The sequence below is a fragment of the Thermoanaerobacter sp. YS13 genome, from assembly GCF_000806225.2.
In the GTDB taxonomy this organism is placed as follows: domain Bacteria; phylum Bacillota; class Thermoanaerobacteria; order Thermoanaerobacterales; family Thermoanaerobacteraceae; genus Thermoanaerobacter; species Thermoanaerobacter uzonensis.
The window spans coordinates 115,344-173,014 of sequence record NZ_JOOI01000003.1 but is presented as its reverse complement, the minus strand read 5'-3'; the positions used below and the strand labels follow the sequence as shown (position 1 = coordinate 173,014).

Annotated in this window: 56 protein-coding genes, 3 tRNA genes and 2 riboswitches (1 of these 61 only partly in view); of the genes, 3 read left to right on the top strand and 56 right to left on the bottom strand. The window is 34.0% G+C overall.

Annotated features, from left to right (window positions below; genetic code table 11):
- The 25 genes from THYS13_RS13020 to THYS13_RS12900 all read right to left on the bottom strand — a co-directional run.
- Positions 1–497, bottom strand: the 5' portion of a protein-coding gene (locus THYS13_RS13020; protein ID WP_042834963.1) for a D-2-hydroxyacid dehydrogenase. 454 nt of this gene lie to the left of the window's left edge; 497 of the gene's 951 nt are visible here — the first part of the coding sequence; its start codon is at positions 495–497; its stop codon lies beyond the left edge, outside the window.
- 173 nt (positions 498–670) lie between these two features.
- Positions 671–1,690 carry a tRNA (adenosine(37)-N6)-threonylcarbamoyltransferase complex transferase subunit TsaD gene (gene tsaD, locus THYS13_RS13015; RefSeq protein ID WP_042834962.1) on the bottom strand — a complete coding sequence of 340 codons (1,020 nt, stop codon included), beginning with the start codon at positions 1,688–1,690 and terminating at the stop codon, positions 671–673.
- Positions 1,691–1,703: 13 nt separating this feature from the next.
- Complete coding sequence (rimI, locus tag THYS13_RS13010) at positions 1,704–2,150, bottom strand: ribosomal protein S18-alanine N-acetyltransferase (RefSeq protein WP_042834961.1); 447 nt, start codon at positions 2,148–2,150, stop codon at positions 1,704–1,706.
- Positions 2,151–2,153: 3 nt separating this feature from the next.
- Positions 2,154–2,846, bottom strand: coding sequence for a tRNA (adenosine(37)-N6)-threonylcarbamoyltransferase complex dimerization subunit type 1 TsaB (tsaB, locus tag THYS13_RS13005; RefSeq protein WP_042834960.1), 693 nt, complete (start codon positions 2,844–2,846; stop codon positions 2,154–2,156).
- On the bottom strand, positions 2,846–3,304 hold the full coding sequence (gene tsaE, locus THYS13_RS13000; protein WP_042834959.1) for a tRNA (adenosine(37)-N6)-threonylcarbamoyltransferase complex ATPase subunit type 1 TsaE: 459 nt from the start codon (positions 3,302–3,304) through the stop codon (positions 2,846–2,848). Before tsaE ends, tsaB begins: the two co-directional genes overlap by 1 nt.
- A gap of 92 nt (positions 3,305–3,396) precedes the next feature.
- On the bottom strand, positions 3,397–3,981 hold the full coding sequence (locus THYS13_RS12995) for an ECF transporter S component (RefSeq protein WP_042834958.1): 585 nt from the start codon (positions 3,979–3,981) through the stop codon (positions 3,397–3,399).
- Between the two features lie 88 nt (positions 3,982–4,069).
- Positions 4,070–4,188: riboswitch (FMN riboswitch) on the bottom strand.
- An 84-nt stretch (positions 4,189–4,272) separates the two neighbouring features.
- Positions 4,273–5,214, bottom strand: coding sequence for a carbamate kinase (arcC, locus tag THYS13_RS12990; protein ID WP_042834957.1), 942 nt, complete (start codon positions 5,212–5,214; stop codon positions 4,273–4,275).
- A 24-nt stretch (positions 5,215–5,238) separates the two neighbouring features.
- The gene (gene argF, locus THYS13_RS12985) at positions 5,239–6,180 is read right to left on the bottom strand and encodes an ornithine carbamoyltransferase (protein ID WP_042834956.1); all 942 of its coding nucleotides are present in this window, start codon (positions 6,178–6,180) and stop codon (positions 5,239–5,241) included.
- 67 nt (positions 6,181–6,247) lie between these two features.
- Positions 6,248–7,474 (bottom strand): arginine deiminase, encoded by a 1,227-nt coding sequence (gene arcA / locus THYS13_RS12980; RefSeq protein ID WP_042834955.1) that lies wholly within the window; start codon positions 7,472–7,474, stop codon positions 6,248–6,250.
- 336 nt (positions 7,475–7,810) lie between these two features.
- Positions 7,811–8,962 (bottom strand): amidohydrolase, encoded by a 1,152-nt coding sequence (locus THYS13_RS12975; protein WP_042834954.1) that lies wholly within the window; start codon positions 8,960–8,962, stop codon positions 7,811–7,813.
- Between the two features lie 107 nt (positions 8,963–9,069).
- Entirely contained in the window at positions 9,070–9,750 is a 681-nt protein-coding gene (locus THYS13_RS12970) for a TVP38/TMEM64 family protein (RefSeq protein ID WP_042834953.1), read from the bottom strand.
- 265 nt (positions 9,751–10,015) lie between these two features.
- On the bottom strand, positions 10,016–10,687 hold the full coding sequence (locus tag THYS13_RS12965) for a copper amine oxidase N-terminal domain-containing protein (RefSeq protein WP_042834951.1): 672 nt from the start codon (positions 10,685–10,687) through the stop codon (positions 10,016–10,018).
- Between the two features lie 92 nt (positions 10,688–10,779).
- A complete protein-coding gene (locus tag THYS13_RS12960; RefSeq protein WP_042834950.1) occupies positions 10,780–12,918 on the bottom strand; it encodes a Tex family protein in 2,139 nt (712 codons plus the stop codon).
- 40 nt (positions 12,919–12,958) lie between these two features.
- A protein-coding gene (prfB, locus tag THYS13_RS12955; RefSeq protein ID WP_235603427.1) for a peptide chain release factor 2 occupies positions 12,959–14,066 on the bottom strand; the annotation gives its coding sequence in 2 pieces (ribosomal slippage) (positions 12,959–13,996 and positions 13,998–14,066; 1,107 coding nt in all).
- 16 nt (positions 14,067–14,082) lie between these two features.
- Complete coding sequence (gene secA, locus THYS13_RS12950) at positions 14,083–16,776, bottom strand: preprotein translocase subunit SecA (RefSeq protein WP_042834948.1); 2,694 nt, start codon at positions 16,774–16,776, stop codon at positions 14,083–14,085.
- A 159-nt stretch (positions 16,777–16,935) separates the two neighbouring features.
- Positions 16,936–17,436 (bottom strand): hypothetical protein, encoded by a 501-nt coding sequence (locus THYS13_RS12945; protein ID WP_042834947.1) that lies wholly within the window; start codon positions 17,434–17,436, stop codon positions 16,936–16,938.
- A 107-nt stretch (positions 17,437–17,543) separates the two neighbouring features.
- Positions 17,544–18,056, bottom strand: a complete 513-nt coding sequence (locus THYS13_RS12940) for a transcription repressor NadR (RefSeq protein ID WP_042834946.1) — start codon at positions 18,054–18,056, stop codon at positions 17,544–17,546.
- Positions 18,022–18,606 (bottom strand): DUF5317 domain-containing protein, encoded by a 585-nt coding sequence (locus THYS13_RS12935; protein WP_042834945.1) that lies wholly within the window; start codon positions 18,604–18,606, stop codon positions 18,022–18,024. The genes THYS13_RS12940 and THYS13_RS12935 overlap by 35 nt, the downstream gene beginning before the upstream one ends.
- The gene (locus tag THYS13_RS12930; RefSeq protein WP_042834944.1) at positions 18,596–19,870 is read right to left on the bottom strand and encodes an HD-GYP domain-containing protein; all 1,275 of its coding nucleotides are present in this window, start codon (positions 19,868–19,870) and stop codon (positions 18,596–18,598) included. Before THYS13_RS12930 ends, THYS13_RS12935 begins: the two co-directional genes overlap by 11 nt.
- A gap of 219 nt (positions 19,871–20,089) precedes the next feature.
- Entirely contained in the window at positions 20,090–20,731 is a 642-nt protein-coding gene (locus THYS13_RS12925; RefSeq protein ID WP_042834943.1) for a hypothetical protein, read from the bottom strand.
- A gap of 129 nt (positions 20,732–20,860) precedes the next feature.
- Complete coding sequence (gene hpf, locus THYS13_RS12920; protein ID WP_042834942.1) at positions 20,861–21,406, bottom strand: ribosome hibernation-promoting factor, HPF/YfiA family; 546 nt, start codon at positions 21,404–21,406, stop codon at positions 20,861–20,863.
- A gap of 104 nt (positions 21,407–21,510) precedes the next feature.
- Positions 21,511–22,233: an amino acid ABC transporter ATP-binding protein gene (locus THYS13_RS12915; RefSeq protein ID WP_042834941.1), complete on the bottom strand. Its 723-nt coding sequence runs from the start codon at positions 22,231–22,233 to the stop codon at positions 21,511–21,513.
- A complete protein-coding gene (locus tag THYS13_RS12910) occupies positions 22,220–22,882 on the bottom strand; it encodes an amino acid ABC transporter permease (protein ID WP_042834940.1) in 663 nt (220 codons plus the stop codon). The genes THYS13_RS12915 and THYS13_RS12910 overlap by 14 nt, the downstream gene beginning before the upstream one ends.
- A 64-nt stretch (positions 22,883–22,946) precedes the next feature.
- Positions 22,947–23,732: a basic amino acid ABC transporter substrate-binding protein gene (locus THYS13_RS12905; protein ID WP_029688928.1), complete on the bottom strand. Its 786-nt coding sequence runs from the start codon at positions 23,730–23,732 to the stop codon at positions 22,947–22,949.
- A gap of 331 nt (positions 23,733–24,063) precedes the next feature.
- Positions 24,064–24,261 carry a zinc-ribbon domain-containing protein gene (locus THYS13_RS12900; protein ID WP_042834939.1) on the bottom strand — a complete coding sequence of 66 codons (198 nt, stop codon included), beginning with the start codon at positions 24,259–24,261 and terminating at the stop codon, positions 24,064–24,066.
- A gap of 517 nt (positions 24,262–24,778) precedes the next feature.
- On the opposite strand from THYS13_RS12900, the gene THYS13_RS12895 reads away from it, so the two are divergent.
- Complete coding sequence (locus THYS13_RS12895) at positions 24,779–26,887, top strand: methyl-accepting chemotaxis protein (protein ID WP_042834938.1); 2,109 nt, start codon at positions 24,779–24,781, stop codon at positions 26,885–26,887.
- A gap of 24 nt (positions 26,888–26,911) precedes the next feature.
- On the opposite strand, the gene flgN is transcribed toward THYS13_RS12895, so the two are convergent.
- The 5 genes from flgN to THYS13_RS12870 all read right to left on the bottom strand — a co-directional run bounded on the left by flgN (position 26,912) and on the right by THYS13_RS12870 (position 29,954).
- Positions 26,912–27,400, bottom strand: a complete 489-nt coding sequence (gene flgN / locus THYS13_RS12890) for a flagellar export chaperone FlgN (protein WP_235603424.1) — start codon at positions 27,398–27,400, stop codon at positions 26,912–26,914.
- Positions 27,387–27,773, bottom strand: a complete 387-nt coding sequence (fliS, locus tag THYS13_RS12885; RefSeq protein ID WP_042834937.1) for a flagellar export chaperone FliS — start codon at positions 27,771–27,773, stop codon at positions 27,387–27,389. Before fliS ends, flgN begins: the two co-directional genes overlap by 14 nt.
- 14 nt (positions 27,774–27,787) lie before the next feature.
- Positions 27,788–29,266, bottom strand: coding sequence for a flagellar filament capping protein FliD (fliD, locus tag THYS13_RS12880; RefSeq protein ID WP_042834936.1), 1,479 nt, complete (start codon positions 29,264–29,266; stop codon positions 27,788–27,790).
- A 16-nt stretch (positions 29,267–29,282) separates the two neighbouring features.
- A complete protein-coding gene (locus THYS13_RS12875; RefSeq protein WP_042834935.1) occupies positions 29,283–29,624 on the bottom strand; it encodes a flagellar protein FlaG in 342 nt (113 codons plus the stop codon).
- A 144-nt stretch (positions 29,625–29,768) separates the two neighbouring features.
- Positions 29,769–29,954, bottom strand: coding sequence for a Spo0E family sporulation regulatory protein-aspartic acid phosphatase (locus THYS13_RS12870; RefSeq protein ID WP_042834934.1), 186 nt, complete (start codon positions 29,952–29,954; stop codon positions 29,769–29,771).
- Between the two features lie 140 nt (positions 29,955–30,094).
- On the opposite strand from THYS13_RS12870, the gene asnB reads away from it, so the two are divergent.
- Positions 30,095–31,936, top strand: a complete 1,842-nt coding sequence (gene asnB / locus THYS13_RS12865) for an asparagine synthase (glutamine-hydrolyzing) (protein WP_042834933.1) — start codon at positions 30,095–30,097, stop codon at positions 31,934–31,936.
- A gap of 142 nt (positions 31,937–32,078) precedes the next feature.
- Here the strand turns inward: asnB and THYS13_RS12860 are convergent, their stop codons facing one another.
- The 22 genes from THYS13_RS12860 to THYS13_RS12755 form a co-directional block, all read right to left on the bottom strand.
- Positions 32,079–32,858: a TRM11 family methyltransferase gene (locus THYS13_RS12860; RefSeq protein ID WP_042834932.1), complete on the bottom strand. Its 780-nt coding sequence runs from the start codon at positions 32,856–32,858 to the stop codon at positions 32,079–32,081.
- Positions 32,846–33,769, bottom strand: coding sequence for a type II restriction endonuclease (locus THYS13_RS12855; RefSeq protein ID WP_042834931.1), 924 nt, complete (start codon positions 33,767–33,769; stop codon positions 32,846–32,848). Before THYS13_RS12855 ends, THYS13_RS12860 begins: the two co-directional genes overlap by 13 nt.
- A 10-nt stretch (positions 33,770–33,779) precedes the next feature.
- Complete coding sequence (locus tag THYS13_RS12850; protein WP_042834930.1) at positions 33,780–34,742, bottom strand: DNA adenine methylase; 963 nt, start codon at positions 34,740–34,742, stop codon at positions 33,780–33,782.
- Positions 34,743–34,854: 112 nt separating this feature from the next.
- Positions 34,855–38,148 carry a glycosyltransferase gene (locus tag THYS13_RS14025; protein ID WP_082990426.1) on the bottom strand — a complete coding sequence of 1,098 codons (3,294 nt, stop codon included), beginning with the start codon at positions 38,146–38,148 and terminating at the stop codon, positions 34,855–34,857.
- Positions 38,149–38,161: 13 nt separating this feature from the next.
- On the bottom strand, positions 38,162–39,142 hold the full coding sequence (locus THYS13_RS12840) for a glycosyltransferase (RefSeq protein ID WP_052210539.1): 981 nt from the start codon (positions 39,140–39,142) through the stop codon (positions 38,162–38,164).
- A gap of 143 nt (positions 39,143–39,285) precedes the next feature.
- Positions 39,286–40,131: a flagellin Hag gene (gene hag, locus THYS13_RS12835; protein WP_042834929.1), complete on the bottom strand. Its 846-nt coding sequence runs from the start codon at positions 40,129–40,131 to the stop codon at positions 39,286–39,288.
- A 129-nt stretch (positions 40,132–40,260) separates the two neighbouring features.
- Positions 40,261–40,488, bottom strand: a complete 228-nt coding sequence (gene csrA, locus THYS13_RS12830) for a carbon storage regulator CsrA (protein WP_042834928.1) — start codon at positions 40,486–40,488, stop codon at positions 40,261–40,263.
- The gene (fliW, locus tag THYS13_RS12825; RefSeq protein WP_042834927.1) at positions 40,469–40,921 is read right to left on the bottom strand and encodes a flagellar assembly protein FliW; all 453 of its coding nucleotides are present in this window, start codon (positions 40,919–40,921) and stop codon (positions 40,469–40,471) included. The genes csrA and fliW overlap by 20 nt, the downstream gene beginning before the upstream one ends.
- 145 nt (positions 40,922–41,066) lie before the next feature.
- A complete protein-coding gene (locus THYS13_RS12820) occupies positions 41,067–41,624 on the bottom strand; it encodes a DUF6470 family protein (RefSeq protein ID WP_042834926.1) in 558 nt (185 codons plus the stop codon).
- 4 nt (positions 41,625–41,628) lie between these two features.
- Positions 41,629–42,522, bottom strand: a complete 894-nt coding sequence (gene flgL, locus THYS13_RS12815; RefSeq protein WP_042834925.1) for a flagellar hook-associated protein FlgL — start codon at positions 42,520–42,522, stop codon at positions 41,629–41,631.
- An 81-nt stretch (positions 42,523–42,603) separates the two neighbouring features.
- On the bottom strand, positions 42,604–44,046 hold the full coding sequence (gene flgK, locus THYS13_RS12810; protein WP_042834924.1) for a flagellar hook-associated protein FlgK: 1,443 nt from the start codon (positions 44,044–44,046) through the stop codon (positions 42,604–42,606).
- A 10-nt stretch (positions 44,047–44,056) separates the two neighbouring features.
- Entirely contained in the window at positions 44,057–44,533 is a 477-nt protein-coding gene (locus THYS13_RS12805; RefSeq protein WP_042834923.1) for a flagellar protein FlgN, read from the bottom strand.
- A gap of 16 nt (positions 44,534–44,549) precedes the next feature.
- Positions 44,550–44,825, bottom strand: coding sequence for a flagellar biosynthesis anti-sigma factor FlgM (locus tag THYS13_RS12800; RefSeq protein WP_042834922.1), 276 nt, complete (start codon positions 44,823–44,825; stop codon positions 44,550–44,552).
- A gap of 60 nt (positions 44,826–44,885) precedes the next feature.
- A complete protein-coding gene (locus THYS13_RS12795; protein ID WP_042834921.1) occupies positions 44,886–45,305 on the bottom strand; it encodes a TIGR03826 family flagellar region protein in 420 nt (139 codons plus the stop codon).
- 37 nt (positions 45,306–45,342) lie between these two features.
- A complete protein-coding gene (locus tag THYS13_RS12790; RefSeq protein WP_042834920.1) occupies positions 45,343–46,032 on the bottom strand; it encodes a ComF family protein in 690 nt (229 codons plus the stop codon).
- Positions 46,033–46,156: 124 nt separating this feature from the next.
- Positions 46,157–48,361: an ATP-dependent RecD-like DNA helicase gene (locus tag THYS13_RS12785; RefSeq protein WP_042834919.1), complete on the bottom strand. Its 2,205-nt coding sequence runs from the start codon at positions 48,359–48,361 to the stop codon at positions 46,157–46,159.
- A gap of 198 nt (positions 48,362–48,559) precedes the next feature.
- Positions 48,560–49,747, bottom strand: a complete 1,188-nt coding sequence (gene metK, locus THYS13_RS12780; protein ID WP_042834918.1) for a methionine adenosyltransferase — start codon at positions 49,745–49,747, stop codon at positions 48,560–48,562.
- 61 nt (positions 49,748–49,808) lie between these two features.
- Positions 49,809–49,913, bottom strand: a riboswitch (SAM riboswitch).
- 473 nt (positions 49,914–50,386) lie between these two features.
- Entirely contained in the window at positions 50,387–50,890 is a 504-nt protein-coding gene (locus THYS13_RS12775) for a rubrerythrin family protein (RefSeq protein ID WP_003866895.1), read from the bottom strand.
- Between the two features lie 136 nt (positions 50,891–51,026).
- Positions 51,027–51,112, bottom strand: a tRNA-Tyr gene (locus tag THYS13_RS12770).
- Between the two features lie 21 nt (positions 51,113–51,133).
- Positions 51,134–51,209: transfer RNA gene (locus THYS13_RS12765), tRNA-Val, on the bottom strand.
- 4 nt (positions 51,210–51,213) lie between these two features.
- Positions 51,214–51,289 (bottom strand) — tRNA-Pro (locus THYS13_RS12760).
- A gap of 369 nt (positions 51,290–51,658) precedes the next feature.
- Positions 51,659–52,276 (bottom strand): hypothetical protein, encoded by a 618-nt coding sequence (locus THYS13_RS12755; RefSeq protein WP_082990425.1) that lies wholly within the window; start codon positions 52,274–52,276, stop codon positions 51,659–51,661.
- Positions 52,277–52,371: 95 nt separating this feature from the next.
- Here THYS13_RS12755 and yyaC point away from each other — a divergent pair, with 95 nt between their 5' ends.
- Positions 52,372–52,881, top strand: coding sequence for a spore protease YyaC (gene yyaC / locus THYS13_RS12750; protein WP_042834915.1), 510 nt, complete (start codon positions 52,372–52,374; stop codon positions 52,879–52,881).
- A gap of 2 nt (positions 52,882–52,883) precedes the next feature.
- On the opposite strand, the gene THYS13_RS12745 is transcribed toward yyaC, so the two are convergent.
- The 4 genes from THYS13_RS12745 to THYS13_RS12730 all read right to left on the bottom strand — a co-directional run bounded on the left by THYS13_RS12745 (position 52,884) and on the right by THYS13_RS12730 (position 57,564).
- Positions 52,884–54,323, bottom strand: coding sequence for a Gmad2 immunoglobulin-like domain-containing protein (locus THYS13_RS12745; RefSeq protein WP_042834913.1), 1,440 nt, complete (start codon positions 54,321–54,323; stop codon positions 52,884–52,886).
- Positions 54,324–54,406: 83 nt separating this feature from the next.
- Positions 54,407–55,807, bottom strand: coding sequence for an ATP-binding protein (locus tag THYS13_RS12740; protein ID WP_042834912.1), 1,401 nt, complete (start codon positions 55,805–55,807; stop codon positions 54,407–54,409).
- 10 nt (positions 55,808–55,817) lie between these two features.
- Entirely contained in the window at positions 55,818–56,495 is a 678-nt protein-coding gene (locus tag THYS13_RS12735) for a response regulator transcription factor (protein WP_042834911.1), read from the bottom strand.
- 52 nt (positions 56,496–56,547) lie between these two features.
- Positions 56,548–57,564, bottom strand: a complete 1,017-nt coding sequence (locus tag THYS13_RS12730) for a LacI family DNA-binding transcriptional regulator (RefSeq protein WP_042834910.1) — start codon at positions 57,562–57,564, stop codon at positions 56,548–56,550.
- Between the last annotated feature and the right edge of the window lie 107 nt (positions 57,565–57,671).

Here is a 57,671-nt window from a genome sequence, read left to right as displayed (position 1 = left end):
CCGTAGACCTTCATGCCAAATTCTTTTAAAAGTCTTGCAATTTCCTCCCCTATACTTCCTACTCCTATTATCAAAGCAGTCTTACCTGTAAGTTCTGAAACCCTAACAGACCTATCCCACACCTTTTTTATCTGATTTCTTAAAAAGGTATTTAAGCTTCTTTCAAACATAAGCATATAACCTATAACCTGTTGTGAAATTTGATATTTGTGTACGTCTCTAGAATTAGTAACTAATACCTTCATTTCTTTGAGTTTTTCAAAGGGAAGAGTATCTGCTCCCGCACTCAAAAGATGAATCCATTTAAGGTTTGAAGCCTTGTCCACAATATTGGGATAAAACTCAAAATCAAAGCTTATGATAATTTCTGTGTCTTTTACATACTTAGAAGCCTCTTCCTCATTTTGAACGTAAAGAACCTCATATTCCTCCATTTGTTCCTTAATTTCTTTTATGTAGGTTTCATTTAATTTTGTGAAAAGCAAAATATTCTTCATAATAAAACCCCCTAAGATTTAATAAAAGTTTTATTTATTTTTAATAAACTTTCTTTCTATTTCATTCCAGTAAATACAATGAAATATATTTAAGCACAATATCCACAGAGTTATCCACAGACCCTAAAAGGCATGACATCGTAAACTTCGACATATTTCCACATTTTTAACAGTCAAAGTTTTTCCCCAATCTTTAAATAAGGAATGGCATTTAAATCCAGACCAGAGGTTTTCCCTTTTATAAAGTCATAATAGGCAGCAGCAGCTATCATTGCGCCATTGTCTGTACAATAAATTTTATCAGGATAATGGACTCTTATTCCAACTTTTTTTGCTTCTTCTAATTTCTCTCTCAAAAAACTATTAGAAGCCACTCCTCCTGCTATAGAAATTTTATCAATATTTTTTATATTTGCAGCATCAATTAATTTTTTCACCAACACCTCCACCACATTTCTTTGAAAACTAGCCGCCACATCGTAAATATTCACCTCTTCTCCTTTTTGCTTTTGCCTGTTTAAATAGTTTAAAACTGCTGTTTTAAGCCCACTAAAACTAAAATCAAAATTTCCTTCCTCCATAAAAGATTTGGGAAACTCAATAGCTTCCATATTCCCCAGCTTTGCAGCCTTTTCAATAGCAGGTCCTCCAGGGTATCCCAAGCCCAAAGCTCTTGCTACTTTGTCAAAGGCTTCCCCTGCTGCATCGTCCATTGTCTGTCCCATTACTTCGTACTCTCCATAATTTTTTACAAAAACAATGTGGCTATGTCCCCCGGAAGCCACAAGACAAATAAAAGGAGGAGCAAAATCACCCCCTAAGTAATTTGCAGCTATGTGGGCTTCTATATGATTTACTCCTACAAAAGGCTTATTTTTCGCATACGCTAAAGCTTTACCATATGACAAACCGACTAAAAGAGCACCAACTAATCCTGGCCCATATGTAGCCGCAATTACATCTACTTCATCAAGGCGTAGCTGGGCTTTTTCTAATGCTTCTGCCACTACGAAAGATATTACTTCAATATGCTTTCTTGAAGCTATTTCTGGCACTACCCCACCATATTTTTTGTGAATCTCTATTTGAGAATATATTACGTTCGACAATACTTCTTTGCCGTTTTTTACAACTCCTGCAGCTGTTTCATCGCAGGAAGATTCTATTCCTAAAATAATTATATCTTTCTCCATTATTTCATCACCATCACAAGTCGTATTTCCACATTATAATTGCATCCTCATTATTATCTTGATAATAGCCTTTTCTTCTACCTAATGGTCTAAAGCCATATTTTGCATACAAATGTTGCGCTGTTATATTTGATTCTCTCACCTCTAATGTCATGGCGGTTATTCCATTTTTCTTAGCAAGGTCAATTAAATCTTCCATAATTTTACTTCCAATTCCTTTAGATCTGTAGTCCGGGTGAACTGCTATATTGGTTATATGCCCTTCATCTGCAACCACCCAAAATCCTCCATAACCCACAATTTTGTTGTCAACTTCCGCCACTATATACTTAGCACAGCTGTTCTTTGTAACTTCACTTATAAAAGCTTCTTTAGACCAAGGAGTGCTAAAGCTTAACTTTTCAATTTCCAAGACCTCTTCCACATCTTCTTTCCTCATAGGCCTTATAATAACATCCATTAATTAACTCCCCTCGCCACTTAAACGAATTTCAGCAGCCGATTTCCTTATATACACCGGCTTAAAATCAAAGAAACTAACCACTTCACCTTTTTTTATCTTTTGAATAGCAATCTCTCCTATGGAAGCTGCTCTTGCCATGTTATCCTTATCCTTTGCAAATAAAGCTTTGTCTCTTATCATCTCTTGTAATTTATCTTTATAGGAATAAACCCCCTCTCCTACGAACAGCACTTTGTCAGAATAATTGCTTATCAACTTCGTAATTTCCTCTAGAGAATACACCCCAGCATCTATTAAAACCTCAAAATTGACACCTTTTATTAGCATTCCATAAACATTTTCATTTAAAGCATCTATAACAGGGCATATAAGTCCTTCAAATTCACTGACATTATATGCAAGAGCTAAAAGAGAAGATACTCCTACAATAGGGATGTTAAGAGCATGAGCCAGACCCTTTGCAGTGGCAACACCGATTCTAAGCCCTGTAAAAGAGCCCGGACCTTCTGAAACAGCCACATGAGTTATTTGATTTATTGGTACTTCACACTTTTTAAGCAGTTCATCTATCATAGGCATTAAAATTACTGAATGCCTTAGATAATTTATAGAGTATTCTCCTATTATCCCCTTTTCATCTACTAATGCAACAGTAGCAGTTTTAGAAGAAGAATCTATTGCCAAAATTTTCATTACCCCATCTCCTTTAAAAGCTCCTCATATCGTCTCCCAAAATCTTTAAATAAAATAACTCTTTCATCTTCTTTTTCTCCTTTTTGAATTACCACTTCTAACCTTTCGTTCGGAAGTAAAGGTCCTAACCTTTCAGGCCATTCAATTGCACAAACTCCTTCGTCATAAAAATATTCCTCATAACCTATGTCATAAAGAGCCGTATAATCATCTAACCTATATAAATCAAAATGATAGAGGGGAATCCTTCCTCTACGTTCATTGACTAAAGTAAAAGTCGGGCTGGTAATTGGCTCATTTATTTCTAACCCCTTTGCAATTCCTTTTGTAAAGATAGTTTTGCCACTTCCCAGCTCACCATATAAAAGAATTATATCTCCACTCCTTAACAGCCTTCCTAATTTTTCTCCTAAAGCAATGGTCTCATCTCTATTTTTGCAAATATAAGTCTTCTTCACTAAGTCTCACCCCACTTATTATAACTTTATTATATACTATCTTTTAACAAATTAAAAATAAAAATAATCCCCAGCATACGCTAGGGATCTAATTAATTCTTTAAAAAAGGTGAAAGCTTTTTGTATACCAGCAAGGTAATTACTGACAACACGATTCCCTTTAACACATTAAAAGGAAATATTCCGTATGATATAAGAGTTTTTACATCCACTATATTTTTATTCGCTGCTCTACTCATATTAATTATGGCATCCATAGGCCATCCCATAACTTTTTGGTATAAAGGCAGAAAAACATAATAATTCAAAAGTGAAGCAGTAAAAGCCATCACTACTGTAGCAATTGCCATAGATATAAGGGCATTTTTTCGCGTCTTATTAAATTGATATATAATCCCTGCAGTGTAAACAAATATAGAACCTATAGCAAAGTTGGCAATTTCTCCAATACCACCCGATTGAGTTATAGTAGCATGGAGTATGTTTTTAATAAGCTCTACCATTACACCATATAAAGGTCCAATAGCAAAAGAAGCAACTAATGCAGGTACATCACTAAAGTCAAGTTTTAAAAAGCCAGGAAATAATGGTACCTGAAATTCTAAATACATAAGTATAAAAGCTGTTGCAGAAAGAAAACCTACTTTTACTATGGCTTGTGTTTTAGTCTTTTCCACAATTCATCCCTCCAAATTTATTTACTAAAAAATCCTGAAGATAAATCTTCAGGATTTTTTAGTTATTTTACAAAAATAAACATAAAAAGAAAATCTTCTCCCCTCCAGACTTTCACTGTCGGCTTTGGAATTTCACCAAATCTACCGCAGGCGCGGCTCGCGGGCTATACCGCCGGTCGGGAATTTCACCCTGCCCCGAAGATTTACCTTCGTCTTATTCAATTTTGATTTTATTTTCTCATTTTTATATATCTTTGTCAATAGTTTTTGTGAAAAATTTTTAATTTATTTTCATAAGCTTATAACTGTGCCTGCTTTTCCCTCTAAAGCTTCTAATGCTTTGCCTAAAGAAGTAATTATAGCTCGCCTTCCTACTTTTGACTTTGCAAACCTCACTGCTGCTTTAATTTTGGGAAACATACTGCCTGGCGCAAAATGACCTTCTTCCATGTATTTTATCGCCTCTTCAACTGTCATTTTGTCAAGAAACTTTTGATTTGGCTTGTTGTAATTTATTGCTACCTTTTCAACTGCTGTAAGAATCAATAAAACATCTGCATCAATGTCTTCCGCTAACTTTTCAGAAGCCAAATCTTTGTCTATTACGGCAGCTACTCCTTTTAAATTGCCATTTTCTTTAATAACAGGAATTCCTCCTCCCCCAACTGTTATTACTATTACCCCATTTTTTTCAAGTAACTTTATCGTATTAAGCTCTACAATTTCTTTGGGGTCAGGGGAGGGAACAACTCTTCTATACCCTCTTCCACTGTCTTCCACCATTTCATAACCTTTTTCTTTTATTAAAACTTCGGCTTCCTCTTTTGTATAAAAAGGTCCTATCGGTTTTGTGGGTTTCCCAAAAGCAGGGTCATTTTTATCCACTACAACTTGTGTTATGATAGTTGCTACTTCTTTTCTGATATTTCTTTCCTTCAAAACTTCTCTTAATGCTTGTTGAACCATATATCCTATCATACCCTGACTCTCTGCTCCACACACATCAAAAGGCATTGCAGGAACAATCATTGATGCAACTTCATTTTGAATGACTATATTCCCCACCTGTGGACCATTGCCATGAGTAATTACTACAGAATAACCTTTTTCAATTATGTCCGCCAGATACCCCGCTGTCCTCTTTACTACTTCCATCTGCGCCTCTGCAGTAGGAGGCGTATTTACGTCCTGCAGGGCGTTCCCTCCTAAAGCAATAACAACTTTTTCCTTCATAACGTCCTCCCCTGTAAAGTATTATTAAAGAAGAGTAGCAATCATCACAGCTTTAATTGTATGTTTTCTATTTTCCGCTTGGTCCCACACTCTCGATTGTTTTCCTTCTATAACATCAAAAGTAACTTCTTGTCCTTTTACTGCAGGCAAGCAATGTAAAAATATAGTATCTTCTCTTCCTGTCTTTTTCATCATTTTCTCATTCACTTGGAAAGGTCGCAAAAGAGCTTCCCTCTCTGTAGCCTTTGCTTCTTCTCCCATTGAAGCCCATACATCAGTGTAAATAGCATCTGCACCTTCAAGGCCCTCTCCTGGTACACTTGTAAGTTCAAAAGTCCCTCCATTTTCAGCTGCCATTTGCCTGATTTCATCTATAAACTCTTGTAAAGGCCATAATTCTTTTGGAGAATTAATCACATAGTGCATCCCCATCTTAGCGCAGCCTACCGCTAGAGTATTTGCCATATTGTTTCTTCCATCTCCTACAAATACAAGCTTTCTCCCTTTTAAACTCCCAAATTCTTCTTCTATTGTCATAAGGTCAGCCAAAACTTGAGTTGGATGATATTCATCAGTTAATCCATTATATACAGGCACACCTGCATATTTTGCCAAAATTTCCACGGTTTCTTGTTTGAAGCCTCTAAACTCTATTGCATCAAACATCCTTCCCAAAACTCTTGCAGTATCCTCTATTGATTCTTTGGCTCCCAACTGAATATCATCTGTTGATAAAAATACTGGGTGTCCTCCTTCTTCACCAAAAGCAGTTTCAAAAGCGCATCTCGTTCTTGTGGACCTCTTTTCAAAAATGAGAGCAATAGTCTTACCTAAAAATCTTTGATGTACAACCCCTGCTTTTCTCTCTGCTTTTACTTGTTTAGCAATGTCTAAAATATATCTTATTTCCTGAGGGGTGTAATCTTTTAAAGTTAATAAGCTCCTGCCCTTTAAATTAAATGCCATAGTCATCCTCCTTTTAGCAATTTTACTTTATTAATTTTATATTATCTTACCCCATTAGTCAAAAGGTTTATATATCTTCTCTCTTTAAAGGCATCGACATACATCTTGGGCCGCCGCGTCCCCTCACTAATTCAGAGCCTTCAATTTCAATAACTTTTATTCCATGATTTACTAAGGTGGTGTTGGTTATCTCATTTCTGTTATATGCCATTACAATTCCTGGAGCAATGGCCAAGGTATTTGTGCTGTCATTCCACTGTTCTCTTGCTCCTGTTATCTCATCACCTCCTCCACTTTCAATTAAACTGACTTTATCAAGGTCCAAGGAAGTCTCTAAAACTTTTGTAAAGTCTTCTTCTACCTTAACTTTAATTGATCCCTTTTCTCCCCTTGTAATCCTATAAACCTTTAATTTTTCCTTTATACCAGGATATATTAAAAATTTGTCCACATCCACCATAGTAAAAACTGTATCAAGGTGCATAAAAGTTCGCTTTTGGGGAATCTCTACAGCGATTATGCCTTGTAACTCTTCTTTTCTCTCTAAAAGAGTATGAGAAATTTCTTCAATTGCCTGTGGGGAGGTTCTTTCACTTATTCCAATAGCTATTACTTTCTTACTAAGAACTAACACGTCTCCTCCCTCAATAGGATACTCTGAACGATAATCATACCACAATAGATTCTCCTGTACTTTTAAAGTCTTAGAATGCTTAAAAACATACTTAAGCAACATGGCTTCTCTCTTTCGAGCAGTTGTCTTCATACTGCTTACCATCACACCATTGCCAATGACCGCAGCAGGGTCTCTCATAAAATAGCAATTTGGCAAAGGATTTATAAAAAATGGAGAATCCTTATAGACATAATCCACTAAAGATTGAGGTTTCGCTTCAGGTACTTCTTTTTTCAGAAGTCCTGCAATAGCGTAGTCCACTATTTCTCTGGGGGTTCTTTCCTTTAGAAAATTTGTAATTGTTTTCTTAACTTCTAAAGAAGTATTCATATAGGAAACCAAATCATATATAAAAAACTCTTTTATTCCACTATCCTGTAAAACCTCTTCCAATAAATCTTCTAAATAATAAACTGTCACTCCGTTTTCTTTTAAAGATTGCGCAAATTTGTCGTGCTCCTCCTGAATCCTTTTAAGCCAGGGAATATCATCAAAAAGGAGCTCACTTAAAAACTCAGGCGTCAACCTTTCTAACTCTTTACCAGGTCTATGAAGTAGGACAGACTTTAAATTTCCAATCTCAGAATAAACCTGCAAGCAATATGTGTTTTTCTCCAACTTTGTAACCTCCTCTGTCCCTTTTACTATACTACCTATCCATCAACTCAACTTTATACACCTATAGTATAATCCAATAAAATAACTTTTGCAATTTAACTTAGCAAATTAATGTAAACGTTTTGTATAAAAATAATTAAAAAAATAGTTTGTTTGTAAAGTTTTAAATAATTATTCAAATATCCCAAGAAAAAGCCCAAAAAATTCCCTCAATAAAACATGGCATGAATAAAAATAAATTATAGAATATCAGACTGCATAAAAAATTTTTTAAAGTTATAAAAAATTAGTGGGCTATTTATTCAGACTCCTCTAAACAAATAGCCCCATGACAGTTTATGCTTTATGTACTACTTTCCCATTAATAAATACATATTTTATCCTTGTCTTCACTTCTAATGGATCTCCATCAAAGACTACAATATCAGCGTCTTTTCCTTTTTCAATGCTTCCCACCCTGTCGTCAATTCCTAAAATTTTCGCAGGGTTTATGGTGATGGCTTTTAAAGCCTCCATTTCATCCATACCATCCTTTACAGCTAAAGCAGCACATAAAGGCAAATAATTGAGAGGTATTACAGGGTGGTCTGTCATTATCGCAATTGTAAGTCCTGCTTTTGAAAGAATACCTGCTGTCTTAAAGCTTAGATTTACAAGCTCAATCTTTGACCTTTCAGATAATGAAGGTCCCACAATAACTTTAGCATTTTCTTTCACCAATTCATCAACAATTAAATGGCCATCAGTACAATGGTCAATGGTTATATCTACATTAAATTCTTTTGCAATTCTTAAAGCAGTAAAAATATCATCTGCTCTATGAGCATGAGCTTTCAGTGGAATTTCTCTCTTTAATACTTTTACCAATGCTTCAAGGCCTAAGTCCCTTTCAGGCTTTTTGTCTTCCTCTGCATGCTCCATCTTTTCCATGTACTCCTTAGCTTTTATAAGCTCTTGCCTTAAAAGAGCCGCAACCGCCATTCTAGTTGAAGGCATTTTATGCTGCTCATGGTAAACGGATTTAGGATTTTCACCAAAAGCAACTTTTATTGCTGCTGGTTCTTTTACTATCATATCATCTATTCTTTTACCATAAGTTTTTATAACCGCAAACTGTCCTCCTATAACATTGGCACTGCCAGGACCTGTCGCAACAGTCGTAACCCCTGCTTGATAAGCTTCCTCAAAATACTTATCCATTGGATTTATTCCATCAATCGCTCTAAGTTGGGGAGTTATAGGATCTGTCGCTTCATTTCCATCTGCTCCTTCAAACCCCATAGCATTTTCCCACATTCCAAGATGACAATGAGCATCAATTAAACCCGGCATAACTGTAAAGCCTTCTACGTGAATCACTTCTGCATCCAAAGGAGCAATCAAATCCTCTCCAACATCAACAATTTTCCCGTCGTCGATGAGCACGTCTCCTTTTTCATAAATTTTACCGGCCATTGTAAAAACTTTTCCGCCTTTTAATAAATACATGTAATTCCCCCCTAAGTCCATTATACATTAACATTATAGCATAAAGGAAACGATTTTATGAAATCATTATATTTACAGAACAAATCCGGATAAAATTTTTTGTCCAGCTAAAATTTTTTAAACTTTTCCATTATTAAATCTTTTTTATAAACTCCTATTAAAAACAATAATACTGCGATAATTGCAACGACTCCTGCCATAAAGTAATTTTTATTTCCCAAATTCGCCCCTATGTATGCTGAAAAAAATATTCCTGGAAGTCTCGCAAAAAGAGTAATGATGAAAAAGTTATAAAACTTAACAGGTGTTATACCTGCAATGTATGAAAGAGCATCTTTTGGCATTCCTGGAATAAAAAATAGCAAAAAGAGGATAACTTCTCCTTTAGGATTATTTATAATATAATCGAATTTTTCCAAATTTTCCTCTGAAACAATACTTCTCACAAAATTATAACCTAAAACTCTCGCTATCAAAAAGCAAATAAGAGAACCTATAGTAATACCTATGACGGAATATAAAGTACCTAAAAAAGTTCCAAAAAGGTATCCCCCCGCAATTTGCACTACTTCTCCAGGTATGACAAATACGACCACTTGAAGTATTTGAACGCCTATAAATACAATAATTCCAAGCTTCCCAAAGCTGTGTATCCACTGTCTAAATTTATCGGGGCTGTTAATTAGTATATTTAAATTCTTCCCAAAAGTCACCATAGCCACTATTAATGCAATGACAAAAATGACGATTAAAATTATATTTACTATGTTAGTTTTGTTAATTTTCATTCACCCACACCTCAGCAAATTTATTAAACTATATTTTATTATATATTGAGGTGCATGCACTATCAAGCTGTAAAACATTAGAATCTCATTAAGAATCTAACTTTACTTAAGATTCATTTAAAGATATGTTAATAATAACACTATATATACAGACTGTAGACAAACTTTCGTAAAGGAGATATTTTTTAACTTTGTCAACAAACTGATATATACAGAAAACCGGCAGTAAAAGGCCGGTTTTCTGTATATTATCCTCTATGTAATTTCAATCATCGTTTTCTACTTCTTTATCGGTACCGTATACACTGTTTGTGACTGTCTCATTTGTATTTCCGTACACATCCTGAGATACTGTTGTTTCGTCAGAATTATTTTCTATTTCTGCTTGATCTTTTTCTTCAATTTCTATATCTCCTGTTTTTTCATCATAATTTATTTTTTCGCCTAAAATCTCTGATATAAATCTAATTGGCACAAATGTCCTATTGCTTATCTCCATTGCTGGAACGTCTAAAAAAACTTCTTTACCATTTACTAAAACTTTTGATTCACCTAAAATAAACTGAATTGTTATATCACCTTTTGTAATTGTAATAGTGCTTGTTGCCTGGTCCCACTCTACTTTTGCACCTAACCCATTCATTACAGCTCTAACAGGAATTAACGTCCTTCCTTCTTTTATAACTGGTGGCAGGTCAAATTTAATCTCTTTTCCATTAACAGATACTTTTGCTTTAAATTCATTAAATTTTACTTTAGGTTCAAATCTCGTCTGTGTTTGGGCTTCTAACTGATTTTTAGTTTCTCCTTTTGCCTCCAGTTTAGTTTCTGTTTTAATTTTTAGCTCATGTTTCGCCTTATCTGGCTTCGCATAGACTGTTAAAGCAGAAGAAAAAACGAGTAACCCCATAAGCACAAAAGCTAATACTTTCTTCATACTCTCTTCCTCCTTTGTTTGATTTACCTTATTTTCACTATATAATTTCGGAGGAAGAAATAAATTTTTAGGGGGTACCAATTAAAAATTTTTTATTTCATTGAAAGAGAAATTCTATTTCTCTCAACGTCAACACTTAAAACTCTCACTTTTACAATGTCTCCCACTGAAACCACATCAAGAGGATGTTTTATGTAGTTTTGAGACATTTCAGAAATGTGGACAAGCCCATCAGTATGAACCCCTATATCTACAAAGCAGCCAAAATCAGTGACATTTCTAACTGTTCCCATAAGCTCCATGCCCGGTTTTAGCTCATTTATAGTCATTACATCAGACCTCAAAATTGGCTTAGGCAAATCCTCTCTGGGATCTCTTCCAGGTTTTTTAAGCTCTGAAACTATATCATAAAGAGTAGGAAGTCCTATATCGTATTCCTCTGAAATCTTCTTTAATCCGTATTCTTCTAAAGAATTAGCAAAATCTTTTAACTTTTTTCTATCTAGTTTTTCTTTTTTATATCCAAATTTTTTCAAAAGCTTTTCTAAGGTTTCGTAACGCTCTGGGTGAACTGCTGTTGAGTCAAAGATATTGTCTCCATCCAAAATCCTTAGAAAACCGGCACATTGTGTAAAAGTGGCTTCTCCTAACCTTTTTACATTTTTAAGCTGCTCCCTATTTGTAAATTTCCCTATTTGATTTCTATATTCCACAATATTCTTGGCAATAGCAGCATTTATCCCTGAAACGTATTTTAATAAAGAAACTGATGCAGTGTTTAAATCAACCCCTACGCTGTTTACACAATCTTCTACCACACCGTTTAAAGCATCCCCCAATTTTTTCTGGTCTACATCGTGTTGATATTGTCCTACCCCGATGGACTTTGGATCAATTTTTACAAGCTCTGCCAATGGGTCTTGAAGCCTTCGCGCCAGTGAGATAGCTCCTCTTAAACTTACGTTTATATCAGGAAATTCCTCTGTACCTATTTGAGAAGCAGAATAGACTGATGCACCTGCTTCATTCACTATCACATACTTTACCTCTCTTGAAAGTTCCTTTATAAGCTCTGCTATAAACATTTCACTCTCTCTTGAAGCAGTTCCATTTCCCAAAGCAATTAAAGTGACATTGTATTTTTCTATTAACTCTTTTAAAACCTTTTTAGAATTTTCAAAATCATTTTGAGGAGGAGTAGGGTAGATTGTTGCAGTATCCAAAAGTTTTCCCGTTTCATCCACAATGGCAATCTTGCACCCTGTCCTATACGCTGGGTCGAATCCCATAACAACGTGTCCTTTTATTGGCGGCTGAAGTAAAAGACTTTTTAGATTTTCTTTAAAAACTATTATTGCCTTTTCTTCTGCTTTTTCCGTAAGAGTATTCCTTATTTCCCTCTCTATTGAAGGAGCAATAAGCCTTTTGTAGGAATCTTCAATTGCCTTCTTATAATACTCTGCAAATATTGAAGCTTTATTTACTTTTGATTCTATAAGCCTATTTATTATCCTTTCACTATCTATCTCAATTTTTACAGATATGTATTTTTCCCTTTCTGCCCTGTTTATCGCCAGTATTCTATGAGGCGGTATTGTCTTTACAGCTTCTTTATAGTCATAATACATCTCATAGGGAGACCTTTCTTGTTTTAACGCTTGTGTCACTATAATTCCGTTATTCCATGTAAAACTCCTTATGTATTTTCTTATATCAGCGTCATCAGATATATCCTCTGCAATTATATCCATTGCCCCTTGGTATGCTTCTTCAACTGTTGGAACATTTTCATTAAGATAAGGCTTTGCGTATTCCTCTACATCCCCATCTGTTACCTCATTTGAAGAAATAAGCTTTGCAAGAGGTTCCAAGCCTTTTTCTTTCGCAATGGTCGCCCTTGTCCTTCTTTTTGGCCTAAAAGGCCTGTATATGTCTTCCACCTCTTGTAAAGTTGTAGCATTTTCTATTTTTGCTTTTATCTCCTCTGTCAGTTTTCCCTGTTCATCAATTAACCTTATAGTATCCTGTTTCTTCTCTTCAAGGTTTCTCAAATATGTAAGTCGGTCATAAAAATTTCTTAAAACCTCATCTGACAAACTTCCTGTTGCTTCTTTCCTGTACCTTGCAATAAAAGGAATTGTATTCCCTTCATCAATAAGCTTTATTGTATTTTCCACTTGAAAGTCTTTAAGATTAAATTCTTTTTTTAACGTTTCTTTTACTCTATCCATAACTTACCCCTTTCTCACATAAATTTAAAGGGATACCTTTTTAAGATATCCCTTGTGATTTTTGCTTTAGATAAGCGTTTATAAATCCGTCTATTTCTCCATCCATCACTACCTGAACATTTCCCACTTCATAATTTGTCCTATGGTCTTTAACAAGGGTATAAGGCTGGAAGACATAAGACCTTATTTGGTTGCCCCATGCCGCCTCTCTATGCTCTCCTTTTAAGTCTTCGATTTTTTCTTTCTTCTCTTTCATCATGAGGTCCAAAAGTTTAGCTTTAAGCATTTTCATGGCAGTTTCTCTGTTTTGAATCTGAGACCTTTCACTTTGACATGAAACCACTATACCTGTTGGAAGGTGAGTAATCCTTACAGCAGATTCCGTCTTATTTACATACTGTCCTCCGGCACCCGAAGCCCTATAAGTGTCAACTTTTAAATCCTCAGGTCTTATTTCCACTTCAATATCATTTTCTAATTCAGGAAGTACTTCCACAAGGGCAAATGAAGTATGCCTTCTACCGGCCGCATCAAAAGGAGATATCCTCACAAGACGGTGAACACCTGCCTCTGATTTAAGATACCCATAGGCAAAAGGCCCTTTTATCATTAGAGTAACACTTTTAATACCCGCTTCTTCCCCTTGCAGATAATCAAGAGTTTCCACCTCGAAACCTTTGTCATTAGCCCATCTTGTATACATGCGAAGTAACATTTCAGCCCAATCTTGAGCCTCTGTACCACCTGAACCTGCATGAATAGAAAGTATGGCATTGTTTTTATCATATGGGCCATTTAATAGTGTTTTTATCTTTAAGTCTTCTAACTTTTTCTTTAACTCTTTGTACTCTTTGTCTACTTCGTCAGTTATTGATTCATCCTCTTCTTCTAATCCCAATTCAATAAGAGTACTCAAGTCTTCCCATTTAGTTACAAGTGAATTATATTCTTCTAGCAGTTCTTTTAATTCCTTCTGTCTCTTAGCTAATTCTTGAGACTTTTTAATGTCGTTCCAAAAATTGGGGTCAGCCATTTTTTTGTCTATTTCTTCTATTTCTCTTTTGACACCTTCTATGTCAAAGAGAAACCCCCATTTCTTTTATTTCTTCAATCATGTTTGAAACTTCTGCTTTGTAGTCTTGCAACAAACTGCATCTCTCCTTTTTAGTATTTTATATTGGCACCACAACATTTTTTATATTTTTTACCGCTACCACAAGGACATGGGTCATTTCTGCCAACTTTTTTGCCCTTAACAACTGGCTGTTTTTTCTCTTCTGCATCTACATTTGTAGAAACAGGCTTTGCTACTTGTTCTCTTTGAATCATATTGTCTTTATTGATTTGAATGTGATATAAAAATTTAACAGTATCTTCTTGTATGCTTTGTATCAAGTCTTCAAACATATCAAAAGCTATTTTTTTGTACTCAATAAGAGGGTCCACTTGTCCATAAGCTCTTAAGCCTATGCCTTGACGCAATTGGTCCATTTCGTCTATGTGGTCCATCCACTTAGTATCCACAACTCTCAAAAGAACTATTCTTTCGATTTCCCTCATTTGTTCTGGACCAATTTCTGCCTCTTTTTTCTCATACTGTCTTACTGCCTCTTCATATATTATGTCAGTCAAGACATCTTTGTCAAGCCTATCTATATCAACATCAATAATCACGCTGTCTTTTTCAAGGAACATGTCATAAAGATGGTTTAAAAGCCCTTTTATATCCCATTCCTCAGGGTACTTACTTCCTGCAGTATATATCTCAACGTTTCTCTCTATTATGCTTTTTACCATGTCAAGAATAGATTCTTTTAAGTTTTCACCTTCAAGTACCTTTCTTCTTTGGGCATATATTATCTCTCTTTGTTTGTTCATTACATCGTCATACTGCAAAACGTGTTTTCTAGTGTCAAAGTTTATACCCTCTACCTTTTTCTGAGCTTGCTCAATTTGTTTTGTCAAAATCTTATGCTCTATTGGCTGGTCATCATCAATTCCCAGACTGTCCATCATGTTCTTTACTCTTTCTGAGCCAAAAAGTCTCATAAGGTCGTCTTCTAAAGATATATAAAATCTCGTTTCTCCAGGGTCTCCTTGACGTCCTGCACGTCCTCTCAACTGATTGTCTATTCTCCTAGCTTCGTGCCTTTCAGTGCCTATAATGTAAAGTCCACCCAGCTTTACAACCTCATCGTGCTCTTTTTCAGTATCTTTTTTCGCCTCTTCAAGAAGCTCAAAATATCTCTCGCGGGCTTTTCTAACTTCCTCGTCTGAAATAGGTCCATATCCTGCAGCTTCGTTAATAATTTCTTTTGAGTAGCCCTCCTCAAGCATCTTTTTCTTAGCTATAAACTCAGGATTACCTCCCAACAGTATATCAGTACCACGACCTGCCATGTTTGTAGCAATTGTAACTGCTCCCTTTCTTCCTGCCTGTGCTATTATCTCTGCTTCTTTTTCATGGTACTTTGCATTTAATACTTGATGAGGTATCCCTCTCTTTTTTAACATGGCGCTTAATTTTTCAGATTTTTCAATAGAAATTGTACCAACTAAAACAGGCTGCCCTTTCTTGTGATGCTCCACAATATCCTCAACAACAGCTCTAAACTTAGCCTCTTCAGTTTTGTATATCACATCAGGGTGGTCTATCCTTATCATCGGTTTGTTAGTAGGTATCACTACGACATCTAACCCATAAATTGCCCTAAATTCTTGCTCTTCTGTTTGAGCTGTACCTGTCATACCCGCTAATTTTTTATACATTCTAAAGTAATTCTGGAATGTTATGGTGGCTAAAGTTTTGCTTTCTCTTTCTACCTTAACACCTTCCTTTGCCTCGATAGCCTGATGGAGACCTTCACTGTACCTTCTCCCAAACATAAGCCTTCCTGTAAATTCGTCTACTATGATGACTTGACCATCTTTTACCACATAGTCTATATCTCTTTTCATTATGGCGTGAGCTTTCAATGCCTGGTTAATGTGATGAGAAATTTCCATGTTTTCAATATCAGCAAGGTTTTTAATGCCAAAAAATTTTTCTGCCTTAACTATCCCTTTTTCAGTTAAACTTACTGCCTTTGCTTTTTCATCAACTACATAGTCTTCATCTTTTCTCAAAGTCCTTACAAATCTGTCGGCTAACTTATACATGTCTGTGGATTTTTCACCTACACCTGATATGATAAGAGGAGTCCTTGCTTCGTCTATCAGTATGCTATCTACCTCGTCTACTATAGCATAATTAAGTTCTCTTTGCACCATGTCTTCTTTGTATATAACCATGTTGTCTCTTAAGTAATCAAAACCAAATTCATTGTTGGTCCCATAGGTTATATCAGCAGCATAGGCCTTTTTTCTTTCTTCAGGGTCCATATCATGGAGTATCACTCCAACACTTAAACCTAAAAACTCGTATATTTTGCCCATCCAATCGCGGTCTCTTTTTGCCAAATAATCATTGACAGTTACAATGTGAACCCCTTTACCTTCTAAAGCATTAAGATATGCAGGTAATGTCGCGACAAGGGTTTTACCTTCACCAGTTTTCATCTCAGCGATGCGCCCCTGGTGAAGGACAATGCCGCCTATCACCTGCACTCTAAAATGTTTCATTTTAAGAGTTCTCCAGGCTGCCTCTCTTACCACCGCAAAAGCCTCAGGAAGTATATCATCAAGAGTTTCACCATTTTTCAATCTATTTTTAAATTCATCTGTTTTTGCCCTAAGCTCTGCATCCGTAAGTCTTGCCATTTGATCTTCATATGACAAAACTTTATCGGCAATTGGTTCCAATCTTTTTACTTCTCTTTCACTGTAGCTGCCAAATATTTTTTCCACTAAGCCTAACATTTTATCACCTTCTAAGGTATTGTTAATCAACTATATATTATATCACTATGAAATCTCAATGACAATAAAAAACAGTCTTTTTAAAGAATATTTTACACTCTCTTCATACAATTTTCACAAAAAAGAACGTCTCAAAATGAGACGTTCCTTTTTAAAAGATTAATTTTTTATGTCCACAGCTTTAAACTTCAAAATAGGATTTAATGCGTAAAATAGTGCCAATGCAATTGCAGAATCTATTGTGTGATGAATCATTGTTCCTATTCCTACAACCACAAAAGCCTTGTAAAAATCAAATCCAAAAGGTATTACCACAATTGCTTCTAAAACAGCATGTATTGGAAGTGTAACGGCTAACGCCACGGGAAAAGAATATCCTCTTTGCATCATTTTAGCTCCAACATAGCCAAACACTGCATGAACTGCCGCCCTTGCTGCTATTACAGGTCCCAATTTTATTAAAAATCCTATCGCAGATACTATACCTACAAATACTGCTGTTGCAGGGCTTATAAGCATTGCCAGCATTACAGGTACATGAGATGCCAGTGTGGCTGAGAAAGGCGGAATAACTATTCCTAATACTCCTCCAAAAGCCAATGGTATAATAAGGGATAGTGCTGCTAAAAGTCCTCCAATAGTAATTTCTTTTGTCTTCACATTAAAACCCCCATTCTTTAATTTTCACAATTATAGTATACACAGATGTATATACATATGTCAATAATAAAACAACCACTTTCTAAAAATTTTAAAGTGGTTATTCCTTATTCTATTAAAAACCCTTTTTCTTCCAAAGCCCTTTGTATTCTATCTAGTACCTCTTCATTCTCCGCCTCAACAGTGTGAAGATGCACTCCATCCGTCAGAGAAGACAAAAGGGTCGCTTTCCCTTCTTTTACAAACTCCATAAATTTACTTACATCATACCTTGAAGAAAGCATTAAAAGCCCTTTTATCTCTCCGTAGAAGGGATGCTCTACAATTACATCTAGCACTTTCCCACCATTGTCAACTATTAAATTTAGCTCCTCTTCTGTCCTCTCATATCCGTGTTTGACAGCAAAAACCCTTTTTACAGTGTTTTCTTTTGCTGTGTCTATTACATATCCTTGAGGAGTGGATAATATTTTAATCCCCTTAGCCCTTAAAATAGCTATATCCTGCACAATAATCTGCCTTGTAACACCAAATCTTTTGGCAAGGTCAGAGCCGGATATAGGCTCTTTAGTATTCTTTAAAATTTCAGCTATTTTGTTCCTTCGCTCTTGTGCCGTCATGATTCTTCACCTTTTTAAGCATTGCATTTGTAACAAGTAAAAACGTCCCCGTTGCCATTATAAAATCTCCTATGCTAAAGGCTTTGGGCAGTGGATAAGGTTTCGGCAACACTAAGACATCCGCTAAAAATTTTAACCGTGTAGAACTTGTCAAAACCTGATGGGTAGCAATTTTATTTGCCTGAAGTTCTGGTATGAGATTATTAAGTCCCGCTGCCTTTAAAGCATCAATGGAGACAGGCATTCTTCCTCCGTTGGCAAATATAACGATAAAATTTAAAAGCACTCCCACACTTATTATCCTAAAATACCTGTTATCTTTATTGTACCACAATCCTATGAAAAGCAAAAGATAAACAAAAAAGTGAATATAAGACCGGTATTCCATAATCGCATGAAATTTATTGGCAAGGTTTAACATGCCAAACTCCAAAGCAAAAGCCGTTATAAAAAGGCTGGGCTTTTTTATATAAATATCAGCGATTCCGCTGATTTTCCCTCTTCTTAAAGTTCCATAAATCAGAGAAGCACCAAGTGAATCAAATATCATGTTTAAACTCCTCCCTATTCTTTTCAAAAGCTTTTTTGAAAGCACTTATTATTTTAGGACTAAACTGTGTCCCTTCGTTTGCCACAATTATTTTATATGCTTCCTCTTGTGAAAAAGCCTTTCGGTAAGGCCTGTCTGAAACCAACGCGTCAAAAACGTCTGCTAAAGAAAGTATTTGCGCTTCCAATGGTATTTCGTCACCTTTTATCCCGTCGGGATATCCACTTCCATTATACCACTCATGATGGTATTTCACCCATAGAGAAGCCTCTTTTAACGCAGGGACATCTCTCAATATTTCATAGCCCTTTTGAGGGTGTTCTTTTATTATGCTTAATTCTTCATCAGTTAGCTTCCCTGGCTTATTTAAAACCTCTTCTTTTACTCCAATCTTTCCTATATCATGTAAAAGGGCTGCAATTCTCACCATTTCAGTGTGAGACTCACTTAATCCAAATTCTCTACAAAGTAAAGCCGAAATTTTTTCTACGTTTTTTGAATGACCTGCTGTGTACTTGTCCTTTGCATCAAGAGCCTTTACAAGCACATTTATTGTATCATAATAAGACTGCTTTGAGTCCATGTAAAGCTTAAACATATATCGTATCATAAAAAGAGGTATAAAGAGTAAAATAAGACTTATGTACCCTATTCTTATAAAAGCTTCTGACATAACTATACCTAAAAAAGAAAGAAAGAGAAAATTGGGTACCATCCATTTGATTTCTTTTGTTAAAACATATGTAAGTGATTTATTTGTTAAAAAAGATAATAATATTGCTACAATAGAAGTATTTAAGAGATAATATACAATTGCTCCAAATATTGCAGATAAAAGGTGTTTCGGGTATATATATGTTCCCGCTATACCACCAAAATATTCATATATTAGGCCACCAATTCCAACACTTAAAGCTAATTGAGAAATATTAAATAAAACTTTGTAATAAGGCAAGTTAAATAAGTGTACTATTTTACCATCCGGATACTTGGCAAAGCGAAAAGTCATGCCTAAAGAAGCAATTAAAGAACCTTCGTATGGTCCAAATATAAGAACAGCCATTAAATCAACTGCAAATGCAACAGATACAGTAATTTCTTTTGCAACATATATTGGCATTGATTCAGCTAAAGCTGCAAAAAAACCAAATAAAATTATATCTATAACTCTATTTATAGGAATGTTTAATATAGAATAAATAATAAAAGATAACCCTAAACTTATTATTATAGAGATATATATTTTTACTCTTTTGTTAAGCATAATAGACCTCCTATTTTCAATCTAAAAAACACCTCAAACCGCTTATGTCCATGCTAAATTTGCACCTCCTGCTAATGCAAGTGCCATTAAAGCTAACAATATTTTTATAAGTGTCGCTTTATTCATCCTGAAACCCTCCTTTGCTGTTAAACTTTCTGCCCTTAGGCTTCAGGTAACGCTACGCTAAGCAACTTTTAAGCGGTTTGGGTGTTAAAATAACTAACGGGACGTAATTGACATTACACGCCTGTTAACGGCATCCAATGTGGCTTTTACCACAGCTTCCCCTTCATCTTTTTTTATAAGACAAGAGCCAGTAAGGAGTTCCTCCTGGTTATTTGTCACATGAGTAACCCCTACAACTATTATCCTGCTTTTAGCTATATTAAATATATCGACATCTTCCAACAAAAATAAATGGTTTTTGGGAATCAACTTAGAAATAGAGTCTAAAGTAGCATTGGCAATTATTTTATATTTATTACTTGCAGTATTAGGTCCTTCGGCATATCCTTCAAAAACCTCATCCCCTCTTGTGAGGATAACTCTCGCTTCACTGGTAAGTCCATTATTTATAAATGAATAGCTTGAAAAAACAAGCCTCTGTTCTCCTTGGAGATTTTCTCCCATATCAATTTGCGCTACACTGACAATCTTGTGATTTATATCAATTCCAAACTGTGCCATTATGACAGATTGCACATCTCTTGCAATCTGCTTTGCATTCCTTGTACTGTCAGCCAACACGTGAATTTCTGTTATTTCACCATTCTCTACAACTACCCTACTGGATAGTACTCCTTGAATTTTATTTATATACTCTTCCATCGAATTTACTGTATCTTTTGTTATTTCACCCATTATCTTCACACCCTATTAAAATTTGTCCACACTAAGAATATATTCTATACAAAATTTAAAATTCCTTCTTTTTAGACAAAAAAATTGGGGATAGAGCCTATCCCCAATTTTTTAGCTTCTTATGTAGTTTTATTCTATTGGCTCTATTAAGCCATATTTCCCATCTTTTCTTTTGTATACGACATTTATAGTGTCAGTGTCGGCATTTGTAAATACAAAGAAGCTATGTCCCAAAAGGTTCATCTGAAGAATTGCTTCTTCAGGTGACATAGGCTTTATAGGGAACCTCTTTGTTTTAACTATTTCAAAGGAACCATCTTCCTCTTCTCCCTTAGCTTCTTCATAAACAGGTGGAATTTCAAACCTTATTGACTCATTAGCACCAAATCTATTTTTAAGCTTTGTCTTGTGTTTGAGTATTTGTTTTTCTATTTTGTCTACAACCCTATCAATTGACACATACATGTCATCGCTGATTTCCTCAGCTCTAAATATAATACCCTTAAAAGGTATCGTAATTTCCGCAATGTGATTGTTTTTCTGAACACTTAAAACAGTCCTAACTTCAGTGTCCTCAGTAAAGTACTTGCTTAACTTGCTCACATTTTTTATAACCGCATCCCTTAGTCCATCCGTAACTGTCATGCCATTTTTACCGCTTACTGTAATATTCATAGTATCAAACCCCTCTCATTATCCTTCTATTTAATATAATTCTACATAAAAAACAATATTCCTGCAATATGTGGAAACAAAAAACACTCCTTTTCGGAGTGCCTTTACAAAATCTTACTTATAAATTCCTTTGTCCTTTCATTTTTTGTATTGTAGAAAATATCTTCTGGCGTCCCTTCTTCAATTATCATTCCATCGTCCATAAAAATGACTCTATCTCCCACTTCCCTCGCAAAACCCATCTCATGAGTGACAACTACCATCGTCATTCCTTCATTAGCCAATCCTTTCATGACGTTTAAAACTTCTTTTACCATTTCAGGGTCAAGGGCTGATGTGGGCTCATCAAAAAGCATAATATCTGGCTGCATAGCTAATGCCCTTGCAATTGCAAGTCTCTGCTTTTGGCCGCCTGAAAGCTTAATAGGGTACTCGTCCTTTTTGTCTAAAAGCCCTACTTTTTCAAGTAAGCCCAAAGCTATCTTCTCAGCGGTTTTTTTGTCCATTTTTTTCACTTTAATAGGAGCTAAAGTTACATTTTCAAGAGCTGTCAGGTGTGGAAATAAATTAAAATGCTGAAAAACCATTCCTACTTTTTGCCTTATCTTATTGATGTTTACTTTTTTGTCGTTTATTTTGATCCCTTCAATATAGATTTCTCCTTTAGTAGGCACCTCTAAAAGGTTTATACACCTTAAAAGGGTACTTTTTCCCGAACCACTTGGTCCTATTATCACAACAACTTCTCCCTTATTTACGTTTAGACTTACACCTTTTAATACTTCTAAATCCCCAAAGGTTTTATATACCTCATTAACGCGTATCACCAGCCCTCAACCTCCTTTCAAAGATTCCAAGGAGTCTTGAAAAGATGAAGGTCATTATAAAATATATAGCTGCAATGATGATGTAAGGCTCGAAATACTTATAAGTAACGCTTTGTATAATGTCTGCTTGCCTTGTAAGGTCCGCAAAGCCTATTACTGATACAATAGCTGATTCTTTGAGCATCACGATAAATTCATTTCCCAAGGCAGGAAGGATATTTTTTATTGCCTGGGGAATTATAACATACCTCATCGCCATAGCATGAGTCATGCCAAGGGAACGAGCTGCTTCGTTTTGACCAGGGTCTACAGCTTGTATGCCTGCTCTTATAATTTCGGCAACATAAGCAGCGCTATTTATGGCAAGAGCAGAAACTCCTGCTGTAAAAGCTGGTATATCTATTCCAAATTGCATAAGGCCATTATATATCAATAAAAGTTGTACCAAAAGAGGAGTACCTCTTATAATTTCAACATAACTGGCTCCTATAAAACTTAGAGGTTTTATAGAAGACATTTTAATAAGAGCTATGAATAGACCTAATATAACTCCTATAGTCACTGCTAAAAATGTGAGTTTTAAAGTCATGAGAAGGCCACTTGCAAATAAATGACTGTATTTTAGCATGCTCAAAAAATTTACACTCATAAAAATCTTCCTTTCAGCAAAATTTTAGTGGAGAATTGTCTTTAAAATTCTCCACCAAATTTCATCATTGCTTAAACCATTTATCTATAAGTTTGTCATATTCGCCACTAGCTTTTAACTCTTTTATCACATCGTTTATTATATTCACTAATTCTTTATTTCCTTTAGCTACTGCAACAGCAGAACCATTTTCTACCGTGTTGATTTCTTTCATGTTAAGTATTTTCATGTCATTGTATTCTTTGAGATATGCATTTGCTACAGTATTTTCCAATACTATCGCATCACATCTGCCATTTTTTAAATCCATAAAAGCGTCTCCAACACGATTTAGCTGCTTCAAATTTACATCTGGTATCTTTTTAGCGGCTTCTTCAGAGGTGGTGCCTATTTGTACCGCCACAGTTTTGCCTTTTAAATCATCAAACTTTGAAATAGGACTGTCATTTTTTACAACTACAACTTGTTGGCTGTTGTAATAAAGGTCTGAAAAGTCAACGCTTTTAGCTCGCTCTGGTGTGGGAGTCATACCTGCCACAATCATATCTATCCGCCCGGCTTGAAGAGCTGGAATCAATCCTTTAAAGTCCATATCTTTTATCTCCAGCTTAACCCCTAATTTTTTCGCAATGGCATTTGCTATATCAACGTCAAAGCCCACTATTGTATCTTTGTTTCCTTCTACTTTATGGAACTCATAAGGTGGAAAATCTGCACTTGTACCCATTATGATAACGCCTTTTTGTTTGATTTTGTCTAACGCACTAACAGGCTTATTACTACAACCGGATAAAAGCAATGCTAAAACCAATGCTGAAATCAAAAGAACACCAAGTAATTTTTTATTCATTTTTCTCCTCTCCTCCGTAAAAATTTTTTTTGGAATAAGTTATTCTTCCCTCGCAGTAAGACCGTTCAAAATCTTACAGAATTCGCTCTCATAATTATAATATCATATGAATAAAATTTCAATATTTTTTTGTTTAAAGAGTAAAGGAAATTTTTTAGAAAGTATAAAAATATATTGTGAAATAAAACCCTGTGGATAATGGGGATAAGTCTGTGAATAACTTTTAAATTTGCTTTTAACAATGTGGAAAAAGTTCTGAAATGTAAAAAAGACACCGAAATGGTGCCTTTTGTATAATCCTCTTTACTTTTCTTACGAAAAAGTAAGGGGATTATCTACTCATGCCAAAAGCTTTCTTGTCTCTTCTAGCATTGTACTGATGGCTTCTTCTTTTTTTCGCCTCTCTGCAGGCTTTACATCTTACAGGCTCATTTTGAAAGCCTTTCTCCGCATAAAACTGTTGTTCTCCTGCTGTCCACACAAACTCTTTCCCACAATCTTTGCACACTAACACTTTGTCTTGATACATAACTAATAATCCCCTCACTTTGAATTTTTGGTTCAATATAATCTTTCGATTATATTATAGGTGTATTATATCATCTTAAACCTTAAATAGCAATAAAATTTTAATAAAATTTTTCAGTTTGTTGACAAAATTAAAAAATATTCAAAGGAGATATTTTGCATCGTCGCTCCGATGTTCCAAAACGACAAAACTAAAGCTCGACCTTCAGGTTCCGGCAGGGTACCGTGCACAATCGGCATCCATGCCTTAAGGTGCCCGCCTCCGCCATCCATGGCTTCGGCCCTGCCTCCACCCTCGGTCTTGCTAAGTTTTGTTAGCGCTTTGTAACAAGTCGCTCCTTATGCAAAATATCTCCTTTACGAAAGTTTGTCTACAGTCTGTAAAATTTTAATAAAATTTTTACGATCTCAAAATACAAATTCCGACATTTTATTGTAAAATCCATCTAACAGTGGTATAATATATTTATACAACCGCTTGCATAACTTAATTCACCCATTTTGGAGGTGTTTAACTAATGAAAAGGCAAAAAGGAATTCAAAAGAAAGAGTTAAAACTAAGGTTCTCTAAAATTTCGTTTTTCAAAATTCCCAAGTCAAACGTTAGACTAAAGTTTTTATCCAGGGCTAGTAGCATATTTGCTAAATTAATGACATTCATAGCCCTTATGATAATCCTTCCTCTCGCTTTCACTGGTTATATGTCTACAAGCAAGTCAATAAAAATTTTACAAGATAGTATCAACATCTCTAATGCAGATACATTAGGACTAATAAATAATTATGTAGACCTTTTCAAAAATGATATTGAAACTCAACTTATTATACTCTCTGCCAATCCTCAAATTCTAAATTTTGGACAAGGTGATTTCGAAACTAATAAAAAGAATTTACAGGATTTATTTACAACCGTTTTAAAAACAAAAAGTACCAAAATATCTCTTATTTACCTTGCAACTCCAGATAAAAAAATAATTCAATCTCCTGACCTTCCCCTCGACCCAAATTATGACCCTACCAGTCAGGAATGGTATAAAAAAGCTATTGAAAATCCAGATGCAATAATATGGACTGGCCCTTACAGCAATGATGGAACAAATGGAGGAGTAGTTACCGTTTCAAAAGCAGTTAGGAGTTCTTTAACTTCTGCTGCCTCTGACCTTGTAGGAGTTTTGGCTTTTGACATAAATTTAGATTCTCTTTCTAACATGATTTCTTCTATAAAAGTGGGGAAAACAGGAAATGTGTATTTAATTTCTAATGAAGGCATTATAATCGCTGATAAAGATAAGAAAAATTTATTTTCCTACATAACAAAATACGATTACGGCAAAAAAATTCTCTCTATGCAAGAAGGAAGTTTTGAGTACAATGACAATGGAACAAATAAATTTGCATCTGTAAAAACTTTAAATAATTTTGGTTGGAAAGCTGCAATAACCATGGATTCTTCAGAACTTGCCGAAAAAACTTCTCAAATAAAAGACAACACAATAATTTTTAGTTTAATAAGTCTTTTAATAGGAATATTAGTAGCGTATTTTTTTTCAAAAAATATTACTTCAAAAATAGGAAAAGTCATGACAGTAATGAGCAAAGCTGCAAATGGGGATATGACACAAGAAGTAGAAGTGAAATCAAACGACGAAATAGGCAAGCTGGCTTTAAGCTTCAACCTTATGATAGATGGTATAAAAAGCTTAGTAGCCGATGTATTATCTGCCTCAAATTCTGTATACGAATATTCTAAAAAAGTATCCTTTGCATCAAATAAAGCTGAACAAATCACAAATGAAGTAGTTTTAGCTATGGAAGAAATAGCAAAAGGCGCGCAGGAGCAAGCAAAAGAAGCTGAAAAAGCTGCAACTATTACCAACTTGTTAAGTCAAAATTTAGATGTGACAATGGAAAATTCTAAGAATATAAATAAAGAAACTGATTCTGTAACAAAAGCAGCAAATACTGGATTAGAAAATATAAAAGAATTAAGTGAAAAGACTAAAATCACCGGACAAATGCATAGCAAAGTGAAAGAATCTACTTCCTATTTAAAGAAAAAATCTCATGAAATAGGAAAAATTGTAGAAACAATAACTGCAATAGCCGACCAAACCAATCTTTTATCATTAAATGCTGCAATTGAAGCAGCCCGTGCAGGAGAAGCAGGACGTGGTTTTGCTGTTGTAGCCGAAGAAGTGAGAAAATTGGCAAATCAGTCTTCTGAAGCCGCTAAAAATATTGAAACTATTATAAAAGAAATACAGCAAAACATTGATGATACCCATAAAGTAGTAGAAGAAGCGAGTGCTTCCATAGAAAAACAAAATGAATCTTTAGCAAAAACAGTTCATACTTTCTACGGCATTCAGCAAGCAGTAAATCGAATCGTAGAGGAGCTTAATAAACTCAATGACTCAATGGTGAAAATTTCTCAAAGCAGAAGTCAAATGTTAGATTCCATACAAAATATCGCTGCAGTAACGGAAGAAGCTGCTGCCTCTACCCAAGAAATATCTTCTGCAACAGAGGAGCAAAAAACCGCAATAGAAGAAATATCAAAATCCGCACAAGATTTGAGCAATATTGCAAATACCTTGATGAGTACAATAAATAAATTTAAAATTTAAAAAAGCGGCGATTTGCCGCTTCTTTTAGCGTTTTTTATCTAAAAAATAACTGTCAGGTGTATAGTATTTAAGATATTCTATATACCCTTCTTTATTCTTTGACAATTCCTCCAATTTGTTTTCTATTTTTTCGAAAATAGCAGTTATATTTTGAAGATTTTTATCGTCTTTCTCTTTTATTTTCCCCAAAAGGGCTTTTGTTTCTATAAAAAGTGCTTTCAATTTACTTATTTCTTCCGTAACTTTCCCATCCAAATCAAAAATACTTTCCACTTTATTTTGCTTTTTAAAAACATTATACAAAGGTATAAAATCGGCATCTAATTTGTCAATTTCTTCTATAATTTTTTGCTTTGTAGCAAGTAAATTTTTCAATTCTTCTAAATTGTTAGAAGCTATAGATACACCTATTTTTTCAGTAACCTCATAAAGTTCTTTCAATCTTTGAATTTTATCCTGTACAATTTGAGTAAGCTTTTCTACATTATTATGCATCTCATCAACCCTTTGCATAGACTTTCTCTCTAACTTTATTAAGGGCTAGATTCCAAGTATCTCTTAATTCTATTGCAAATCCTTTTACTTCTTCTAAAATTGTCACGTCTTTTTTTACATTAGCATCAATTAATCTTCTCAGCATATAGTCATATAAGCTGTACAAGTTTTGCGAAATATCATAGCTCATATCTAAAGTAAGCATAAGCTCTGTAATAATGTCTTGTGCCCTTTGTATACCATTATTTGCTGCCATATAATCTTTTTTCTCTATCGCACCTTTTGCTTCTTCAATAAACCTTATTATGCCATTGTAAAGCATTAGTACCAGTTCTTCAGGACTTGCTGTTAAAATCGCGTTTTCTTTGTATTGCTGATATGGATTTACCATCGCCGCACCCCTTTCTATTTCCCCATAACCCCTATTTGTTGACTCAACCACGCACTTTGTGAATTCATTTGGCTTACATACATCTCTAACTGTGTAAATTGTGCATAATATCTCTGTTCAAGGTTATTTAGATACTCTTGCATTTGAGCAATCCTATCATCTATTTCTCTTATTCTATTTCCTATAAAACTGTTATCGTAAAGTTGATAAGTTCCCCCAGCTTTTTGAGTTATAGCATCTATACCTTGATTTAAAGTATCGTAAAGCTGTTGTGCAATACCTTGAGAAGTTGAGGTACCTGTAAATATATTCATTACCAATTGAGGATTGGTTGCTATAGCATTTTTAAGCTTTGTTTCGTCGATGTAAAGTTTTCCACCTTCATACCATTGACCAGTAGTAATGCCAATTGAACTTAAAGAACCCGCACCGGCAACTGTAGAAGAAACAACATTTCTCATGGAATAATATATTCTCATAAGAGTTTCATCATTAGCCAAATCTCCAGAACGAGCTTTTTGTTCCCATAAAGTTATATCACTGTCTTTCATAGCTTGCTTTTGTTCAGAAGTTAAAGGCGGATAATCGTAATACCTTTTTTCTGTAAGTTTTGTATTAATTTTTGTAATTACATCATTATATGTATCAACAAAGGTTTTTATGGAGTTATATATTTTGTCAACATCCGTTGAAACAGCTAGAGTTGTAGTACCTGTACCCGTAAGGGTAATATTTAAACCTAATAATGTAAAATTATTTGTGCTTTCGGAATACACAGTAGTACCGTTATTTAAAGTAAACTGGGCATTCTTACCATAAGCAACATAACTATCAGTTCCCACAGTTGTACCAACATTGATCATTAGGGTATTATTTAATATATTCCACCCATTTGAATCAGAACCACTAAAGTCTATTTTAGCACTACTTCCGGTGGTGGTAGATACAAGAAATATAGTCTTTAAATTTGTATCATAACTAGCGGTAACCCCTGCCCCTGCATTATTAATTTTTGCTATAATCGAATTTAACGAATCAGTGGAAGTCACTGCTATGCTAACATTATTCAATACAATTGTACCTGTTTGGTTAAGTGCCGCATTCGGATCTGTAATGCTAAGCTGTCCAGAAGTTCTGTAAGCGGGTTGTGCCAGTTGAGTCACATTTATTGTATAAGTTCCGTTTACCGCACTCGATGTTGCTGTAGCAGTCGCAACAGCAGCATTTGATGCAACAGTTTTTGCAAGAAAAGTTCCTTGTAGTTTAAGATTAAAAACGACATTATCTCTCAATGACATAAGCTGTGTGTTTATATCTCTTAAATCTTCTTGCTGCCATTGATACCATTGCTTTTGTTGTTCTAATCTATCGAGAGGAATACTGGCAGCTCTCATTAACTGCCTCACTATAGAATCGGTATCAAGTCCTGTTGCAAGACCACTTATTCTTAATAAATTACTCATATTATAGCTATACATGCTTATAGGATCCATCTCTACACCCTCCTAATTATATTTTTCTATCCACAAAAAGTCCTGCTATTTTCCACAAACCTGCAACAAGGTCAAGTATTTTTTCTGGAGGAATTTCATCAATAATCTCATTTGTATCCCTATCAACAATTTTTACCACTATTGTATTTGTAGGCTTGTGCACAGAAAATTCAAAATATGTATGATCGTTAATGCTTATTTTTCTATTTTCTTTATTAAGCTCATTATTAAGTTTATCTTCGTCTACAGGTTTACTGAGTATATCTTTTACTGTTTTTATTTCATCTATTAACGCACTATCTCTTTTAAACTGCGAATTTACTTGCCCCGTTCCCGCAGTATTTATCCCCTGCAACATACCATTATTACCTCCTGCAATAAGAATTTATCATTTGTAATAATTTCTCCCTCTTGCTAATATAAATATCGACATATATTTTAAAAAGTTTAAATTTTTTTATGTATTTTTCACGCAAAAAAGAAAAACAAGTAAAACAGCACTTTATTTTATCTGTTTTACTTGTTTTTCTCCTTTCATGTACATGACAATCAATTCGTCTAATTCACGACTAAGCTCTAAGGCTTTTGGAAGTTCTATATTGCATTCATTTAATTTCTTTTTTAGAAGCCTTATCCTTTCAGCAATATCATTTTCTTCATAATAATGCTCTTTTATTACTTTCTCCATAAAAGCTTAGTCCTCCTAAAAAACTTATGTTTTTATTATATCACGTAGAAATTAAAAGTTCATTAGAAAATTATAACAGGTATTAATGACAAAAAAAGAAAATATATTTACTTATAGATTTAAATTTTAGGAGGATTTTTATGTGTGGAATAACGGGATGGGTTAACTTTGATATGGACTTATCACTTCAAAATGAAGTAATCGAAAAAATGACAGACACTCTTAAAAAAAGAGGACCTGACGGTTCTGGGGTATGGCTATCAAAACATTGTGTTTTGGGGCACCGCCGTTTAATTGTTATAGATCCACAAGGTGGAATTCAACCAATGATAAAAAAATACGGCGAAAAAAATTTTGTCATCATCCACAATGGAGAACTTTACAATATGGATGAATTAAAAAACGAACTCATGTCTTTAGGATATACTTTTAATACCCGTTCAGATACTGAAATTATCTTGACATCTTATATAGAATGGGGTTCTTTATGTGTTAAAAAATTTAATGGAATATTTGCTTTTGCAATATGGGATGAAGTACAAAATAGGCTTTTTATTGCCAGGGACCATCTCGGAATAAAGCCGCTATTTTATACCATAAAAAACGGGTCTTTGATATTTGGTTCAGAAATCAAAGCAATATTAGCACATCCACATGTAAAGCCAGAGATAGACTCACAAGGTCTTGCAGAAATATTTGTAATGGGACCTTCAAGAACTCCCGGATATGGTGTCTTTAAAGACATTAAAGAATTAAAAGCCGGGCATTACCTCATATTCACTAAAAATGGAGCAAACATAAGCAAATACTGGTCATTACAAAGTCTTCCCCATGAAGATAGCCTTGAGAAAACGGCGGAAAAAATAAGGTATCTCCTTAAAGATTCATCAGTGAGGCAGCTTGTTTCAGACGTGCCTTTATGTTCATTGCTATCAGGTGGGCTTGATTCAACTGCTGTATCCTTCTTCACAAGTGAAGAATTAAAACAAAAAGGTCAAAAACTTATAACATACTCGGTAGATTATGTGGGTAATGATAAATATTTTACGCCAAACGAATTTCAACCAAATTCTGACGCAGACTGGGTAAAATTTGTTGCAAATAAACTTGACACAAACCATAACTATGTATTTATAGATAACGAAGAACTTGCACATGCTCTAAAGCCAGCCTTGTACGCTCGAGACCTTCCTGGTATGGCAGATATAGATTCATCTTTATATCTATTTTTAAAAGAAGTAAAAAAAGGAGCCACAGTCGCTCTATCAGGAGAAGGTTCTGATGAAGTTTTTGGAGGTTATCCCTGGTTTAGAAACAAAGAAGCAATTGAAAGTCACACCTTCCCATGGATAAGAATGGTCAATGAACGCATGAAATTACTTTTGCCAGAAGTTGTAAAATATATAAGACCTATAGAGTATTTAAATGATAGATATAACGAGGCTTTAAATGAAGTGCCAAAACTTAGCGGAGAAGACCCATATAATGCTCGAATGAGGGAAATGTTTTACCTTAACATAACAAGATTTATGCCCATGCTTCTTGACAGAATGGATAGAATGAGCATGGCAGTAGGTTTTGAAGCAAGAGTACCTTTTTTAGACTACAGGCTTGTAGAATATGTCTGGAATATACCGTGGGAAATGAAAAATCTTAACGGAAGGGAAAAAGGAATACTTAGATACGCTCTAAAAGGTTACATCCCAGAGGAAGTAATTGAAAGAAAAAAGAGTCCTTACCCTAAAACACACAATCCAGTATTTAAAAACATCCTTAAAGAATGGCTAAAACAAATAATTGATGACAGTACATCGCCTTTATTACAACTTGTAGATAAAAAAGCAATCGCAGAACTTATAGAAACAGATGCAAAAGCCTATGACCCTGCCTGGTTTTCACAGCTTATGGGCCCCGCCCAACTTTTCGCTTACCTCGTACAAATAAATATGTGGCTAAAAGATTATAAAATTTCTATAGTGTAGTAAAATTGTGAGTCATTGTTATGAACACAATAGGTGTTTCTATAGGATCTGAGATCCTTCACCTTCGGCTCAGGATGACAAAGAGACGGAAGTAAAAAATATCCAAAATATTCTACTGAAAATGGCGGGAAATCCCCGCCATTTAGTATAATCCCGTGCTATATTTTATTTTATTTAAATTTTCATCTTTTTTAGGCTTTCTAAATATAAATAAATGTTCATGCATAATCATATAAAAGTTATATTTCTCTACCTGTCTTTCCCAATAAGGTGTAGACTTACAATTATGTTGAACTTTTATAATGTCCTCCTTTAATACAAAGCCATTCTTAAGGAAAAGTCTCATTACATAATATGAAAGAGGTATGTAATGCCCACTTTTTCTTGTATCTCCTATTAAAATAGCACAATATCTGTCTTCTTTCAAAACTCTATAAAGTTCAATAACTCCTTTTTTCAACTCATCACAAAATTTTTTAACATCAGATATATTTGATAAGTCCCCCTCAATTGTCCCATTTGAATATTTTATAATATTTAAGTATGGTGGATGCGTTATTATTAAATCAATGCTGCTGTCGCCAATATCTTTTAAATTTCTCACATCCCCTACCCTTACAATCTGCTCATACTTATAATTTCCATCAAAGTCTAAATTTCTTTTAGTCAGCTCTACACTATCTGGATTAATATCAAAACCTATACCTCGCCTATTTAATATTTTAGTTTCTATTAGCGTTGTACCACTCCCAACCATAGGGTCGAGTACAAAATCTCCTTCATGAGAATATCTTAATATAACATTCCTTGGAATTTGAGGTGCAAAATTGCCTCTGTAATTTCCCTTATGTGTCTTCCATTTTCCCCTTTCAGGAAACGACCATACAGTAGTTATTTCTTTTTTAAAATCTATATCCTGCATAATATTTCCTCCAATAAACCAATACGCACAAAATGAAGATTTAACAAATAATCTATTTTCTCAAATCCTTTATGAATTTGATTTTTCTGTCCTCTCCATCCCTCTCCGTCTGTAATCCAAATAAATTCAAATCCATTATTTTTAAGTTCATTCTGTCTTTCTATGTAGGAATCCACTATTTCTTGAGGTTTTGAACCAGTTCCTGAATAAAAATTCACTTCGATATTGATAACTTTTTTGTTGTTTTTGATTAAAATAAAATCAGCTTTTCTGTTTTTAATTGAAGAGTTAACCTCTATACCATAATTAGTTTCCAAATGTTCGAAATTTTTCTGAAATAAAATTCTTTCCAATCCTTTTTCCTTTGTTGCTATATCTTCAATAATTGGCTTTAATAATAATTCCATCGCATCTCCACTTCTATTTTTCCTCGCATGTGTATCCATGCCTACTTCCACACCTATTACATAATCTTGTACGCTCTTCGCACCCATTTCCAGAAAAAATCTCTTTAAGCCTGTCTTATCAAAAAATTCTATAATATTATCAATCTCTTTTAATGTAAGAGTTCTAGTGTTAAAGTCATAATTCATAATATCCAAGTTTTTATCTGTAAAATTGCGGATTACTTTAAAATTAAGGTCTCGTATTGCTAATAAAATCGGTATAACAGGAAGCACTCGAGGATAATTTAATAAAATTTTTCTTAAGTCATTATCAAACTGATTACTTCCTATTAAACTATTTAATATATTAAATTCTATTTTATGTTCTTCAACGTGTTTTCTTACTTTGTCCCAATCAACAAAAAAGTCATAACTCCTATTTGTGTCCACAAGTGTATCATGAAATTTTTCTATTACACTTTCCTCATTTTCTACATTTAAGAATTCAATATATAATTCCTTCATTTTAAGCCCCCTACTCATAATTCCTTATTATCAATTCATTTATATCTCCTCGTTTATCCCCATTACTGTTAATATATCTTTTTGCTTTTACCCTTTCAATAATAAACCCCGCATACAATTCATCAAAAAAATTGTCATCTACATCTTCATTCTTGGGGTCCGAATTGCTAAGTATAAGATAAGCGCCTCTTTTATCCATTTCTTTAAAAAACTGAGCTAACCGCCTCTGGTCATCATCATCAAACCCGTCCTCATTATAACTTGTAAAATTCGAAGTATTGTTTAAAGGACGATAAGGAGGATCGAGATAAACCAAAGTGTTTTTATGTATATACTTTTTGCTTTCTTCAAAATCTGCACAAATGATCTCTGTATTCTCTAACGCTTTACTTACTTCGATTAAATTGTCAGCATCACAAATAGTAGGGTTTTTATATTTCCCAAACGGTACATTGAATTCACCTTTTTTATTTAGACGATATAATCCATTAAAACATGTCTTGTTTAAAAAAATTAAGTACGCTGCTCTTTTTACCCAGTCCAAATTATAATTTACATAATCAAAATTGTCCTTTTGTCTATTATACTCATCTCTAATGTTATAGTAAAAATCTTTCCTTTGTTCCTCTGATAATTTTAGATATTTTTCTTCCATGCTACTTAACTCGTGAATCAACTCATTCACATTATTTTGAATTACCTTATAACCTATTATTAGTTCCTTATTTATATCGATTAAAAACGATTCTTTAATTTTGAAATTTCTTTTTAAAAAGAAGAAAAATGCACCACCGCCTACAAAAGGCTCAACATATCTCTCTATTTCACCACTTTGAATTAAAGAAGATGGCAACCTCTTATATAACTCATCTAATAACTGTGTTTTTCCGCCTGCCCACTTTAAAAAAGGTTTAGCATTATTTAAAATGCTTGATAATTTGTCTGAAATCTCTATCAAATTCAATGTTTGCACTTCACCATCACTTCCCTTTAAGCTTGTCTCTTAAAATAATTATATCATCAATTGCTAAAGTGAAAAAGTTTTGTTCAAAAAAAAGAGAGGATTGACCTCTCTTAAGGAATAATTATAAGCCCGTCCTATCCTTGAGACTTATCTCTGGATATATCTCTTTTATCATTCTGTCAATTTCTTCAGCTTCCTCATGATTTCCTATAGTTTTGTATATCTTGTATATTAACGCATAATTATCTATATCCATTCTATCAATATTAAAAGCATTCGCTGCCAATGACAAGGCTTCATCATACATACCCTGTCCTAATGCTCTTTCAGCAAGATATCTATATACCTCAGGATTTTGTGTGTTTAAATCAGCTGCTTTTATATAAGCCTCAATTGCTAAATCTTCTAATCCGTACTTTATCATAAGTTGAGCGTACTTTTCATAATCCTCTCTTGTAAACCTGTTTACATATAGTCCCAATACTTTATTGTATAAATCAAATTCTTGCAACTTGATGAGCAAGTCTAGTAAATTGAAATAACTATCCCTAACTTCATCAAATTTTGCTTTAATTTCTCCAATAATAGTCATATACAGCTTTTTATCAGATGAGTCAGAAATTTCCCAAAGAATCTCTTTAACTTTATCAATATCATTTAGTATTATGTAGTATAAAACTTTATAATAATTTGCTTCTTGTCTTGCCTTCCCATATTCCATATCAAAATGTTTTACTGCATTTTTATAATCTTTAAGTCCCATACAGACAATTCCTCTCAACGTATTTAGGCCTTCTATATCTAAATTGATATTATCAAGGTACTGTTTTGAAAATTCAAATATACCTGCATTTATATACAGTTTTGACAATATTACATGGTTTATAGGAGATTTAGTATCAACATATTTAATGAAAAATTTATAAACATCTTCTGGTTTTTCGTTTTTTACAAACAAGTCAAAAAGTCTTATAAAAACCTCTTGATAGTTTGGATTCTCTTTTAAAACCTCGATGTATTCCCTCACAGCATCATTCAATCGATTTAACCTCTCATTGCAAAAGGCTATCATATATCTTGCACGATAACTTCCTGTTCCCCCCATGGTAATAAACATTCCTTTATATTCTCCCATCAAAAGACATTCCTTAAACATGTCTATCGCTTTTTCATATCGTTTTTGGTCAACATATACCATACCTTCAAGAAATTTGAAATCCGGTACATCTATATAATACGCTTTTGCATCATTTATAATTTTTAACGCTGTATCATAATCTTTTAGTGCTGCATATGTACCTATAAGATATCTTATCATTCTTGTTGCAGAATAAGAATTAACGTCCATCCCTTTTGTAGCTATTAACAAGTGTTTTAATGCTTTATTATAATTACCCAAATTATAATATTCCACTGCCAAATTCCCATGCTGAAATTTATCATCAGGGTGATCCTTAAGGTATTTTGAGATAAGTTTAATATACCTCTCTGTTTTATTTTTCTCTACTCTTATTTCTGACAAATATCCATAATGTAATATTGTAACTTCAGCGTTTTTAGCTATAGGAGGACGATTTTCTTCTACATTTCTGAGATTCTCATGAACAGGATAAATATACCTAAGTTTACCATTATTCCTAAATAAACGATAATTATAATGAACTTCTGTAAGACCACTACCCAAATTAGCACCTGCATAGTTTACAAATTTAAAGAGGTACGCTTCAACAGTCTCGTCATTAAGTAAGGGCCTTATTTTATCAACATCTTCCCTTTTAATTTCTTCGTCAGCATCGAGAAATAATATCCAATCGCAAGTAGCATTTTCTATAGCTATATTTCTTGCTTTACTGAAATCTTCCTCCCACTTTGCATGTATTACTTTTGCTCCAAAACTTTTTGCAATCTCTACTGTCTTATCTTTTGAACCAGTATCAACCACAACTATTTCATCAACAATATCTTTAACGCTGTTTATACAGCGAGTAATGTTTCTCTCTTCATCTTTTGTAATAAGGCAGAGAGAAAGGGTTGCCTTCTTCTTTTGAGACGCTACAACCACATATTGGTAGGTATTTCCTTCTATTTTATAGTTTTTTGAATAGCCTAATATTTTCGCAATATTATCTAAATAATTTAATAATGTCATTTCACGAGAAGAGTCTATATTACCTTCTAATCTCGTAACATCTATAATATCGAATCCAGCACTTTTAAATAGATTTTCTATTGTACTATATGAAAAAAATCTAAGGTGGGTTTTATCCAGTAAACCAGAATCTTCATATTTCCAATTACCCATTAACAAACGCTTTAATATACTAACATGATTAATGTTGGGAATAGAAGCAATTATTTGTCCATCTTTTTTTAATACTCTTTTAATTTCATTAATAACTTCCCACGGATTGTGTAAGTGTTCCAAAACGTCACCAAAAATCACTACATCATAGTAATCTTCTGGCAATTTTATAATCACATCTTCTACAGCGCTTGAATATACCTTATCTAATACATTACCAGCGATTTCTGCTACATGCTTGTTGATTTCGATACCATGAACTTCAACATTATAGCGATTTTTTAACTCAAGTCCTAAAGCTCCCATAGCACAACCTACATCTAATACTCGTTTAGCTGTAATGGGAAATTTTGATAATATATATGGGTTATAATTCACATAGTAAAAAACATCAAATCCCCATTTGTTTATAAAATAGCTCCTATTTTGTATCATAATTTTTTCGTAATCAAAATTGGTGTTTTTAAATGTAACACTACCAAAATGGTAAATAAATGTAGACTCTAACATATAAAGTTTCTTCCCACTTAAAATTGTCCTTAAACACAAATCATCATCTTCATAATTACCTATACCAAAATTCTCATCAAACAATCCAATTTCATCTATTAATTGCTTTTTCATTACCATGCAAAAACCTACTAGTCTCAATACTTTTCTATATTTGGGGAAAGTGATATTATAACTATTAGCAAATTTGTGAATATCATCTATTGTTCTTAATTCTACATTAATTCTTTGTTGTCCAGAAATATTATTGGTTACTGGACCAACTATACCTGCATCATCATGCAAATTTAAAAAGTCGATCATATTTTTTAACCAATTTTTTGTTACAATTGTATCATTATTCAATAATACAATGTATTCTCCTTTAGAAGCCTTAATACCTTGATTGCAGCCTGCTGCAAAACCCATATTCCTATCATTTTCTATCAAAAGTATATCCTTTTGTTTTTTTAACCATTCAACTGTTCCATCTGTAGAGGCATTATCAACAACAATAATCTCATAAGGTACATCCGTGTATTGACGTATACTTTCTATACAAAGTTTCGTATATGTTAATTGATTATGGGTTAAAATTATTATACTGCTTAAATCCTTAACCATGCGTTATCTCCCTCTATTTACTATTCTTGATTACCTCTAAAACAATTGCTAACCTATGCGCAAAAAGGTGTTCTTTTACTGTTCTCAAATAAGCTTTTTTCGCTATTTCATTTCTTACATTTTCATTATTTAAATAATATTCTATTTTCTCAATTAAATCCTCTTCGTCATTGAAAACTATAAGTTCTTTATCAATTTCATAAAATTTGCCTAAATCTTCTCGATAATCTACTATTTGAAATCCGCCTGCTAAGGAAATATCAAATATCCTATTATTCGGTGACAAAGCTTTTATTTTATAACTATTTAACCGTCTTAATGTATCATCATCATAGGCTCTATGAATGTTCAAATTAATTTTTGCATTACTGTAAAATTTTGCAGCATCTTCATCTGAAACAACTCCCAAAAGAATATTATTTTTTAAAATACTATATGACTTAAGTCTATCCCACAAAATTCCTATAATTTTAGTATTATATTTTATCAACTCATGTGATATTTTATCAATTAGTTCTAATCTGTTTTTATATCCCGTACCTATTATGCAAATATCGCTCTTATATCTAACATCTTTGTTTATTTTAAATGTCACTTCATTAGAACCTAATGGCAAATAATAAACATTATCATGGTTAACTACTTTTTTATAAATATCTATTACGTTTTTTTCCGTGTTAAAAATATAGTCATAATATGGTGCAACTTTAAGAGATTGGTCAATATCATAAGGGTCATCAACAATCCACACCCCTATTTTATATCCGAAATTTTTAATTTTCCTAACTGTTTCTGTATTTAATTGTACTCCTAACAAAGTAAATACAAAATCTGGGTTAAAATCTTGCAACATATCATAAAAGTTAGCCTCTTCCGTATTCGAAACATCCACTGCAACTATCTGACAATGTAGCTGTAAAAAACCATTAATAATCCCATAATCTAAATTGTTATGCGGCCACCAATGACCAGAATTAACATATAAAACCTTCATAGGTTTTTAAATCCTCCATTTTTTAAATTAATCCTTTTACTTCTAAATAACTTTGTTCATAAAATATATTGACATTTTCTTTTATAATTTTAGTTAAAATGCTTCTCCAAGTAAATTTCAAGGGAGGCTTCGCCTCCCTTATTTTATCTTAGTAATTGCAATACTGACTGCGGTTGCTGATTTGCTTGTGCCAGCATTGCAGTCGCTGCTTGAGTTAAAATGTTATCTTTTGTGAATTCCATCATCTCTTTTGCCATATCTACATCTCTTATACGGGATTCAGCGGCTGTTAAGTTCTCTGCTGCTGTACCAAGGTTATTTATCGTATGCTCGAGACGATTCTGCAACGCACCAAGATTGCTCCTTGTCGCCGATACTGTCTGTATAGCAGCATCGATAGCACTCAAATCAGCTGCTACACTTGCCGAAGTCAAATTAACAACACTCACATTTACTTGGGCAAGAGATAATGAAGCAGTTCCAAGCACTGAAGTATGGATTTCAGCTATAGTTAATGAAACAATTTGTCCACCATTTGCACCTATTTGGAAAGTCAAACCAGTTGTAGATAAGCTTCCATCCAGTAATGTTTTAGTATTAAATTGTGTTTGGTCTGAAATTCTGTCCACTTCTTGCAGCAATTGATTAATTTCCGCTTGAATATTTGCTCTATCTTGTGTTGTATTTGTGTCATTTGCTGCTTGTACAACAAGTTCTCTCATTCTCTGAAGTATTGCATGGGTTTCATTTAAGGCACCTTCAGCTGTCTGGATAAGGGATATACCATCTTGAGCGTTCCTTTGAGCTTGATTAAGACCATTAATTTGTGCTCTCATTTTTTCTGAAATTGCAAGACCTGCTGCATCATCACCAGCTCTGTTGATTCTGTAACCCGATGAAAGTTTTTCTAATGCCTTTTGTGTATTTGCAGTATTAATTGCAAGTGCTCTCCATGCGTTTAGCGCACTTAAGTTGTGGTTGATAATCATTTTTAACCTTCCTCCTTGAATTGTTATTTGGCATCCTTGCCTTAATTTTGAAAGATTTTAAGACTCACAGTTGGCCAACTGCTTCATCTTTTGTTTTCATTATATATATCGATATATTTTGCATTTACTTTAGCGTTTTTTAATAAAATTTTCTAATTTGCTTAAAGCCTCTTTGTTTACAGATGCAGCTTTTAAGTTTTCGTCTTTGATTTCTATAAGCTCTTTTCTTAAAACAGATATATTTTTTGGCGCAGTAATCCCCAATTTTATTTGGCCATCAACAATTTCTAATATTTTAATTTCTATATCTTCCCCTATAATTATGGATTGACCTACTTTACGCGTTAGAATAAGCATTTTTGAGTTCCTCCAATATTGGATGCTTTATTAAGTATTCTTCGTTTTCAAGAATAACTTGTTTACCCTTGTTATTCTTAGCATTTATAATTATAGGGGCTTTTAGATTTGCTGTCATTTTTTCTATTTCATCGGGGATTACTACAATTACGTATATGAGAAGGTGGTTCACATCCTCTATTTGAAGAGCTTGTATTAATTCTTCATCAATTTCAAAAGTATAATCCGGTTTAAAGACTCGAGGGTCAATAACTACAAAGGCTATATCTGTATCATCAACCGCTTGAAGCCATTTAAAGGGCATGTTTTCTCTATCGTCACTGATTATTAAAAAATTGTGTAAGTCTTCAAAACCCGGTATTCCTTCTTCAAAGTAAATGACGTTTTCAGGATTGTATTCTATGATGCCAAAGTTTTTTGTATTTATTTGCATAGTAAATCCTCACTTTCTTATTGGTGTCTTTATGGAGTGCTTCTTTTAGGTCTGAGATTCTTCGCTAACGCTCAGAATGACAAAAATGATGGTTTATAATGGAAAAGAAGTCCTTGGCAAAAGATAAAAAGTTATATCCTTAAATTCATATCCTCCTATCCACATTATTTCCCACATATTGTATCTTTATTGATGGGTATTGCTTCATATGTATATTTACATGTGCCGGTGTCACATATATTTGAGGTTTATGAGGTATTGCTTTGATTTCTACACCACCTAACTGCCAATTTATGTTTAAATATCCTTCAAACCATATTTGGGGCCGTGATTTTGGCATAAGGTCAATATTGAAGTCTATATCCTGAATCAGCGCTTCTTCACTTAATTTCACAATAGCATTTTGATGGTTTTCTATTGATGCAAGTGTATCTCCATCTTCAGCAATTTTGCCTATTGCCTCAAGAGCTATTTGTTTGCTCCACTGGGCTTCATCATGGACAAGGTCAAAAATATTTTTAAGGCCTGCTTCATAAAAACACTGATACTGGTCTATATGCACTTCCGGAAGTTTTTGGTCTATTTCCATTTTTGCAGGTATTTGTTTTATTTCAAGGTCTACTTTTGGGCTTTGTATAGAAATTTGGGCAGGAGTAGTGTCTATACCTATCCTGCCAAAAGTTTGATGTATCACTATACTCATATTATCACCTTAAAAAGTCTATGAGGCTGGGCTGCATAATACGAGCTCCTGCAGCTAAAGAGGCTCTATACACATTTTCATCCATTTTGAGATTTGTAATAACTTGTGCCAAATCTGCATCTTCATTTTTTGAAAGAAGCGATGTGAAATTGTAGTTATCATCTTGGAGCCTATTCTTTATAAGGTCAATTCTGTTTGATTTTGCACCCACTTCTGCTCTTACTGCCAATACATTTTCCATCTGCTTATCCACATCAACTATTAAATTGCTTACAGCCTGATGGTCTCCCGAGTCTAATGCTTTTTTTAGATTATCCATCATAGTAAGAAGTTGAGAAGTTCCTGTCAAATCCACATTAAAAACTTTATCTCCAGTTACATTTACAGCTATTTTATTTCCCCCAGCACCTACTTCAAACTCTATTAAACCCTTATCGCCACTATAAGAATTATTGGTTTCACTAAAAGGCTGGGTTGTAGTTTTAAAACCTGCAAATATATATCTTCCATTGTATTGAGTATTCCCAACTTGTATCATTTGCGCTTTTAACTGCTCTATCTCGTTAGCTATTTTTTGCATATCCTCTTGAGTCAAAGTCCCATTTGCACCTTGGACTGCTAATTCTCTCGTACGCTGCAATAGGCTACCCAATTGATTTAAAGCAGTATCAGTTATGTCCAACCAGGATTTTGCATCATCAGCATTTTTGGTATAAGCGTCGTTTCTTGTCATATCTGTTCGAATACGTAGGCTTGTAGCTACTGCAACAGGGTCATCAGAAGGCCTTGATATTCTTTTGCCTGTAGATAACATGTTTTGATTTTTTTGTAACCGTTCAAGGTTATTGTTGTAGTCATTCAAAAAATTCGTTATAAGCATGCCGTCAGTAATTCTCATCTTTTACACCTGCCTTAATCTAATACTGTATGGTATTCCTCTTTGGTCTGAGATCCTCCGGCTTCGCCTCAAGATGACATATTATCTTCCTACAATGCCCATCCTATTTATAAGAGTATCTAAAAGTTCATCCATAGCTGTTATCATTCTTGCAGAAGCAGCATAGGATTTCTGATACTTTAACATGTTTGTCATCTCTTCATCTAAAGATACGCCAGATACCGATTGTCTGTTTAAATCAATTTGTTTTACCATGACTTCTTGATTTTTTTGCATTAAATTTGCTTGCTGTGCATCCACTCCAAGATTTGATATTAATGACCTTGCAAAGTCATCAAATGTGGCTCCATTTAGTACCGCATTACCTTGATCCCTTAAAGCAATAAGCTTTAATGCATTTGTGTTATCGCCCGGAAGAGTAGCAGTACTTGATGCAGCAGCTATTTTCTCAAGTCCATCTGCTGCAAGAATATCCGAACTTACTTTAATTAACTTCGCATATTGAACTGTAGAATCATATGGAGTAGTAAAATCAGTAAAAAGCGGAATTCCTGTAGAACCGTCAAGGCCATAACCTGCTTTATGTACTTCATTTATCGCTTGTGCTACACTATACGCCAATTTATTCCATTCACTTATATAATAGGGTACTCCTTTTATTCCGTTGGTGCCATCTCCATCTCTCATATCCAGTAAGCCTTTTAATATACCACTTGAAGGGTTTACAGGTGTTCCTGTTAAATCCCATACGACAGCACCTGTATTATTGAGACTCATCGTAAATGCAGTTGACCCATCTACCAAAGCTTGTCCCGCTATATCAATTCTGAAATTTTTATTGGAGTCTTCATATGTGGTGATGTTGACAAGTTTGGAAAGCTGATCGACAAGGAGATTTCTCTGGTCTCTTAAGTCATTAGCTGTTTGTCCGGTAAGTTCAAATCTATATATTTCATTGTTTAATTTGCTTATTCTGTCGGCATAAGAATTTATTTCTGCTATTCTACTTTGTATGGTAGAATTTAATTCATTCCATTTATCATAAAGATGCTGATATACAATATTAAAAGTATCTGCAAGGGCAATAGCTCGCTCTCTAACTTCCGCTCTTACCGTCAAACTTTCTGGATTCTTGGATAACTCTTGAAGGGAATTAAAAAAGTCATTAAGCACTGTGTTTATTCCGCTAGTTGAAGGTTCGTTAAATATATCTTCAACAGCAGCTAAAACCTGCGCTTTTGTTTCCCATTCACCCAAAAATTTATTTTCCCTTCTGAATTGGCTGTCTAAAAATTGGTCACGGATTTGCCTTATATCCTGTATTTTTACGCCTTCTCCTATGGCTTTTCCCCATTGGTCATACATACCAAAAGTAGTAGGTGGTGCAATTGAGGCCATATCTACTACTTGACGAGTATACCCAGGGGTATTAGCATTAGCAATATTGTGTCCCGTGACATCCAAAGCCTTTTGGCTTACAAACAATCCTGTCTTTGCTATTTCTAATCCTTGAAAAGTAGACATCTTCATCCCCCTATGCCTTTTTGTCAATTAAACTGGTGTACCTTTTTATATTGCCATTATTTCCATAAACACCATCATCACTTTCTAAGGTACTTGATATTGTTTGAATAGAATAGTTTATATATTCTAACGCTTGTTCAATTAAAGCAGCATTTAATTTGTTTCTTTCTTCAAGTTCTTTTAAAATATTAGTCAGATTATATTTGATATCTTTTAGGTTTTCTGCTTCTTCTAAAGAAATTGATTCTATCAGGTCGGTTATTGTCATTTTGCCTTCTATATCAATCTTCTCCAATATATCCTCTCTTTGTTCTTCTAATTCCATAAGTTTTTTTATAAGTTGCTTCTCTATTTGAACTATTTCATCTAATTCTTTTACTTTCCCTGCAATTATAATATCAGTTTTTTTTATCGCTAAGTCTAATAAAACTTTATAAATTTCTGTTTCTCCCCTTAATACATCTACAAGCTTTTGGCTATTAGCCATTGCCAGCACACCCTTTTTAAATTTTTTTATTCAACAATATTCCCTTAAGAATAGCATCCGCCACATCTTCAGCTTTTACATTGTAAGTTCCTGCATTAAGCATTGACTTTATGTTTTCAATCTTTTGATTCTTAATCTTTTCAAATTCATTTGAACTTTGTGCAAGTTTAATTGCTTCTTCTGATATCTCAACCTTATCTTTTATCTCCGCTTTCTTGCTGGTAACCTTTTCTACCGGATCTACTCGATAAACTGACATCATTTTTTCAATATTATTATTATAAATTTTCATTTTTAACACCCCCGTACTACTAGTAATATCGACTTAATAATTCAAAAGTTTAATATAAAATCATTTTTTCTTTTTTTTGTTGTTTTCATAAACGTACAGCCTTTCTCCTGTTTGTTTTTCTTCTTCTTTACTCTCGGATTGAATTGAAAAGCCTTTCATTAATTCTTTCGCTAATTTGGTTTTGCACTCTTCACAAAACCTCCCTGTAAGTATCGGTTTACCGCACCTTTCACATTTAAGACCTATGTTCACATTATTAGAAGTTAGAATCAACCTACCTTCTTTTAAAAAGTCCATTATTTTTTTGGGAGAAACCTGTGTATTTTGAGATATTTCCAGCATGGTAGCTGAGGGATGTGCATCTAAATAATCCCTCACTTTCATAAAATCTTCTTCATCCTCTCTATAGCATACTGGACATAAATCAATTCCTGTATACGTGTAAAGCCTTCCGCACCTTTTACAATTTCTTATTTCCATTTACCTTCATCCCCTTTTTGATACTTCAGACTCCCCATCACATATTTTTTCCAGTTGCTACGGTAGCCACATATACTTCTTTTGCCCCATTTTCTTTTAAGACTTTGGCACACTCGTCCAAAGTAGCACCTGTTGTCAACACATCGTCTACCAGTAACACATTTTTCCCAACAATAGTATCTTTGTAAGTCACTTTAAAAGCACCCTTTACGTTTTCTATCCTCTCTTCTTTGTGCAAGGCTGTCTGGGTTGTTGTATTTCTTACTCTTCTTAACGCCTTAGACATAAAAATATTCAATCGATAAGAAAGTTCTCTTGCCAAAAGTTCTGACTGATTGTAGCCTCTTTCGTCAAGTCTAATTTTGTGAAGAGGAACAGGTACTATGACATCTATAGGCCAGTTCATTTTTTTAACTACATCAGCCATATAGTCTGCAAAAAAAGGCGCCAATTCTCTCTCTTTAAAATATTTGAACCGCCCTATTAAGTCTTTTACAACACCATCGTATTCAAAAGGACTTATATTTTGTTTAAATTCATGACCATGTTCTAAACAATCAGTGCATGTTCCTTTATAGTCTATTGGTTTACCACAAATACAACACCTATTACCCTCAATAAATTTTAATGTGCTTTTGCATTTGTCGCATAAATATCCTGTTTTTATAGCAGTTTTACAAATAATACAGTTTGTTTTCGGTGGAAATAAAAGGTCTAAAAAAATCATTTTTATTGCCCCTTATTGCAATTCACTTTTCTTTTATATTTTATATCGGCATTATTAAATTAAAATTAATTAAAAAATTATCATTTTACAGCAAATTTTCCTCTATTTTGTGTAAAATCGTAATTTAGTTTACATACAAAAGTGCTTTTTTAAGCCTTGAAAGGAGCCCTGAATATCTTTTTGAGATTTTATTGTTATCAATCATAAATTGCAAATATTTCTCTTGACCTACCAAAACAACCAATTTCTTTGCTCTTGTAACGGCAGTGTACAAAAGGTTCCTTGTAAGTAGCATAGGGGGTCCATAAGTAATTGGCATTATGACAACAGGAAATTCACTGCCTTGGCTTTTGTGTACTGTTATAGCATAAGACAAATTCAGTTCATTCAAATCAGAAAAGTCATAAGTGACAAATTTTTCGTCGTCAAAATATACAGTCAATTCCTGTAATTCTTCGTCTATTGATTGAATTATTCCTATATCTCCATTAAACACTCCTTCTCCTTCTTCATCGCCTTTTTTCCATTTTATCTTGTAGTTATTTTTTATTTGCATCACTTTATCCCCCACCCTGAATACAAACTCCTTCAATATTTTTTCGGCTTTAGTTTTGTCATGGGGATTTAATGCTTTTTGTAACTCCAAATTTAAATTGTGAACACCAATTATCCCTTTTCTCATAGGGGTGAGTACTTGAATATCATTAATAGGATGAAATCCATAAGCTTTAGGAAGTCTGTTTATAACAAGTTCCAATATAGTTTTTAATATATCTTCTTGGGTGTTGGCATTTATAAAAAAGAAATCGCTGTTTTTATCATTATAGGTGGGATATTCTCCATTATTTATCTTGTGAGCATTTACTACTATCAAGCTTTGCTTTTGTTGTCTAAAAATTTCTTTTAACCGTATCACTTTTACTATGCCACTGTCTATTATATCTCTTAGGACATTTCCCGCTCCAACAGATGGAAGTTGATCAGCATCCCCTACTAAAATCAGCTTTGTTCCTATAGGTATGGCTTTTAATAGAGCATTCATAAGCAATATATCTACCATTGAAGCTTCGTCAACTATTATAACGTCGTATTTTAATGGGTCTTTTTCATTTTTGTTAAATCCCTTCCCTTCTTCTGAATAAGTATATTCTAAAAGCCTATGAATAGTCTTTGCCTCTTTCCCAGTAGCTTCCGTTATCCTTTTTGCAGCTCTTCCTGTTGGGGCTGCAAGAGCAACTTTTTTACCAGTTTTTTCAAAAATACGTATTATACAATTTATTATCGTAGTCTTTCCTGTGCCTGGGCCTCCCGTTATTACAACAACAGAATTTTTAACAGCTTCTTCTACAGCCAATTTTTGATTTTCCGCCAACAAAATACCTGTTTCTTTTTCAAAATTTCTGATTTCTTTTTGAATATCTATGCCTAAATCTTCATTTTCCAATAGTGTCATGTTAAACAATCTCTCTGCTGTGTGTAATTCAGCCATATAGTAAGGTATATAGTATATTCCTACAGTATCATCTTCAAAAATTTCAATATGTATTTTTTTGTTTTGTATTAAAAGTACAAAAGAATCCTCCACCTCTTCTTCGTTCACTTCTAATAAATTCGCTGTTTCTTTTTTTAACAATTCTTTTGGAACATAAGTATGGCCATTTGCCGCATACTGCATCAAAACATATCGAGTACCAGAAGATATGCGATATAAAGAATGAGGATCAACTCCTAGGCTCTCTGCTATTTTGTCTGCAGTTTTAAATCCTATTCCAAATATATCATCAGCCAATCTGTAAGGGTTTTGCTTAATAATTTCAATCGCATTGTTTCCGTACTCTTTATAAATCTTTATAGCCATTGCAGTAGAAATACCATACCCCTGCAAAAACACCATCACTTCTTTTATGCCCTTTTGCATTTCATAAGCTTCACAAATTCTTTTTATCTTCTCATCGCTTAGACCTTTTATTTCTTTTAATCTTTCTGGTGCAGTTTCAATTATATTCAAAGAATCAACGCCAAACTTTTTTACAATTTTTCTTGCTGTAACAGGACCTATTCCAGGAATTAAGCCAGAAGATAAAAACTTTTCTATTCCCTCTAAAGTGGTAGGAGCCAAGGTTTTATAATTTAAAACCCTAATTTGCTCTCCGTAATCAGGATGTTCTACCCATTCACCTTCAATTTTGATTCTTTCCCCAATGTTTACAAAAGGCATATAACCTACAGCAGTAACTGCTAAACCTTGAGTACTTAATTCTAAAACTGTATAACCATTTTGTTCATTTCTAAAAATTATTTCTTCAACTACACCTTCTATGTCAATCATAGCCGATTCTCCTGTTTTAATTCTTTTCTTTATTTAATTTTACCTTATATTTAAAGCAAATTAAAGCCAATTCATTTCTTTTTCTCAATTTTTGTAGTATAATTAAAGGTAGCGAAGCGTTTATAAAGCATAAATTCTATGGCATTAAAAAAGATAGATAAAAATGCCATAAGCCCGGGTTTACCCGGGCTTTCAAATTTACATTTCTGCCAATTTTCTTAATATATCTACTTTGTCTGTTTTCTCCCATGAGAGGTCTAAGTCGTGTCTTCCAAAGTGGCCATAAGCTGCAACTTGTCTATAAATAGGTCTTCTCAAATCTAAATCCCTAATTATAGCTGCAGGTCTTAAATCGAAAACTTGTTTTACAATTTCCGAAATCTTTTCATCTGGTATCTTGCCTGTACCAAAAGTATCGATACCTATTTCAAGAGGTGTAGCAACACCTATTGCATAAGCCAATTGCACTTCACATTTTTTTGCAAGTCCTGCTGCCACAATATTTTTTGCCACATATCTCGCAGCATAACTTGCAGATCGATCCACTTTCGTCGGGTCTTTACCAGAAAAAGCTCCACCCCCATGCCTTGCATATCCGCCATATGTGTCTACAATAATTTTTCTTCCTGTAAGTCCGCTATCACCTTGAGGTCCACCAATTACAAATCTCCCCGTTGGATTTACAAAAATTTTTGTTTTGTCATCTATCATATTCTCAGGAATTATGGGTTTTATTACATGTTCAATAATATCTCTTTCAATAGCATCATGGTCAATCTCAGGTGCATGTTGAGCTGATACTACAACAGAATCTACCCTCACAGGCTTATCATCTTCATACTCTACTGTTACTTGTGTTTTACCGTCTGGTCTTAAATAGCTTAATGTCCCGTCCTTTCTAACTTCAGCCAGTCTCCTCGCAAGCTTGTGAGCCATCATTATAGGCATAGGCATCAATTCTTCTGTTTCATCGCAAGCAAAACCAAACATTAAACCCTGGTCTCCAGCCCCAATAGCCTCAATTTCCGAATCTGAAAGTTCTCCTCTTTTAGCTTCTAATGCCTTGTCCACACCGAGAGCAATATCAGGAGATTGCTCATCAATAGAAGTGATAACTGCACAAGTGTCAGCATCAAAACCGTATTTTGCTCTTGTGTAGCCAATCTCTTCTACTACTTTTCTCACTACTTTTGGTATATCTACATAGCACTGAGTGGTAATTTCTCCCATTACCATGACCAAACCTGTAGTCACAGCTGTTTCACAAGCAACTCTGGCATAGGGATCTTTTTTCAAAATTTCATCTAATATTGCGTCAGAAATCTGATCGCAGATTTTATCAGGATGTCCCTCAGTAACAGATTCAGATGTAAACAGTTTACGCATTTTATCTCTCTATTCCTCCTTAAAAACAAAATAAAACCCCTTCCAAAAGAAGAGGCACATACCCTCATCTTTCAGAAGCATGCTTCTGAGAGAATTAGCACCTTGTCCTATAGGACAGGTTGCCGGGTTTCATCGGGCTCTTTCCCTCCACCTCTCTTGATAAGAGCATGTTATTAAATTTTCTGATGATTACTATAGCACACTTTATCTATTATGTCAAATATTTTTGCATCAAAAAATAGCAAAATAGCACGATAAAACATGCTCTCAGTTTGTTGACAAAGTTAAAAAATATTCAAAGGAGATATTTTGCATCGTCGCTCCGATGTTCCAAAGCGACAAAACTAAAGCTCGACCTTCAGGTTCCGGCAGGGTACCCCGTCAGGCGGCATCCATGCCTTAAGGTGCCCGCCTTCGCCATCCATGGCTTCGGCCCTGCCTCCACCCTCGGTCTTGCTAAGTTTCCCGGCACTCAAGTAAGCATGCTTGTTTTTTCTATTTTTGTTTTATAAACTTTCTTACTTGAGTGCCGGGCCTCTTTGTAACAAGTCACTCCTTATGCAAAATATCTCCTTTACGAAAGTTTGTCTACAGTCTGAGAGCACGATAAAACATCCTCTTTTCTTTAAAAAATTATATTTAAAATGCTACAAATTTTTCTCCAGGAACTCCACATACAGGACATTTTTCTGGCAATACATCAACAGAGGTATATCCGCAAACAGGACATATGTAAACTTTTGATATCTTTATATCTTCTCCTTTTAATGCTGCTTCTTTTGCTTCAGTGTACAATTTTGCATGTATTTTTTCAGCCTCAATAGCATAATGTATGCTTTTTTTAGCTCCAGATTCCTCTTGAAGTTCTGCAACAGCATTATAAGCAGGATACATCTCTTCTACCTCAAAGGTTTCCCCTTCTATAGCTTTTTCAAGATTTTCTACTGTATTTCCTACTTCTCCAAGAGTTTTGTAGTGATTTGTAGCGTGTACCAATTCAGCATAAGAAATAGCCCTGAAAAGCCTTGCAATATTAGGTTTGCCTTCTTTTTCAGCTACATCAGCAAAAATTTGATATCTCATGTGAGCTTGGCTCTCTCCTGCATAGGCTTCACTAAGGTTATGTCTTGTCATTTCTCTCATAAAAGATTCCTCCTTAATTAAATTTTTATTAATAAATAATTATTTTCTTTTTCAAATAATATTATACTACACTTTTTTACCATGTCAAGATATTTGAAGGAGAAAAATAAAAAAGACCATCCGGTCTTTTTTTCAATGGTGGAGGGAGATGGATTCGAACCATCGAAGGCGACAGCCAACAGATTTACAGTCTGCCCCCTTTGGCCACTTGGGTATCCCTCCACAATATTTAATTTTTGAAAATGGTGGTCGCAATAGGACTTGAACCTATGACCCCCTGCTTGTAAGGCAGGTGCTCTCCCAGCTGAGCTATACGACCACAATGGTCGGGATGGAGGGACTTGAACCCCCGCCCCCATGCTCCCAAAGCACGTGCGCTACCAACTGCGCTACATCCCGACATCAGTGACGAAATAAATTATAATAGAAAAAATGAAATTTCACAATAGGCATAGAAGCTTAAAAATGGCCGTTTTATTGATTTATCGCTTGTAATCTTTAAATTTTTTAAGAATACGTCATATTTTAAACTAATTAATTTAAAATATAAGTAAATAATTTCTTTAATTTCCCCTTCAAGCTGACAAGATTACTGTTTCAACTTTATTTACGCGGCAAATAATAAATGTTAACCAATAAACGCTAAATAAACTTTCGAAAATAGGATATTTTACAATCGGTGCGACTTATGACAAAGCGGCAACAAAACTTAGCAAGGCCAAGGGTGGGGGCAGGATGGCGGAGGCAATTCTAATTTTAAGGAGGGGTTTATTTTTTTGCAAAATATTCATTTGCTATTTCTACAAGATACCTAACATCTTCAGAAGAAAGCTTATTTTTCAATATTTCCATTATTTTGTCATTATCCTTTTGTGTCAAGCCCTTCTGAGCTATTTTCATAATTTCGTTCATATCCTCTGCTCCTAATTTAAGGATAATATTCATTACTTTAATTTTTTGTGAAGGTTCCATCTCATTTTGCACTTGTAAAATCTTTTCTGGAGTAATTATTATGTTGTTATCGCCACTATTTTCCTTTTGCGTTTTTTTGTTATTTTCCAAATCATAAACTTCTCTGCTTTTTTGTTTAAGCAGGTCCTCTAACATTTTCTCTTTGAAAATCCTTACTTTTCTGGCGGTTTCACTTCTTTGATTTCTTTTTGCCATTTCTTTTTCTTCTTTATCTACTTTATCTACTCTTGAACTGGCATTTTGCTCTTCTTCGCAAACCCTCTCATTTTCTTTCGTAAGCTGGATTTCATTTTTATCCCACAAATTTTGTTGAGAGAAATAAATAGGTTCTTCAAACTTTGTCTTCAACATAAACATAGTAGTAAAAAGAGCAATCACAACAATCAAAACTAAATATAATCCTAGCCTCTTCAAGATCAGTCATTCCTTTCAATTAATATTGCATATTCTTATTATTGCTTGCCATAAAAATTTTAATTCAACTTATTTGTAAAGGAGGCTATTTGTAGATGGATGAATTAAGGCTTAAATATGACGACTCAAATGCAATTTATTTTATATCAAATTTTTTAAGTACATATTTAAGTCCTAATTCAATTTTTTTATGTATTGGCACAGACAAATTTATAAGTGATTCCTTAGGGCCTATCGTGGGAAATCTGTTATCAAAATCACTTCCACCAACCTACTTTGTTTATGGCACCTTGAAATCTCCAATCCACGCTATGAACCTAGAAGAGAATATGAAATACATAAAAAAGAAGCATCCTAACAGTAAAATTATAGCCATAGATGCTTCTTTAGGAGACAAAGAAAGTATAGGAAAAATCTCAATAAAAAAAGCCCCACTGTACCCTGGAAAAGGTGTGGGGAAAATGCTGCCTCCTGTTGGAGATATTTCAATAGTAGGTATTGTCGATGTATATGACTCAATTCCTCTAAACTCAGTAAGATTAGGATTTGTATTTGACATAGCCGAAGTAATTACCAAAAGCATCCAATTGTCCTTGAAATACTGAATTCACTTAAGTTTTAATGGAATAGAAACGAGGTTTTGTACAGAACCATCTTTAGGGCTTAAAGAGAAGACCTGAAGAATACCGTTTTGAGGCTCTTTTAAAGGTTTATAAGAGATTATAGCTTCAAAATCTCCCCAAGAAGGAGCAGCAGCAGTAGCTTGTACAAAAGTCTCACTTATGACATTCCCACCGCTGCCAACAAGCCTTATATTTACATTTCCCTCAAATACTCTCGCTTTGCCTATTACTTTAAAAGGACTTGTCACAACATTGTTTCTGACTGGGGACACTACTTTTATATTTGGTTCATAAGATATGTTACTTCTATCAGAAACTATTATAGCCCTTGCTTCTTTATCTTTATTCAATATTATGCCCAACTCATCTCCTATTTTTATTTCCGCAAAGTTTATGTCCCTTTCTGCATATTTAAATCCTCCTTGGCTATCATAACCTACTTTCGCTTGAAAATGTATAATAGCATCAGGCAATACCTTTATATCCGGCCCTACTTGATTTCTTACATCCTGAGAGTCCTGGTATTCTCTTTCAATTGTTATAATCCTGTTTTCATAATCGATATCCTTCACTATACCGTATATAAAAGATTCTCCTTTAAGAGGGTTTGCTTCAGGTATTTGAGTAAACTTGGCTTTAACATTGTCTATAACCCAAATATAGTTACTTCCTTTACCAAGGGGCTGAACCAATGTTATGTTATACATTTTATTATCGTGTATCGCCTCTACATAAGCTACACCATTGTTTTCATCTTTTAAAGTCAAATCATCTTCACTTCCAATCCCTATTATTCCGCCTTCTTTTCTAAGAAGTTGAATAGGATCAAAACGCCATGTTTCTTTTCCTAAATCTGCTCTTTCCTGTAATTTCTTTATCCTATCTGGGTTATTATATACCTCTCCTATTAAGACTATTCTTTTTAAAGGTTCTAAACCTATTTTGTATTTTCCTACCGCGTCAACTTTATTTCCTTCTACTAGTATTTGAACACTGTCAACTCCGGGTATATCGGTCAACGAATTTACCAATGCAGCAACTCTTAATTTGTCTATTTCTTCATCTTCACTATCTTGTAAAAATTCTTTGGATAAATTTACAAAAGCAGTTCCGTCCTGTAATTCTATAGAGATTAGCTTTGTACCATTAGGAAATACCGGTTTTGCGTATTCATCTGCCGGCCCTTTAATCATTTCAGTTACAACTTGTTTTAAAACATCTGAATCCTTAGAAATAAGTCTTTTTTCTAAAATAAGTCCATTCATTTTATCATTTAAAAAATAAAGAGAAATCTCTTTTGACACGTCTTGTACCATAGGCTTTGGATTTATAGGAGTATTTTCATTATTGCTATTAACTCTCGCAAAACACCCCGACAGCGTCAAAATAAATAAACCTATCAATACTAGGACAATTCTTTTCACTTTTATTCCCTCCCTTTAGTTTAATTTTACTATACTTTTGTTACACAAACATTAAATAAACATAAAAAAATCATTAAAAAAGCTTAATTCCTCTTCTTTTTGGGGAGGGAAATTTTAAATACTGTTCCTTCTCCTGCTTTACTTTCCACTGTGACTTTGCCTTCATGGATATCTATTATCTCTTTAGCAATAGCAAGCCCTAAGCCAAAACCACCACTTTTTTTAGACCTTGCAGTATCTCCCCTTGTAAACCTGTCAAATATTTTGGGAAGCGTTTCTTCACTTATACCAATCCCATTATCCTTTATCGTAAGGTAAATATTGTTTTCATCTTCTTCTAAACCTACTATCACATTTCCTCCATCATGAGTATATTTTATCCCATTTTCTACAATGTTATAAACCATCATATAAAACCTGTCGGGATCAACTTCTGCAAAAACATTATTTTTTCCTTTAAATTCAAGGTTTATTTCTTTCGCTTTTGCAAGAGGAAGAAGACTTTCTATTACATCTAATATAATTTCACTAATCTCACTTTTTCTAACTTTTACCGTTTTAATCCTATCCATTCGTGCTAATTCTAACAAGTCATTAACCAATCTTGTCATCCTATCCAATTCTCCATCTACATCCCTCAATATTTCTTTATAAAATTTTATATCTTGATTTTTGCTATTTATGAGAGATTCTATCAACACTTTTACAGATGCCAGAGGAGTTTTTAGTTCATGAGAAGCATCTGAAACAAATCTTTTCCGCTCTTCATCTATTTTCATTAAATTGAAACTCATCTTATTAAAAGCATTAGCCAATTTCCCAATTTCATCATTGCTTTTTGCCTCAACTTTATAGTCTAATTTCCCTTGAGATAAAATATTTGCTGCTTCTGTTAATCGTTTTAAAGGATTAGTAATGTAAGAAGCCACTAAAAGGCTTAAAAGGCTTACCAAAAATCCAATACCTGTAAAAGTATATATCATGCGATATTTTATAGAGTTTAACAGGTTTATTATGTCATCTATAGAAGAAGATATAAGTATTGCCCCTACTACATTGTTTTTTGCTATAACGGGGACTGCAGTATACATCGCCCAACCTACCCCATTTATGTCATGAATACTTGTAGAACCCTTGCCATTTAAAGCCTCTTTTATATCGCTGTAATCCTTTATTACTTTTCCTTCAAATTCTTTTGAGGAAGCAGAATCTACCAATACTTTTCCATTTATATTAGTAAAAAGTATTCTTGAACTTATTTGTTTTGCATACTCCATTATAGTGGGCTCAATCAAATAAGAAGAAGAGGTACCTACAAATCTTGATACAAAATTAGATACCATATTGGCTTGCATTAAATTATTGACTCTGACATTGTCTAAATAGCTTTTTTCAATATAACGGTAAAGATAAAACCCAGTTAATGCCAACGAAATTATTAAAATTATCAAATATAATGAAAAGATTTTCCACCTTAAACTCATTTTATCACCTTTACTTCATATAGTATCCTGCACCCCATTTGGTGAAAATATATTGAGGATTTGCAGGGTCATCTTCAATTTTCTCTCTAAGTTTTCTCACATGCACTGTAACAGTATTAGTATCACCGTAAAAATCAAATCCCCATATCAAGTCTAACAATTTATCTTTCGTATAGACTTTCCCTGGATTAGAAGCTAACAACACTAAAATTTCAAATTCTTTATTTGTAAGCTCAATTCTCTTGCCTCTCTTGTAAGCTGCTCTTTCTGGAATATTTATATAAAGTTCTCCTCTTCTTATTTCGTCTTTCCTTTTAGTATAAGGATTTGTAGCTCTTCTTAAAAGTGCTCTTATTCGCGCAATAAGCTCTCTAGTATTAAAAGGTTTCGCTAAATAATCATCAGCTCCTATTTCTATCCCTATAATCTTGTCAATATCATCTCCTCTTGCAGTAAGCATAATTATAGGAATATTTGAAAAACTCCTTATCTCTCTACATACCGAAAAACCGTCTAATTTAGGAAGCATAATATCTAAAATTACAAGGTCATAGTTTCCCAAACGGACCTTATCAAGCCCTTCCTCTCCATCGTAGGCAGTATCAACTTCAAACCCTTCTTCTTCTAAAGAAAGTTTTAAACCTTTTACAAACATTTCTTCATCGTCTATAATCAACAATTTTTCCATGTAACCCCTCCTGACGCCAGTATACCATAATAATTTACAAAAAAAAATAGCCTTAACGGCTATTTTTTTCTTCTCCAAAGCCAGTAGATTCTCTTACAATCAACTGATGAGGCAAAATAACATGCATTTCTTCAATAGGTTCTTTTGCCAAAAGCTTAGTTAAAAGCCTCATGCTCACAGCCCCTATGTCATATGCAGGCTGTTGTATTGTAGTAATGGTAGGCCTAAATATAGTAGAAATATAAGTATTGTCAAAACCTACTACATGAATGTCTTCTGGTACTTTGAGATTTGAGTCAAATATGGCATTTATGGCAGCAGCAGCCATATCATCTGATGCTGCAAACACTGCATCTACTTTGTATTCCAAAAGCTTTAGCATAGCTAAATACGCTTTGCGAGTTTTAAACTCTCCTTCCACTACTAATTCAGGGTCATATTTTATGCCGTGTTCTTCTAAAGCTTTTTTGTAACCTTCAATCCTTTGAAGCCCTCCTATAGGGTCATGCATAGGGCCTGAAATCACACCTATTTTCTTATGCCCTAAAGAAATCAAATATTTTACGGCGTCGTATGCGGCTTTTTCATTGTCAATCATAACACTAGGAAATCTCTTATCTTTGTCCTGAGTACCTGCCATCACCACTGGTACACCAAACTCGTTAAACGTTTGTATAACACTATCCCTTACAACATCCCCCATAAAGATAATCCCGTCTACTTGCTTTTCTCCTAATATTTCTATATATTTGACTTCTTTTTCCTCTTTTTGGTCAGTATTACACAAAAATATGTTATAATTATACATCGCCGCAATATCCTCTATCCCTCTAACTACCTCAGGATAGAAAGTACTAGAAATATCCGGAACTATAAGCCCTATAGTATGAGTCTTTTGGATCTTTAAACTACGAGCTAACGCATTAGGCTTATATCCAGTCTTTTTTATAGCCTCTAATACTCTCTGCCTCGTCTCGTCTGTAACAACAGCACTGTTATTTAACACTCTAGAAACCGTAGCAATCGAAACCTTTGCTTCCCTCGCCACATCTTTTATCGTTGCACTCATAGCACATCACTCCCAGGATTAATCGTTTTCGCTTTATGTTATTTTACTTTTTAAAAAGAATTTTGTCAATAGATTTTTTCAATTTTTTTCATTCATTTTCATGAATT

Bases quoted from the DNA above. Each gene is read 5' to 3' on its own strand.
- csrA (WP_042834928.1), bottom strand. From the start codon at position 40,488: ATGCTTATTCTAACGCGTAAAGTAGGTCAATCCATAATTATAGGGGAA.
- flgK (WP_042834924.1), bottom strand. From the start codon at position 44,046: ATGTCTACTTTTCAAGGATTAGAAATAGCAAAGACAGGATTGTTTGTA.
- THYS13_RS12875 (WP_042834935.1), bottom strand. From the start codon at position 29,624: ATGTTGCAGGGGATAAATACTGCGGGAACGGGGCAAGTAAATTCGCAG.
- arcC (WP_042834957.1), bottom strand. From the start codon at position 5,214: ATGAAGGAAAAAGTTGTTATTGCTTTAGGAGGGAACGCCCTGCAGGAC.
- THYS13_RS12840 (WP_052210539.1), bottom strand. From the start codon at position 39,142: ATGAAGGTTTTATATGTTAATTCTGGTCATTGGTGGCCGCATAACAAT.
- THYS13_RS12740 (WP_042834912.1), bottom strand. From the start codon at position 55,807: ATGAGTTTAAGGTGGAAAATCTTTTCATTATATTTGATAATTTTAATA.
- tsaB (WP_042834960.1), bottom strand. From the start codon at position 2,846: ATGAAAATTTTGGCAATAGATTCTTCTTCTAAAACTGCTACTGTTGCA.
- THYS13_RS12870 (WP_042834934.1), bottom strand. From the start codon at position 29,954: ATGGAGAAAGTAATAAAAGAGCATTATTATGAAGAAAATGATATTGCT.
- THYS13_RS12820 (WP_042834926.1), bottom strand. From the start codon at position 41,624: ATGAGTATAGTGATACATCAAACTTTTGGCAGGATAGGTATAGACACT.
- THYS13_RS12930 (WP_042834944.1), bottom strand. From the start codon at position 19,870: ATGCTTAACAAAAGAGTAAAAATATATATCTCTATAATAATAAGTTTA.
- THYS13_RS12775 (WP_003866895.1), bottom strand. From the start codon at position 50,890: ATGAGAGAAATGACAAGACATAACCTTAGTGAAGCCTATGCAGGAGAG.
- secA (WP_042834948.1), bottom strand. From the start codon at position 16,776: ATGTTAGGCTTAGTGGAAAAAATATTTGGCAGCTACAGTGAAAGAGAA.
- THYS13_RS12790 (WP_042834920.1), bottom strand. From the start codon at position 46,032: ATGATTTTTTTAGACCTTTTATTTCCACCGAAAACAAACTGTATTATT.
- THYS13_RS12965 (WP_042834951.1), bottom strand. From the start codon at position 10,687: ATGAAGAAAGTATTAGCTTTTGTGCTTATGGGGTTACTCGTTTTTTCT.
- THYS13_RS12900 (WP_042834939.1), bottom strand. From the start codon at position 24,261: ATGTATCAAGACAAAGTGTTAGTGTGCAAAGATTGTGGGAAAGAGTTT.
- asnB (WP_042834933.1), top strand. From the start codon at position 30,095: ATGTGTGGAATAACGGGATGGGTTAACTTTGATATGGACTTATCACTT.
- THYS13_RS12895 (WP_042834938.1), top strand. From the start codon at position 24,779: ATGAAAAGGCAAAAAGGAATTCAAAAGAAAGAGTTAAAACTAAGGTTC.
- THYS13_RS12795 (WP_042834921.1), bottom strand. From the start codon at position 45,305: ATGGAAATAAGAAATTGTAAAAGGTGCGGAAGGCTTTACACGTATACA.
- THYS13_RS12910 (WP_042834940.1), bottom strand. From the start codon at position 22,882: ATGAGTGTAAATTTTTTGAGCATGCTAAAATACAGTCATTTATTTGCA.
- metK (WP_042834918.1), bottom strand. From the start codon at position 49,747: ATGCGTAAACTGTTTACATCTGAATCTGTTACTGAGGGACATCCTGAT.
- THYS13_RS12960 (WP_042834950.1), bottom strand. From the start codon at position 12,918: ATGGATAGAGTAAAAGAAACGTTAAAAAAAGAATTTAATCTTAAAGAC.
- flgN (WP_235603424.1), bottom strand. From the start codon at position 27,400: ATGCAAAGGGTTGATGAGATGCATAATAATGTAGAAAAGCTTACTCAA.
- THYS13_RS12855 (WP_042834931.1), bottom strand. From the start codon at position 33,769: ATGAAGGAATTATATATTGAATTCTTAAATGTAGAAAATGAGGAAAGT.
- fliW (WP_042834927.1), bottom strand. From the start codon at position 40,921: ATGCAAATAAATACAAAAAACTTTGGCATCATAGAATACAATCCTGAA.
- THYS13_RS12905 (WP_029688928.1), bottom strand. From the start codon at position 23,732: ATGAATAAAAAATTACTTGGTGTTCTTTTGATTTCAGCATTGGTTTTA.
- THYS13_RS12735 (WP_042834911.1), bottom strand. From the start codon at position 56,495: ATGGAAAAATTGTTGATTATAGACGATGAAGAAATGTTTGTAAAAGGT.
- THYS13_RS12940 (WP_042834946.1), bottom strand. From the start codon at position 18,056: ATGACGGCACAAGAGCGAAGGAACAAAATAGCTGAAATTTTAAAGAAT.
- THYS13_RS12935 (WP_042834945.1), bottom strand. From the start codon at position 18,606: ATGATATTTGATTCACTTGGTGCTTCTCTGATTTATGGAACTTTAAGA.
- hpf (WP_042834942.1), bottom strand. From the start codon at position 21,406: ATGAATATTACAGTAAGCGGTAAAAATGGCATGACAGTTACGGATGGA.
- fliD (WP_042834936.1), bottom strand. From the start codon at position 29,266: ATGGATCCTATAAGCATGTATAGCTATAATATGAGTAATTTATTAAGA.
- fliS (WP_042834937.1), bottom strand. From the start codon at position 27,773: ATGGTAAATCCATATCAGCAATACAAAGAAAACGCGATTTTAACAGCA.
- THYS13_RS12860 (WP_042834932.1), bottom strand. From the start codon at position 32,858: ATGCAGGATATAGATTTTAAAAAAGAAATAACTACTGTATGGTCGTTT.
- THYS13_RS12785 (WP_042834919.1), bottom strand. From the start codon at position 48,361: ATGATTGACATAGAAGGTGTAGTTGAAGAAATAATTTTTAGAAATGAA.
- THYS13_RS12730 (WP_042834910.1), bottom strand. From the start codon at position 57,564: ATGAGTGCAACGATAAAAGATGTGGCGAGGGAAGCAAAGGTTTCGATT.
- tsaD (WP_042834962.1), bottom strand. From the start codon at position 1,690: ATGGAGAAAGATATAATTATTTTAGGAATAGAATCTTCCTGCGATGAA.
- argF (WP_042834956.1), bottom strand. From the start codon at position 6,180: ATGGCATTTAATTTAAAGGGCAGGAGCTTATTAACTTTAAAAGATTAC.
- THYS13_RS12970 (WP_042834953.1), bottom strand. From the start codon at position 9,750: ATGAAAATTAACAAAACTAACATAGTAAATATAATTTTAATCGTCATT.
- THYS13_RS12800 (WP_042834922.1), bottom strand. From the start codon at position 44,825: ATGAAAATTTATAATAATAATATTGAAAAAATGATGTCAGTTTATCGA.
- flgL (WP_042834925.1), bottom strand. From the start codon at position 42,522: ATGAGAATTACTGACGGCATGCTTATAACGAATTTTTTGAATGACTAC.
- THYS13_RS14025 (WP_082990426.1), bottom strand. From the start codon at position 38,148: ATGGTTAAGGATTTAAGCAGTATAATAATTTTAACCCATAATCAATTA.
- THYS13_RS12805 (WP_042834923.1), bottom strand. From the start codon at position 44,533: ATGGCTAATAGCCAAAAGCTTGTAGATGTATTAAGGGGAGAAACAGAA.
- yyaC (WP_042834915.1), top strand. From the start codon at position 52,372: ATGGATGAATTAAGGCTTAAATATGACGACTCAAATGCAATTTATTTT.
- THYS13_RS12925 (WP_042834943.1), bottom strand. From the start codon at position 20,731: ATGGGTGAAATAACAAAAGATACAGTAAATTCGATGGAAGAGTATATA.
- THYS13_RS12975 (WP_042834954.1), bottom strand. From the start codon at position 8,962: ATGTATTTATTAAAAGGCGGAAAAGTTTTTACAATGGCCGGTAAAATT.
- rimI (WP_042834961.1), bottom strand. From the start codon at position 2,150: ATGGATGTTATTATAAGGCCTATGAGGAAAGAAGATGTGGAAGAGGTC.
- hag (WP_042834929.1), bottom strand. From the start codon at position 40,131: ATGATTATCAACCACAACTTAAGTGCGCTAAACGCATGGAGAGCACTT.